The sequence below is a fragment of the Acinetobacter sp. YH12098 genome (assembly GCF_013419235.1).
Classification (GTDB): domain Bacteria; phylum Pseudomonadota; class Gammaproteobacteria; order Pseudomonadales; family Moraxellaceae; genus Acinetobacter; species Acinetobacter amyesii.
Genome location: NZ_VPAO01000032.1, coordinates 1 through 52,056, shown reverse-complemented (window position 1 = coordinate 52,056; position 52,056 = coordinate 1). Strand labels below are relative to the sequence as shown.

47 protein-coding genes are annotated in these 52,056 nt (G+C 40.4%); 26 read left to right on the top strand and 21 right to left on the bottom strand.

What is annotated here, in order from left to right; genetic code table 11:
- Positions 1 to 352: 352 nt before the first annotated feature.
- The 3 genes from FTU38_RS11460 to FTU38_RS11450 are packed head-to-tail and all read right to left on the bottom strand — an operon-like array spanning position 353 to position 2,578.
- Positions 353 to 1,489, bottom strand: a complete 1,137-nt coding sequence (locus tag FTU38_RS11460; protein ID WP_168377726.1) for an acyl-CoA dehydrogenase family protein — start codon at positions 1,487 to 1,489, stop codon at positions 353 to 355.
- Positions 1,490 to 1,528: 39 nt separating this feature from the next.
- Positions 1,529 to 1,750 carry a hypothetical protein gene (locus FTU38_RS11455; RefSeq protein WP_180004948.1) on the bottom strand — a complete coding sequence of 74 codons (222 nt, stop codon included), beginning with the start codon at positions 1,748 to 1,750 and terminating at the stop codon, positions 1,529 to 1,531.
- Positions 1,751 to 1,807: 57 nt separating this feature from the next.
- The gene (locus tag FTU38_RS11450; protein ID WP_078188564.1) at positions 1,808 to 2,578 is read right to left on the bottom strand and encodes a 3-hydroxyacyl-CoA dehydrogenase; all 771 of its coding nucleotides are present in this window, start codon (positions 2,576 to 2,578) and stop codon (positions 1,808 to 1,810) included.
- Positions 2,579 to 2,719: 141 nt separating this feature from the next.
- On the opposite strand from FTU38_RS11450, the gene FTU38_RS11445 reads away from it, so the two are divergent.
- Positions 2,720 to 3,754, top strand: coding sequence for an AraC family transcriptional regulator (locus FTU38_RS11445; RefSeq protein ID WP_180004947.1), 1,035 nt, complete (start codon positions 2,720 to 2,722; stop codon positions 3,752 to 3,754).
- 200 nt (positions 3,755 to 3,954) lie between these two features.
- Positions 3,955 to 4,308, top strand: coding sequence for a hypothetical protein (locus FTU38_RS11440; RefSeq protein WP_078188566.1), 354 nt, complete (start codon positions 3,955 to 3,957; stop codon positions 4,306 to 4,308).
- A 69-nt stretch (positions 4,309 to 4,377) separates the two neighbouring features.
- Here FTU38_RS11440 and prmC read toward each other — a convergent pair whose 3' ends face one another.
- Both prmC and prfA read right to left on the bottom strand, forming a co-directional pair.
- On the bottom strand, positions 4,378 to 5,196 hold the full coding sequence (prmC, locus tag FTU38_RS11435; protein ID WP_180004946.1) for a peptide chain release factor N(5)-glutamine methyltransferase: 819 nt from the start codon (positions 5,194 to 5,196) through the stop codon (positions 4,378 to 4,380).
- Entirely contained in the window at positions 5,196 to 6,284 is a 1,089-nt protein-coding gene (gene prfA, locus FTU38_RS11430) for a peptide chain release factor 1 (RefSeq protein ID WP_078193958.1), read from the bottom strand. Before prfA ends, prmC begins: the two co-directional genes overlap by 1 nt.
- 368 nt (positions 6,285 to 6,652) lie before the next feature.
- Here prfA and FTU38_RS11425 point away from each other — a divergent pair, with 368 nt between their 5' ends.
- The 5 genes from FTU38_RS11425 to FTU38_RS11405 all read left to right on the top strand — a co-directional run bounded on the left by FTU38_RS11425 (position 6,653) and on the right by FTU38_RS11405 (position 10,616).
- Entirely contained in the window at positions 6,653 to 7,081 is a 429-nt protein-coding gene (locus FTU38_RS11425; RefSeq protein ID WP_078193959.1) for a glycine zipper domain-containing protein, read from the top strand.
- Between the two features lie 289 nt (positions 7,082 to 7,370).
- On the top strand, positions 7,371 to 7,886 hold the full coding sequence (locus tag FTU38_RS11420; RefSeq protein WP_078188572.1) for a hypothetical protein: 516 nt from the start codon (positions 7,371 to 7,373) through the stop codon (positions 7,884 to 7,886).
- A 180-nt stretch (positions 7,887 to 8,066) separates the two neighbouring features.
- On the top strand, positions 8,067 to 9,074 hold the full coding sequence (locus tag FTU38_RS11415) for an LLM class flavin-dependent oxidoreductase (protein WP_180004944.1): 1,008 nt from the start codon (positions 8,067 to 8,069) through the stop codon (positions 9,072 to 9,074).
- Positions 9,075 to 9,303: 229 nt separating this feature from the next.
- Positions 9,304 to 9,780, top strand: coding sequence for an inner membrane protein YiaA (yiaA, locus tag FTU38_RS11410; RefSeq protein ID WP_078193962.1), 477 nt, complete (start codon positions 9,304 to 9,306; stop codon positions 9,778 to 9,780).
- Between the two features lie 263 nt (positions 9,781 to 10,043).
- Complete coding sequence (locus FTU38_RS11405; RefSeq protein WP_180063546.1) at positions 10,044 to 10,616, top strand: flavoprotein; 573 nt, start codon at positions 10,044 to 10,046, stop codon at positions 10,614 to 10,616.
- Positions 10,617 to 11,617: 1,001 nt separating this feature from the next.
- Here FTU38_RS11405 and FTU38_RS11400 read toward each other — a convergent pair.
- Positions 11,618 to 12,454 (bottom strand): pyruvate, water dikinase regulatory protein, encoded by an 837-nt coding sequence (locus FTU38_RS11400; protein WP_168377735.1) that lies wholly within the window; start codon positions 12,452 to 12,454, stop codon positions 11,618 to 11,620.
- Between the two features lie 153 nt (positions 12,455 to 12,607).
- On the opposite strand from FTU38_RS11400, the gene ppsA reads away from it, so the two are divergent.
- From ppsA to alr, 14 genes are all read left to right on the top strand, one after another.
- Positions 12,608 to 14,986, top strand: a complete 2,379-nt coding sequence (ppsA, locus tag FTU38_RS11395) for a phosphoenolpyruvate synthase (protein ID WP_180005234.1) — start codon at positions 12,608 to 12,610, stop codon at positions 14,984 to 14,986.
- An 82-nt stretch (positions 14,987 to 15,068) separates the two neighbouring features.
- Positions 15,069 to 15,851, top strand: a complete 783-nt coding sequence (locus FTU38_RS11390) for an RDD family protein (RefSeq protein ID WP_180005233.1) — start codon at positions 15,069 to 15,071, stop codon at positions 15,849 to 15,851.
- Between the two features lie 302 nt (positions 15,852 to 16,153).
- Positions 16,154 to 17,221 carry a ubiquinol oxidase subunit II gene (gene cyoA / locus FTU38_RS11385; RefSeq protein ID WP_078193967.1) on the top strand — a complete coding sequence of 356 codons (1,068 nt, stop codon included), beginning with the start codon at positions 16,154 to 16,156 and terminating at the stop codon, positions 17,219 to 17,221.
- Positions 17,222 to 17,224: 3 nt separating this feature from the next.
- Positions 17,225 to 19,213, top strand: coding sequence for a cytochrome o ubiquinol oxidase subunit I (gene cyoB, locus FTU38_RS11380; protein WP_078193968.1), 1,989 nt, complete (start codon positions 17,225 to 17,227; stop codon positions 19,211 to 19,213).
- A 4-nt stretch (positions 19,214 to 19,217) separates the two neighbouring features.
- Entirely contained in the window at positions 19,218 to 19,838 is a 621-nt protein-coding gene (cyoC, locus tag FTU38_RS11375; RefSeq protein ID WP_078188581.1) for a cytochrome o ubiquinol oxidase subunit III, read from the top strand.
- Positions 19,838 to 20,164 carry a cytochrome o ubiquinol oxidase subunit IV gene (locus tag FTU38_RS11370; protein WP_078188582.1) on the top strand — a complete coding sequence of 109 codons (327 nt, stop codon included), beginning with the start codon at positions 19,838 to 19,840 and terminating at the stop codon, positions 20,162 to 20,164. Before cyoC ends, FTU38_RS11370 begins: the two co-directional genes overlap by 1 nt.
- 10 nt (positions 20,165 to 20,174) lie before the next feature.
- Positions 20,175 to 21,053, top strand: coding sequence for a heme o synthase (cyoE, locus tag FTU38_RS11365; protein WP_180005232.1), 879 nt, complete (start codon positions 20,175 to 20,177; stop codon positions 21,051 to 21,053).
- 101 nt (positions 21,054 to 21,154) lie between these two features.
- Positions 21,155 to 23,272, top strand: coding sequence for a hypothetical protein (locus FTU38_RS11360; RefSeq protein WP_180111238.1), 2,118 nt, complete (start codon positions 21,155 to 21,157; stop codon positions 23,270 to 23,272).
- Between the two features lie 6 nt (positions 23,273 to 23,278).
- A complete protein-coding gene (locus FTU38_RS11355) occupies positions 23,279 to 24,067 on the top strand; it encodes a DUF3142 domain-containing protein (RefSeq protein ID WP_180005235.1) in 789 nt (262 codons plus the stop codon).
- A gap of 156 nt (positions 24,068 to 24,223) precedes the next feature.
- Positions 24,224 to 24,610 (top strand): 30S ribosomal protein S6, encoded by a 387-nt coding sequence (rpsF, locus tag FTU38_RS11350; RefSeq protein ID WP_004696436.1) that lies wholly within the window; start codon positions 24,224 to 24,226, stop codon positions 24,608 to 24,610.
- A 12-nt stretch (positions 24,611 to 24,622) separates the two neighbouring features.
- Positions 24,623 to 24,850, top strand: coding sequence for a 30S ribosomal protein S18 (gene rpsR / locus FTU38_RS11345; RefSeq protein WP_004278792.1), 228 nt, complete (start codon positions 24,623 to 24,625; stop codon positions 24,848 to 24,850).
- 9 nt (positions 24,851 to 24,859) lie between these two features.
- Positions 24,860 to 25,306 (top strand): 50S ribosomal protein L9, encoded by a 447-nt coding sequence (rplI, locus tag FTU38_RS11340; RefSeq protein ID WP_078188585.1) that lies wholly within the window; start codon positions 24,860 to 24,862, stop codon positions 25,304 to 25,306.
- A gap of 238 nt (positions 25,307 to 25,544) precedes the next feature.
- Positions 25,545 to 26,984, top strand: coding sequence for a replicative DNA helicase (dnaB, locus tag FTU38_RS11335; RefSeq protein ID WP_078193970.1), 1,440 nt, complete (start codon positions 25,545 to 25,547; stop codon positions 26,982 to 26,984).
- 48 nt (positions 26,985 to 27,032) lie between these two features.
- On the top strand, positions 27,033 to 28,106 hold the full coding sequence (gene alr / locus FTU38_RS11330; protein WP_180005230.1) for an alanine racemase: 1,074 nt from the start codon (positions 27,033 to 27,035) through the stop codon (positions 28,104 to 28,106).
- Positions 28,107 to 28,202: 96 nt separating this feature from the next.
- Here alr and FTU38_RS11325 read toward each other — a convergent pair whose 3' ends face one another.
- From FTU38_RS11325 to FTU38_RS11310, 4 genes are read right to left on the bottom strand one after another with little or no spacing between them, the layout of a single operon-like run.
- Positions 28,203 to 28,937 carry a proteasome-type protease gene (locus FTU38_RS11325; RefSeq protein ID WP_168377741.1) on the bottom strand — a complete coding sequence of 245 codons (735 nt, stop codon included), beginning with the start codon at positions 28,935 to 28,937 and terminating at the stop codon, positions 28,203 to 28,205.
- Between the two features lie 17 nt (positions 28,938 to 28,954).
- Positions 28,955 to 29,734, bottom strand: coding sequence for a transglutaminase family protein (locus FTU38_RS11320; protein ID WP_168377742.1), 780 nt, complete (start codon positions 29,732 to 29,734; stop codon positions 28,955 to 28,957).
- Positions 29,731 to 30,333, bottom strand: a complete 603-nt coding sequence (locus FTU38_RS11315; protein WP_180111235.1) for an alpha-E domain-containing protein — start codon at positions 30,331 to 30,333, stop codon at positions 29,731 to 29,733. Before FTU38_RS11315 ends, FTU38_RS11320 begins: the two co-directional genes overlap by 4 nt.
- Before the next feature lie 22 nt (positions 30,334 to 30,355).
- Positions 30,356 to 31,903, bottom strand: coding sequence for a circularly permuted type 2 ATP-grasp protein (locus FTU38_RS11310; protein ID WP_168377744.1), 1,548 nt, complete (start codon positions 31,901 to 31,903; stop codon positions 30,356 to 30,358).
- A gap of 260 nt (positions 31,904 to 32,163) precedes the next feature.
- Between FTU38_RS11310 and FTU38_RS11305 the strand changes: the two genes are divergently transcribed.
- Together FTU38_RS11305 and FTU38_RS11300 are read left to right on the top strand one after the other, a co-directional pair.
- Positions 32,164 to 33,162: a YafY family protein gene (locus FTU38_RS11305; RefSeq protein WP_180005228.1), complete on the top strand. Its 999-nt coding sequence runs from the start codon at positions 32,164 to 32,166 to the stop codon at positions 33,160 to 33,162.
- An 840-nt stretch (positions 33,163 to 34,002) separates the two neighbouring features.
- Complete coding sequence (locus tag FTU38_RS11300; RefSeq protein WP_078188593.1) at positions 34,003 to 35,673, top strand: FMN-binding glutamate synthase family protein; 1,671 nt, start codon at positions 34,003 to 34,005, stop codon at positions 35,671 to 35,673.
- A 449-nt stretch (positions 35,674 to 36,122) separates the two neighbouring features.
- Here the strand turns inward: FTU38_RS11300 and FTU38_RS11295 are convergent, their stop codons facing one another.
- Genes FTU38_RS11295 through FTU38_RS11280 form a run of 4 tightly spaced genes read right to left on the bottom strand, consistent with a single transcriptional unit; the run spans position 36,123 to position 39,887 of the window.
- Positions 36,123 to 37,166, bottom strand: a complete 1,044-nt coding sequence (locus tag FTU38_RS11295; protein WP_168377747.1) for an alpha/beta hydrolase — start codon at positions 37,164 to 37,166, stop codon at positions 36,123 to 36,125.
- Positions 37,166 to 38,305 (bottom strand): YdcF family protein, encoded by a 1,140-nt coding sequence (locus tag FTU38_RS11290; protein WP_180005227.1) that lies wholly within the window; start codon positions 38,303 to 38,305, stop codon positions 37,166 to 37,168. The genes FTU38_RS11295 and FTU38_RS11290 overlap by 1 nt, the downstream gene beginning before the upstream one ends.
- A gap of 22 nt (positions 38,306 to 38,327) precedes the next feature.
- Positions 38,328 to 39,362 (bottom strand): UDP-N-acetylmuramate dehydrogenase, encoded by a 1,035-nt coding sequence (murB, locus tag FTU38_RS11285; protein WP_168377749.1) that lies wholly within the window; start codon positions 39,360 to 39,362, stop codon positions 38,328 to 38,330.
- A 9-nt stretch (positions 39,363 to 39,371) separates the two neighbouring features.
- Entirely contained in the window at positions 39,372 to 39,887 is a 516-nt protein-coding gene (locus FTU38_RS11280; RefSeq protein WP_180111233.1) for a low molecular weight protein-tyrosine-phosphatase, read from the bottom strand.
- 118 nt (positions 39,888 to 40,005) lie between these two features.
- Here FTU38_RS11280 and FTU38_RS11275 point away from each other — a divergent pair, with 118 nt between their 5' ends.
- Complete coding sequence (locus FTU38_RS11275; RefSeq protein WP_180111231.1) at positions 40,006 to 41,166, top strand: iron-containing alcohol dehydrogenase; 1,161 nt, start codon at positions 40,006 to 40,008, stop codon at positions 41,164 to 41,166.
- A gap of 36 nt (positions 41,167 to 41,202) precedes the next feature.
- Complete coding sequence (locus FTU38_RS11270; RefSeq protein WP_180041166.1) at positions 41,203 to 41,634, top strand: thioesterase family protein; 432 nt, start codon at positions 41,203 to 41,205, stop codon at positions 41,632 to 41,634.
- 21 nt (positions 41,635 to 41,655) lie between these two features.
- On the opposite strand, the gene dnaX is transcribed toward FTU38_RS11270, so the two are convergent.
- The 5 genes from dnaX to FTU38_RS11245 form a co-directional block, all read right to left on the bottom strand.
- Complete coding sequence (gene dnaX / locus FTU38_RS11265) at positions 41,656 to 43,875, bottom strand: DNA polymerase III subunit gamma/tau (RefSeq protein ID WP_180111229.1); 2,220 nt, start codon at positions 43,873 to 43,875, stop codon at positions 41,656 to 41,658.
- A 134-nt stretch (positions 43,876 to 44,009) separates the two neighbouring features.
- Entirely contained in the window at positions 44,010 to 44,459 is a 450-nt protein-coding gene (locus FTU38_RS11260) for a copper resistance protein NlpE N-terminal domain-containing protein (RefSeq protein WP_180023492.1), read from the bottom strand.
- Between the two features lie 84 nt (positions 44,460 to 44,543).
- Entirely contained in the window at positions 44,544 to 45,830 is a 1,287-nt protein-coding gene (locus FTU38_RS11255; RefSeq protein WP_180111227.1) for a serine hydrolase, read from the bottom strand.
- Positions 45,831 to 45,905: 75 nt separating this feature from the next.
- Positions 45,906 to 46,760 carry a MaoC/PaaZ C-terminal domain-containing protein gene (locus FTU38_RS11250; protein WP_180111225.1) on the bottom strand — a complete coding sequence of 285 codons (855 nt, stop codon included), beginning with the start codon at positions 46,758 to 46,760 and terminating at the stop codon, positions 45,906 to 45,908.
- 169 nt (positions 46,761 to 46,929) lie between these two features.
- Positions 46,930 to 48,321 carry a 3-oxoacyl-ACP reductase gene (locus FTU38_RS11245; RefSeq protein ID WP_180007894.1) on the bottom strand — a complete coding sequence of 464 codons (1,392 nt, stop codon included), beginning with the start codon at positions 48,319 to 48,321 and terminating at the stop codon, positions 46,930 to 46,932.
- 241 nt (positions 48,322 to 48,562) lie between these two features.
- Here FTU38_RS11245 and FTU38_RS11240 point away from each other — a divergent pair, with 241 nt between their 5' ends.
- Entirely contained in the window at positions 48,563 to 50,083 is a 1,521-nt protein-coding gene (locus tag FTU38_RS11240) for an acetyl-CoA C-acetyltransferase (protein WP_168377758.1), read from the top strand.
- A gap of 69 nt (positions 50,084 to 50,152) precedes the next feature.
- Here the strand turns inward: FTU38_RS11240 and FTU38_RS11235 are convergent, their stop codons facing one another.
- Together FTU38_RS11235 and aceI are read right to left on the bottom strand one after the other, a co-directional pair.
- Entirely contained in the window at positions 50,153 to 51,256 is a 1,104-nt protein-coding gene (locus tag FTU38_RS11235; protein ID WP_180111223.1) for an OmpW family protein, read from the bottom strand.
- A gap of 206 nt (positions 51,257 to 51,462) precedes the next feature.
- Positions 51,463 to 51,888: a chlorhexidine efflux PACE transporter AceI gene (gene aceI / locus FTU38_RS11230; protein ID WP_078191799.1), complete on the bottom strand. Its 426-nt coding sequence runs from the start codon at positions 51,886 to 51,888 to the stop codon at positions 51,463 to 51,465.
- Positions 51,889 to 52,056 lie beyond the last annotated feature (168 nt).

The window sequence follows — 52,056 nt, the reverse complement described above, 5'->3', positions numbered from 1 at the left end:
GTTAAAATGCTGTGCTGCTTTTCGCACAGACATTTCATCTCGAATCATAATTTCTATGACTTTGTCTTTAAAATCTTTTGAATATCCCATATCTCTATTGTTCTATAGTTTTTAGGATTTGGCTATAGTGACGATTCCTTTGCCACATCCGCTTTTACTGCTTTTCTATACACCGATTGCAATGTCGGTTTTTTAGTTTTGAAACTTATACTCTTCGACAATCTATTCGTAAATTACCTATTCTTAGACTGTCTATACCTAGATAACCATGTTTGGATGTGCCCTGCAATTTCCATAACCATCAACGCCATTGCAGGGTTTGAACATCGACTAAAGTCTATTTTTTAACCTTTCACCCTTTGGTGACTTCACGTGCAATCACCAGCCGCTGAATGTCCGATGCGCCTTCATAGATTTGACTGACACGCACATCACGATAAATTCGTTCTACTGGGAAATCAGATACATAACCATAGCCCCCATGGATCTGAATCGCATCTGAACACACCCGTTCAGCCATCGTCGATGCAAAAAGTTTCGCCATCGAGGCTTCTTTTAAACATGGAAAACCTGCATCTTTTAACGTCGCTGCATGGAAAATCAATTGGCGAGCCGCCTCAATTTGGGTAGCCATATCCGCGAGGCGAAATGCCACGGCCTGATGCTGTACAATCTCTACGCCGAATGCCTTGCGTTCATTGGCATATTCAACGGCTGCATCTAATGCTGCTCGTGCCATACCCACAGACTGCGCTGCAATACCAATTCGACCTGACTCTAGGTTTGATAAGGCAATTTTATAGCCTTCACCCTCTTGGCCTAAAAGACTATCCGCAGGAATACGACAGTCATCTAAAACTATAGTTGCTGTATCGGAACAATGCTGACCCATTTTGTCTTCTAATCGCGATACGATATAACCCGGCGCATCCGTCGGTACTAAAAAGCACGAAATCCCTTTTTTACCTGCAGATTTATCCGTTACCGCAAAAACCAAGGCTACTTGGGCATGTTTTCCTGTAGTAATAAATTGCTTGGTGCCATTTAATACCCACTCGTCACCATCACGCTCCGCTTTACATTCCAATGCACTCGCATCTGAACCCACTTGTGGCTCTGTTAGGCAAAAACAACCTAACCATTCGCCAGTGGCTAATTTTTTTAAGTATTTTTCTTTTTGTGCTTCAGTACCATAACGCTGCGTAATGCCACATGGCAGTGAGTTTTGTACGCTGACAATCGTCGAAATCGCACCATCACCTGCAGCAATTTCTTCTAAGGCAACAACCAAAGACACATAGTCTAAACCTGCACCTCCCCATTCGTCCGAAACCGTCATACCTAAAGCACCCAGCTCACCAAGTTCCTTTAGCTCTTGTTCAGGAAATGCTGCCGTTTTGTCACGCTCTGCAGCCGTGGGTTTCAGTTTTTCTTGCGAATAGCTTCGCATCATGTCCTGAACCATTTTTTGTTCATCATTTAAAATCATGAGACTTCCTTTTCTAAATCTTTTATAGCGCGTATAGCTTTAAATTTTGGATAACTGCGGAATTAAAAATACTTTGGCTGTATAAAGCAAAGTTGGATACACGACGACGTCATTTGCAACTGTCTGAGGCAAGACGCCATTAATCTCTAATGTTTCTGCGACCTGTAAATCAATAAATATTTGATGACGAGTTTTGCAAATGACAATGGTTTTGGTTACTTTTGCCGAAACAAAAGTAACGAGATGAACTACTGTCAACAAAGTTATTCTCGATCAGACTCCTTCGTAGAAGCCAGAATAAGCAGTTTTAATAAATAACTATTTAGGCTGCATACGAATCGCGCCATCAAGACGAATCACTTCGCCATTGAGATAGGCATTTTCAAAAATATGTGTCACTAATTTTGCAAACTCTTGTGGTTTTGCTAAACGTGGTGGGAAAGGCACCATTTGCCCCAAAGCATCTTGTACATTTTGTGCTAAGCCTTTGAGCATCGGCGTTTCCATAATACCCGGAGCAATGGTCATCACACGGATTGATTCACGTGCAAGCTCACGTGCAAGAGGTAATGTCATTGCAACCACTGCCCCTTTGGATGCTGCATAAGCCGACTGACCAATTTGACCATCGAAAGCCGCAACCGACGCCGTATTCACAATCACCCCACGCTCTTCTTCACCCGCTTTTAATTCATATTTAGCAATCAGTTGTGCCGCATAGCGCAGCATATTGAATGTGCCTGAAACATTAATATTTAATACTTTTTGGAACATCGCCAAATCATGTAATCCGTCACGACCTAAAACTTTTGCAGAGGGTGCGATACCTGCGCAGTTCACTAAGCCATTAAGTTGACCAAATTCCGCTTCAACTTGTGCAAAGAAAGCGCCTACCGCTTGTTCATCGGTAACATCCAATTGAACAAATTTAGCATGATCACCCAGTTGACGTTGCATCGCTTCGCCATGCTCATGATTCATATCCACAATAATCACTTTGGCACCCAAGCCAATTAGATGTGTTGCTGTCGCAGCGCCTAGACCCGATGCACCACCGGTCACGACGAAAACTTTTCCTTTTATGTCCATAGCATTTCCCTATTTATGATGTCTTTTTTTAAATTCGACTTAAGATGCAGAGTAAACAGAGAATTTATTCAGTACAATTTCCAAATGTTGCATCTTTTCTGATGTATTTGGACAATTCTGAACAAGGACCTATCCGCACATATGCCGAAGCATGGACTCGAATACAGTAAAGGGACGATTTCTATCGACTTGGTGCATGAAGCATTACACGATGCGCAAAAAAAGCACTTTGATATTTCTGCTATTTTACAAAAGGCGGGTATTCCCTCAGAGTTACTGCTATCAAGTAAGACCAGAGTTTCTGTTTCTCAATATGCGGCTTTATGGACTCATCTTGCAGATGTGATGGATGATGAATTTTTTGGCATGGATCGGCATGCCATGCGACGTGGTAGTTTTAAGCTACTGTCGAAAATGATCATGCATAACAGTACCTTGGGTGATGCACTTAAGCAAATCTTACAATTTTTAAATCTGGTTTTAGATGACTTGCATAGTGATTTAACCATTGAAGATCACTTTGCTTATATCGTGATCTATGACCAACAAGCGCCTAAACGCATGTTCAGCTATGCCACATATTTGATGCTCATCCATACGCTATTGTGCTGGTTGAGTGGACAACGGATTTTATTAAACCAAATCCAATTTAAATGTGATGCACCTATTGATGATCACGACTACAAAGTTCGCTTCTGTGAAAATATTCATTACCAAGCCAGTCAAAACTATATACAGCTCGATGCCAGTTATTTAAGCCTTCCAATCAAACAAGACACACGTTCGTGGTATCAATTCCTACAACAAACACCTGAAAACCTCTTAGTGCGATTTAAAAACCCGTATGCACTTAGCAGCCAAATTCGTAAACAACTGTTAGACGTTCCTCCTGCCGAATGGTTAGAGTTTTATGAGTTGGCGGTCAAAATGAATATGTCGGAAGCCACAATGCATCGCCGTCTTAAAAGTGAAGGTGTGAGTTATCAACAACTCAAAAATGATATCCGACGAGACACCGCCATCGATTTTTTAACCCATACCGATAAAAGCTTACAAGATATCAGTGAAGAACTAAATTTTCATGATCCAAGTGCTTTTCATCGGGCTTTTAAAAAATGGACAGGCGTCAGTCCCGGTGCATATCGACAAAATAATGCGCCTGAATTCAAGGCCTAGAATTTGATATTCGCTATTTATAAATTGAATATTCATCTAATTAATAGAAAATCAATAACTTAAAAATATTCAATAAATAGACTGACCATTCATCCTTGAACGATTGCTACTTTAGTCTAATTAGGTTATTTTTCACTCAATTTAAAGCACTTTGCTTATTTATATTCCAATTCTCCTGCATCTCCTTGAAAGGCTTTCCTATGCTTAAGATGATTGATGTTCTTGAACAACAACTTGTTCAAAACTTTTCAGATTCTCTTTTCACTCAGATTGACGCAATTGATGAACTGTTTCATGAACAGCTTAAAACTGTCGCAGATATCGATTTGCAAAATTTAATCTCACAATTTTTTAGCACTGAAAATGCAGTTGAAGTTGCTCATGCACTGGATATCCAAGCGGATGACATTGAAGCAATTCAAGCAGGTGCAAATCTAAAAGATGAAAATTTAGTGAATGCAACTGCAAAAATTATTGCTTACTGTCTTGCAGTAGAAACAGCAGCTTTAGAACAAGTTGAAGTTTTCGATAGCTTACAAGACTACCCAATGTAAGTATTGATCGAATATAAAAATAAAGCGCATTCAATGCGCTTTATTTTTGACTATTTATCTAACACTAAATCAATGTTGCCACTGACCTAAGCTGACACGGTCATTGCCACCATAATCTTTTACAGTCCGAACATTTCGATATCCAGCCTGTAAGAACAAATGTCTGACCGCTTCACCTTGGTCATAGCCATGTTCGAGCACCACCCAACCATTCACGGTTAAATGTTTTTTGGCTTGAAGAATGATTTGTTCAAGATCTGCAAGACCATGATTGTCTGCAACCAAAGCACGTTTAGGCTCTGTCGCCAAATCCTTCATGTGTACATCATCAGCATCGATATACGGCGGATTTGACACAATTACATCAAAGAAAGCACGACCAAAGGGTTTCAACCAAGAACCTAAGACAAACTGCACATGTTCAAGATCATGCTTTTTGGCATTAAACTCAGCAACTTCCAAGGTAGGTTCGTAAATATCCGAAGCTACAATTGACCAATCTGGACGTTCACTGGCTAATGACAAGGCTACAGCACCAGTTCCTGTTCCTAAATCGACCACACGAGCATCTTCAGGAAGTTCTAAACGGAGTACAGTTTCAACGAGTACTTCCGTATCAGGACGTGGAACCAAAGTATCTTTAGTCACTTTTAAGTCTAGCGTCCAAAATGGCTGAGAACCTGTGACATAAGCCAAAGGCTCACCTGCTGCAATACGTGCAAGTGATGCGACATATTGTTGTTCTTGCTCAGCTGTTAATTCTTGATCCTTTTTCAGGATTAAATCAAACGAATCAATCTTGATGATATGCTCTAACAACCACGCATTTTCCTGACGTTCATAACTTTCAGGTTCACCACGATAGGCCAAAGCCTGTGCAATATTCATTAGCCACCATTCTGCTGTGCTAATAACGCCAACTGATCGGCTTGATATTCACGATGCAAACTATCTAGCAATTCAGTCAAATCACCTTCCATCACTGCATCCAACTTATACAGCGTTAGGTTAATCCGATGATCAGTCATACGACCTTGTGGATAATTATAGGTACGAATACGCTCAGAACGGTCACCAGAACCTACTAAGTCACGACGCATTTCAGATGTCGCTGCATCTGCCGCTGCGCGTTTGGCATTTTCTAAACGAGAAACCAACAGCGCCATCGCTTTGGCTTTGTTTTTATGCTGTGAACGTTCATCCTGACATTCTACAACTGTACCCGTTGGAATATGGGTAATACGCACAGCAGAGTCAGTTTTGTTAATGTGTTGACCACCTGCACCAGAGGCACGATAGGTATCAATACGTAATTCTGAAGGATTAATTTCAACACTAGTGTCTACATCAACTTCCGGCAAAATCGCAACAGTACATGCCGAAGTATGCACACGACCTTGTGACTCAGTTGCAGGCACACGCTGTACACGATGCGCGCCACTTTCAAATTTTAAGCGACCATATACACCTTCACCATTGATGAGGCAAATCACTTCTTTATAACCGCCGTGTTCGCCGTCATTTTCAGACAACACTTCAATACGCCAACCTTGTGATTCAGCATATTTACTGTACATGCGATACAAGTCACCCGAGAAAATTGCAGCTTCGTCACCACCTGTTCCGGCACGGATTTCTAAATAAGCAGAGTTCGCATCATTCGGATCTTTTGGAATCATCAGAATGTTTAAGTCTGCTTCAAGCTGACCGATCAAAGCTTTATTTTCTTTGATTTCCTCAACGGCCATTTCTTTAAAATCTGGATCCGTCATCATTACTTCAGCAGTCTCAATATCTTCTTCTGCTTGACGGTATTTTTTCCAAACTTCAGTGATTTCAGATAAATCACTATGCTCACGTGACAACTGACGGAAACGTTTGTTGTCTGAAATGACTTCTACATCTGCGAGTAATGCATTTAATTCTTCGTGACGGTCAGAGAGCTGATCTAATCGTAAACGTAACGATTCTTTCATTTTTCAAAAAATCTCAATACACAGGCTCTACCGCTAAACTTTCACGGATATGCCAAAATTCAAAATAATGGCGCTAGTGTACCGATAATGGGTCTGAAATGACATATATATTGTTTTTTGGCCTATCAATGACCCTAAATATCAAAGTGTGAACTTCATCACTCCTACCTTTCTCCACAAAGTCGTACAGATTTTCTGCATTCGACCATTTTTTTCACAATATTAATAAAACTTATACAAACTAGACACTCAAATCACCAAATAAAGAGAAAGCTCTCCATATTTACAGCGAATAGTTTTGTTACATTTACTGCCATCGAAATGATTATGAAAAAGTCCTCGCGTTTATGAAGGACATGGAGTGAACTATGAAACTGAATACTCTTTTAATGACAGCCACTCTAGCAACTGCTTCTATGTTCACTGTGTCTGCAAATGCAGATAGTACAACACGCGTTGCTGCAGCTAGTGCATTAGGTAGTGTTGCAGGTACTGCAATTGGTAAAAATATGGGCGGTAATACCGGCGCTACAATTGGTGCTGCTCTTGGTGGTGCTGGTGGTGCTGCGGTAGCAAGTAATAAACGCAACCGTACAGAATCTGCTATCGGCGGTGCTTTAGGTGGTGGTACAGGTTATACTGTTGGTAAAAGCATGGGCGGTACAAACGGTGGTTACATCGGCTCTGCACTAGGTGCTGCTGGTGGTGCTGCTCTAGGTAATAAAATCTCTAAAGATAAAGCTTACGACAAACACCAAGAACGTAAATACAAAAAACGTTACCGTCGTCGTCACTAATTCAAAAATTAGTGAGTCCTTATTGAATAGTGAAAATAGCACCTTCGGGTGCTTTTTTATGTATCGCCTTTTTTCAAATGATAAATACAACTTTATTTATTGCTCCTGATAAATATTTAGATTTGCCTTCTCTCCAACCAAGTCATCAATCATGTAGAAATAAAGTGCAAAATTTACATTGCAGCAACGGAACACGTATTTTATTTCACATCACGCTCCAAATATTCGCTATGTGTTTTCATATATTGATATCAACAGATAAACATCATGCTTCGTAAGGAGTTTAAAAATGAAAATTAATAAAATTCTATTCAGTGCAGCAATTGCCGCTTCAGCGCTTACTATGACTGCAACACATGCAGGTAATAGCACCAATACTGCATTAACATCTGCTTTAGGTGGTGTTGTTGGTGCAGCAATCGGTAACCAAGTTGGCGGCCAAACTGGCGCAATGATTGGTTCAGCTATTGGTGGCGGTGCAGGTGCTGCAGCATCGGCGAACAAACGTGACCGTAATGGTGCCATCATTGGTGGCGCACTTGGTGGCGCGGGTGGTTATACCGTAGGTAAAAACATGGGCGGTACAAACGGTGGTTATATCGGTGCTGCACTTGGTTCAGCCGGTGGTTCTGCACTAGGTAAAAAAGTGTCTGAAGACCGTCGCTATGATGACCGTTATGATGATCGCTATGACCGTCGTTATAACAACCGTGGCTATCGTACCAATAATTATAGTTACAATGACCGAGGCTACCGTGGAGACAATGGTCGTCACTTAGGTTGGTACAAAAACGGTAAACGTTAATCGATATATTTCAATGAAAAAAAAATCAGCACCTTCGGGTGCTTTTTTTGTATATAAAAAAAGTTTAGATATATCTAAAGTTGTCTTTTTACACCGCCCCACAACCATATCGAGTTTATTCGATATACATTCAGCTTTTTATATCGTATTATTTCGATATAAAGATCTCTGAGAGAAAACATGCGTACTCTAGCCGATACAAAATTTTCAATACTTGAACTCGCACCTGTTCGAGATGATAAAACCATCGAATTTTCACTCAAACATGCACTCCAGTTAGCACAGAAAGCAGAACAACTTGGTTATGAGCGTCTATGGTTAGCCGAACACCACAATATGGACGGCATCGCAAGTTCTGCAACTGCGGTTTTACTCGGTTATCTCTTAGCAAATACACAATCCATCAAGCTCGGTTCAGGCGGGATTATGTTGCCCAACCATGCGCCTTTAGTTGTCGCTGAACAATTTGGCACACTTGAAACGTTATATCCTGGACGTATTGAACTCGGCTTAGGTCGCGCACCAGGTACTGACCAAACCACCATGCGCGCATTACGCCGTGGCCGTCAGGAAACCGAAGATCAATTTCCACAAGATGTTCTTGAGATTTTACAATACTTTAAAGCACCTGAACCACAGCAGCGCATCATTGCTACACCGGGACAAAATACACATGTTCCTGTATGGCTTTTAGGTTCAAGTCTGTTCAGTGCACAACTCGCTGCACGTTTAGGTCTACCCTATTCATTTGCGTCACATTTCGCACCACGCATGCTTGGACAAGCGATTCAGCTCTATCGTGAGACTTTCCAAGCATCCGAATATTTAGATCAACCTTATGTTTCTATGGGCGTACCAACGGTTGTCGCCGAAACAGATGAAGAAGCAGAATATCTGGCAACGAGTGCTTATCAACGCGTTTTAGGTTTAATGCGCGGTCAAAGTTTAAAACTCAAGGCTCCAGTCGACAGTATGCAAGGCTTATGGTCTGCTGCAGAAAAGCTGTCCGTAGATAATTTCTACGCTATGGGACAAGTCGGTTCAAATGCAACCGTTCGAGCGGGTTTAGAAAACCTACTCACCAAATATGACGTTGATGAATTTATTTTCACCTGCGACATTTACGATACCGATAAGCGCATTGAAAATTTCGAACGTTTAATGCAAATCAAAAATGATCTAGCTTAAGACTCTAAGCTTGATGATTTAATCCAAGCGTTTGATCCGTCTAAAGCCAGAATTGCGATTACGTCTTTTGTGGCTCTTTTAGACGGATACAATCGAGAACAATGCTTTGGCTAACATTTACTAAAGCTACACTTAAAAACCATCATTGCCTCAACGAAATAATTGCTTTACTCATTTTTATTACTGTATAAATATTAAACACAAGCAAAACAAAGAGAAAAATAAGCAGATGAGCCAATATATTAATAAACCCACACCCGCATTTATCGCAGCAAGTTGGTGTGCACTGATCTTAGGCGCTGTAGTGTTTTGCATAGGTTTATTCAATGCAAATATGATGCTGAATGAAAAAGGCTTTTATCTCATTTTATTGCTCTATGGATTATTTTCATCGGTTTCACTACAAAAAATCATTCGTGACCGTTTAGAAGGAATGCATGTCACTGCAATCTACTTTGGACTGTGCTGGGCATCCGTCATTATTTGCCTCGTACTTCTTGCCATTGGTCTATGGAATGCTGAACTGGCATTAAGTGAAAAAGGGTTTTACATGATGGCTTTCCTAATGAGTTTGTTTGGCGCAGTTGCAGTACAAAAGAATATTCGTGATATGGACTATTTACGTACCCATACCGACCAACCCGAACTTAAGCATTCAACCCCGAGTCAGCTTGACTATAACTCATCAGATGATGAACCACTTTAAAACTCACAAAATTTATAGATCTCAAAAGCTGTTCATGCAGGTCGCTCATTGTTTTATCGATCTGCTTGAGCGGTTAATGAACTACAACGCATAAAAAAATCAGTTCACTCCTAGAAATGTATAAATGACAAGGGCCAAGCAAATCAATTCTAGACAAATTGTATGACTCATCAGACTGAAAAAACGCTTTACCCCGACTGGCCCATCACAGAATATATTCCTATCTAAGACTCAACTAAAAAAACAAAAGACAAGGAATAAATATGGCCAACAAGCAGGATGCAACCCACCATATTTTTAATAATCATCTAGAGGATTTTGAACACTTTCGTGGAACGATCATCAGTTCAGAACAGATCAAAGATTATGACTTTAAGAATCAAAAAATCGCCATTATTGGGATAGATCAGCATGTGGTCTCTGAACTACATCATCTATGTCAGGTTGCAGATAACATCATGGTCTATCAAATCAAACCGCAATTTGTTTTACCGCGTACTGAACGTCTATTGAATAAATTAATTCAACATCCACTGATTGCAAAAAATCGACGTTTATTTAGCAATCGTATTAAGAGTATTTTGGCGATTCGCTTTTTAGAAGATCAAGTGCCGAACCATTGGTTAAGACATTTACTCAGTCCAAATACCGCAATTCAGAACAAAACCTTCCTAAAATCGGATCATTATTATGCAGCATTACAGCAGCCCAACTGCATCTTAAACACTTGGCCTATTGCAAAAATTCAGAGTAATTCAATCACGGCTTTAGATGAGCATACGTTTGAGTGTGATGTCATTGTGCGCAGCGAATCTAACCAATCCAAAGAAAAGTAATTACATTGCAATTATTTTCACATGACAATTACTAGAATTTATCCGATTGATCAAAACTCACAACACCAATAGCCATCTCTGGTGGCTTTTGCTAGATCCCCTACGTTATTGAATACTTCTATTCGGTAAGGCTAAGGATTCTTAAAAATCCATAAATGAAAATAGCTTTAATCGTGCTACATGCTTTTTCAGCGCTCAGACTTAAATCATGCTTCCGACCTGCATCATCAGCTACAGTTCATTTATAGAAGTGCGATTTTTGAATAGTTATGATCAATTCTTCATGAAAATTTTATTTCAAACCAATAAATTTTCAGTCTCTTAATTTTGTCTTACACAACTCTTTTAATGACTAATTATAAGTAGGAAAATTTATACCGATGCTCATATTCAGCCGACATTTACTTATGTTCTAATCTATATTCAATAAGAAAATAACTGCTAAAAATCCAATTTTAATATCACTTCATATCTGCTTTTAAAGCCTAAATAGTCTCAATTCGAGCATTCCCCACCCACATCAATTAAATAAATGATGCCATTTCTTGAGATTTAACACCTAAAAGCGACTGTTTGATTATTTTTTATTCTATTTTCTGCCTATTTTTTTAGCATTTAAATCAGTATTTTTTAAAATTATGATCAAATATTAAACTGTATGTGCTAAATCTAGTATATACACTACTCTTATCAAGTAGATTATTCAGGCTTAATTCATAGATAAAAACACAGCAATACACGGATTATTTTAAAAGATTGAAGCTGTCAATTAGGCCATATTTTATAAATTTTCAGCCAAAAAAATTCATCAAATTGGTACACATTTGAATACAGAATTTGCTTAAATTTTAAGTCTAAATGTTGAGAAAAATTTTCATCAATATTTTAAATATTTATCATTCATTAAAAGTATGACAAGTCAAAAATTAATACTATTTTTATATAATTTATACAGTAATTTATTATCATTAAAAGAGCCACCGAAGTGGCTCAATTTACACTTAACCAATGCGACGTTTCAGTCCTGTCATTTGTAAAACACGTGTTGAAATTTCTTCAATCGACATTTCCGACACGTTTAAGTATTTAATTCCTTCTGAAATATAAATACCTTCAATCGCACGTAATTCCATCTGGCACTGACTAAAACTTGCATAACGGCTATTGGCCTTACGTTCTGAACGAATTGCTACAAGGCGCTCTGCATCAATCATCAAGCCAAATAACTTATGTTTATGCTCACGTAAAACTGCAGGTAAACGGTTGTCATCCAAGTCTTCTTCTGTCAACGGATAGTTCGCTACACGAATACCAAATTGCAAAGAGAGATAGATGGAAGTCGGTGTTTTACCCGAACGTGACACGCCAATTAAAATTAAGTCGGCTTTGTCATAATGACGAGTACGTGCCCCATCATCGTTATCTAAAGCAAAATGCACCGCATCAATACGTGCTTTATAAGACTCAGAATCTGTTACTGCATGGGTTTGACCGACTAAAGTTGTAGGAGCTGTGCCTAACTCGTCAGATAATTTACTAATAAGCCCTTCAAAAACATCAAGATTTACTGCATCTGCCGTATTAATAATGTCACGTACATACGGGTCAACAAGGGTGTCAAACACCAAAGGCTTTTGACCGTCTTGCTGCGCTCTAAGATTGATCTCTGCAACCACATTTGTAGCTGCTTCTTCAGAGGTAATATAAGGAATAATATGAATGTCAAAATCTACATGAGGGAACTGGGCTAACAGTGAATGACCAAGCGTTTCTGCGGTAATCGCTGTCCCATCCGAAACAAAGAAAACACTACGCTGAATCTGTTTACCTTCTGACATTAAAATTCTCCTCCAAAATTTGTCTTAGTGCTATATAATCTTTATAGTAAACCATCTTACATGACTGTCACTTAGTAAATTTAGAATGCTAAGTAATTTGTTATAATTTCATGCCAAGATAGTGATTAATACTGCAAAAGTGGAGTAACAACTTTGGAAGCGCGCGTAATTGGTCTAGAAAAATTAGGGAAACACGACGTAGAACTCGTGGGTGGTAAAAACTCATCATTAGGTGAAATGATCAGCCATCTAGCAAATGCTGGTGTATCTGTTCCTGGTGGTTTTGCTACTACAGCTCAAGCATATCGTGAATTCCTCGAGCAAAGTGGCCTAAACGCTAAAATTAACGCTGAACTTGCTGCACTCAATGTTGACGATGTAAATGCACTTGCTGAAACTGGTGCAAAAATCCGTCAATGGATTGTAGACACTCCGCTTACAGCTGAACTTGAAACAGAAATTCGTGAGGCTTTCACAGCTCTTTCAAACGGCAACCCTGATATCGCGGTTGCCGTTCGCTCATCTGCAACAGCAGAAGACTTACCAGATGCTTCATTTGCTGGCCAACAAGAAACTTTCTTGAACATCCGTGGTATCGACAACGTCCTTATTGCGATTAAAGAAGTATTTGCTTCACTTTATAACGACCGCGCAATTTCTTACCGTGTACACCAAAACTTCGCACATGACGTCGTTGCGTTATCTGCAGGTGTTCAACGCATGGTTCGCTCTGAAACAGGTGCAGCTGGTGTAATGTTTACACTAGATACAGAATCTGGTTTCCGCGACGCAGTTTTCATCACAGCTTCTTATGGCTTGGGTGAAATGGTTGTACAAGGTGCTGTAAACCCTGACGAATTCTATGTATCTAAACCACTTTTAAATGCAGGCAAACACGCTGTATTACGTCGTAACCTTGGTTCTAAACACCAAAAAATGATTTATGGTGAAGAAGGTGCTGCAGGTAAGTCAGTGGTTGTTGTAGACGTTGAAAAAGCAGATCGTCAACAATTCGCTTTAAATGACCACGAACTTCAAGAACTTGCTAAACAAGCATTGATCATTGAAAACCACTATGGTTCAGCAATGGACATCGAATGGGCGAAAGATGGCGATGATGGTCAAATCTATATCGTTCAAGCACGTCCTGAAACTGTGAAGAGCCGTCAAAATGTAGGCACAATGGAACGCTACCTTCTTAAACAAAAAGGTAATGTGATTTGTGAAGGTCGTTCAATCGGTCAACGTATTGGTTCTGGTCGCGTGCGTATCGTGACTTCAATCAAAGAAATGGACAAAGTTCAAGACGGCGACGTACTTGTATCTGACATGACTGACCCAGATTGGGAACCAGTAATGAAACGTGCTGCTGCGATTGTCACTAACCGTGGTGGTCGTACTTGTCACGCTGCGATTATTGCACGTGAACTTGGTGTTCCTGCAATCGTAGGTTGTGGTAATGCAACTGAAGTATTGACTGACGGTCAAGAAGTGACTGTGTCTTGCGCTGAAGGTGACACAGGCTTTATTTACGAAGGTTCTTTGGACTTTGAAATCCAACGCAACTCTATCGAATCTATGCCTAAACTTCCGTTCAAAATCATGATGAACGTAGGTAACCCTGACCGCGCATTTGACTTTGCTCAAATTCCTAACGAAGGTGTTGGTCTTGCTCGTCTTGAGTTCATCATCAACCGTATGATCGGTGTACACCCTAAAGCATTGCTTAACATTGACAGCTTACCACGTGAAACTCGTGCTGCTGTAATGTCACGTACTGCAGGTTATGCATCTCCTATCGAATTCTATGTTGAAAAACTAGTTGAAGGTATTTCTACACTTGCTGCAGCGTTTGCTGACAAACCAGTGATTGTTCGTATGTCTGACTTTAAGTCAAACGAATATGCAAACTTAATCGGTGGTAAGTTATACGAACCTGAAGAAGAAAACCCAATGCTAGGCTTCCGTGGTGCTAGCCGCTATGTGTCTGACAACTTCCGTGACTGCTTCGAACTTGAATGCCGCGCACTGAAAAAAGCACGTGATGAAATGGGCTTAACTAACATTCAAATCATGATTCCTTTCGTACGTACTGTTGCTGAAGCGAAACGAGTTATTGAATTGTTAGCGCTTAACGGTCTTAAACGTGGTGAAAATGGTCTTAAAGTGATCATGATGTGTGAACTTCCAACTAACGCATTGTTGGCTGAACAGTTCCTTGAACACTTCGACGGTTTCTCTATCGGTTCTAACGACTTAACTCAGTTAACACTCGGTCTAGACCGTGACTCTGGTATCGTTTCTCACCTATTTGATGAACGTGATCCAGCCGTTAAAGCACTTCTTTCTATGGCAATCCATGCTTGTCGTAAAGCTGGCAAATACGTAGGTATTTGTGGTCAAGGCCCTTCAGATCACCCTGACCTAGCTAAATGGTTAATGGAACAAGGCATTGAGTCTGTTTCGCTTAACCCAGACTCAGTATTAGACACTTGGTTCTTCCTTTCTGAAGAAAAAGCTCAACAAGCTTAATAAACTGTGTTAAAAAAAGACCCACATGTGGGTCTTTTTTTTTATTTATACTTTTACAGACGTTTTTTGAGATTTTAGTTTTATGCAGATTTACTTGGCACGAAATAACCAACAAGCTGGTCCCTACACCTTAGAACAACTTAACCAAATGCTCGCGAGCCAACAAGTGTTACTCACGGACTTGGTTTGGCACCAAGGTATGACCGAATGGAAAGCTTTGGGTGAACTCACTCAAGGTCAGTTGGTTTATATGCCTGCAGGATATACTGCACCAACAGCATTCGAATCAAATCAAACTGCAACTACGCCATCAAATACCTATGCACAGCCTCAAGCGGTACAAGAGCAAACTAGCCTAGCTAGTATTCCTAAACGTGTTTTGGCGAAAATCGTCGATTTACTGCTTTGGATACCAGCAACTTTTATCTTAACGGCATTTTTTAGTCCAAGTGAAAAGACACAATTTGCAAATCTGAATGAACAGTTTATGCAAGCTGTGATGACCCCAAATGCTGACCCCAATGTTTTACAAGCACTACAAACACAAATGGTTGAAATGTTTCCCAACCAAGCTTGGATTGCAATGTTTGCGTATCTCTTCATTATGCTTTTCATTCAAGCATATTTGATTGCTAAATCAGGTCAAAGCATTGGTAAAAAAATCACCAAAATTAAAATTGTAGATGCCGAAACCAGTCAACCTGTAAACCTCATGCGTGGCTTCACTTTACGCAGTGTTTTATTTATTTTCCTGAACTTTTTATCAATGCCATTAAGCGTAATCATCGATTCCGTTTTCATTTTCGGCAAGAAGCGTCAAACCTTGCATGACAAATTGGCAAAAACCAAGGTAATAAACCAATAATTTTCACTTTTATTCAGGGATGATTTTTTCATCCCTTTTTTGTGCATTATATTGAAATTAAAATAAAATTTAGATAAAAAAAATACAATCCTGACTAGCAAAATAGGGTTTTAATACAGTCATTTAAAGCATCTTTATGTATAGCTTAGTTTGCCGATATCAGGCATAATGCCCTACAACGTAGCGGTGTCGCATCATTGTGACTGTTTTTTCATGTCTGAAAAAATCACAATCATGCGACACTTTATTCGCTATCCCAAATTTTAAATTTAGGGAATGGGACTCTTCACCGAGGTTGTAAAATGAGACAAACAATTTTAGCTGTATTGTCTTTATCTGCGATCGCTGCACTCTTAACTGGGTGTGGTGGTGATATGGTACTTCTAAACTCAAAAGGTCCAGTTGCTGAAGGTCAATCAAACCTCATGCTTACTGCGATCTACCTAATGTTGTTGGTAGTTATTCCATCAGCACTTATGGCTCTTTGGTTTGGTTGGAAATATCGCGCGTCAAATAAAGATGCAGACTATGCACCTACTTGGGCACACTCGACTGCAATTGAAGTTGTAGTTTGGGGTATTCCCGTAATTATTATCGCTATTTTAGCTTGGTTAACTTGGTGGGGTTCCCACAAGTATGACCCTTACCGTCCACTCGAGTCAGATAAAGCTCCTTTAACTGTTCAAGTTATTGCTGAACAATTTAAATGGATCTTCATCTACCCTGAACAAGGCATCGCGACTGTAAACGAGATCCGCTTCCCTGAGAAAACTCCTGTAAGCCTTCGTTTAACATCTAACTTCACAATGAACTCATTTTTCATTCCGGCGTTAGGTGGTCAGATTTATGCTATGGCAGGTATGCAAACTCACTTGAACTTATTAGCTGATGAAACTAGTCCTGCTGAAGGCTTCCGTGGTTTCTCTTCTAACTATTCAGGTTATGGCTTCTCACAAATGCGCTTCCGTGCACATGCTGTGACTGATGCTCAGTTTGCTGAATGGGTTTCTGCTGTTAAAGCTGGTAATGGTTCTTCAGTTAATCCTGAAGCGGTTCAAAAAACTGTTTTAGACCAAGCTGAATTTGCAACCTTACGTGACGGCAACCGTTCTAAACACCAGATCGAAGTTTTAGTTGCCAAAGCAACTACTCCTGAAGAGAAGGCTCTAGCTGAAGCAATGAAGCCTTACCCTACTAAGCCACACCCAGTGACTTACTATTCTTCAGTTGAACCTAAATTGTTCGAATCAGTGATTAACAAATACATGAGCAACTACCACGGTGCTGATCATACAGCTACTGTTGGACACGAAGCTGCTGCTTCTGAAGCTCATGCAGGCGTTGAACATGCGACTGTTGCAGGGGAATAAGACATGAGCTTATTAGGTAAGTTAGGACCAGATGCAATTCCACACGACCCAATCGTGTTGGTTACTGTTGCAATGATGATCCTTGGCGGTATCGCAATTGTTGCTGGTATCACCTACTTTAAAAAATGGGGCTACTTGTGGAACGAATGGTTCACATCTGTAGACCATAAAAAAATTGGTATCATGTATATCCTCGTGTCAATTGTCATGCTTGTGCGTGGTTTTGCCGATGCGATTATGATGCGTCTTCAACTGTTCCTTGCAAAAGGTGGCGGTGAAGGTTACTTACACCCAGAACACTATGACCAGATCTTTACTGCCCATGGCGTAATCATGATCTTCTTCGTAGCAATGGGTCTAGTTGTTGGTTTAATGAACGTTGCTGTACCACTTCAAATTGGCGCACGTGACGTAGCATTCCCATTATTAAACTCTCTTAGCTTCTGGTTATTCGCCGGCGCTGCGGGCTTAATGATGGCTTCTCTTGCAATTGGTGAATTCGCTGCAACAGGTTGGATGGCTTACCCTCCACTTTCTGGCATCGAATACTCTCCAGGTGTAGGTGTAGACTACTATATCTGGGCACTTCAGGTTTCTGGTCTAGGTACGCTTCTTACTGGTGTTAACTTCTTCGTTACCATCATCAAAATGCGTGCGCCTGGCATGAAACTTATGGACATGCCTATTTTCACTTGGACTGCATTAGTTACTGTAGTGCTTATCGTTGCAACATTCCCAGTTTTGACTGCGACTATTGCAATGCTTTCACTTGACCGTTACTTCGGCTTCCATTTCTTTACAAATGACATGGGTGGTAGCCCAATGTTGTATGTAAACTTGATTTGGACTTGGGGTCACCCGGAAGTTTACATCTTGGTATTACCAGCTTTTGGTATTTACTCAGAAGTTACTGCTGTGTTCTCACGCAAAGCGTTGTTCGGCTACAAATCTATGGTGTACGCAACTGTAGCAATTGGTGTTCTTTCACTAGTTGTATGGGTTCACCACTTCTTTACAATGGGTGCTGGTGCCAACGTTAACGCGTTCTTCGGTATCATGACCATGATCATTGCGATCCCTACTGGTGTGAAAATCTTCTCTTGGTTATTCACTATGTACAAGGGCCGCATCACCTATACAACTCCAATGCTTTGGACACTTGGCTTCCTTGTGACTTTCGGTATTGGTGGTTTAACAGGCGTATTAATGGCAGTTCCACCAGCGGACTTCTTAGTACACAACTCTTTATTCCTTATCGCTCACTTCCATAACGTAATTATTGGTGGTGTAGTGTTCGCGATGTTCGCGGGTATCATTTTCTACTGGCCAAAAATGTTTGGTTGGAAATTGAATGAAACTTGGGGTAAAGCAGCGTTCTGGTTCTGGTTCTTCGGTTTCTACTTTGCATTCATGCCACTTTATATCCTTGGTTTCATGGGTATGACTCGTCGTTTGAATACATATGACAACCCTGAATGGGATCCGTACTTAGCGATCGCTTTATTTGGTTCTGTATTGGTTGCTATCGGTATCTTCTGTTTTGTTATGCAAATCGTTGTTGGTTTCCTTCAACGCAAAGACAACATGGACGTTACTGGCGATATCTGGGATGGTCGTACTCTTGAGTGGGCTACTTCATCTCCTTCACCATTCTATAACTTTGCTTATCTTCCAAAGATCAATGGTATTGATACTTTCTGGACTGACAAAGAAAATGGTGTTGCTTACGCTAAGCCAACTACATACGAAGACATCCATATGCCTACAAACCGTGCGGCAGGTTTCGTAATTGCAATGTTTATTACAGTTATGGGCTTCGCATTAATCTGGCATATCTGGTGGTTAGTCGTTGTAACTTTCATTGCTTCAATTATCAGCTTCATCGTTTCTTCTTTCACTAAGAAAGTTGACTACTATGTTCCAGCTGCAGAAGTTGAACGTATTGAAAATGAACGCTACGCGCTTCTTGAAAAACATTTGAAGAAGGACTAAGACAATGGCTGAAGTACTTCATCACGACAACCACGGACATGACGAACATCATCATCACGATGATACTGACATCACTGTCTTTGGTTTCTGGACTTACTTGATGAGTGACTTGGTTCTTTTCGGGACACTCTTCATCGCGTTCGCTGTATTAAGTAGCCACGTTCCAGTGGGTACGCCAAGTGCACAAGAGCTATTTGGTGAATCTTTAGGTTTCGTTTTAACTGAAACTTTCGCCCTTCTTATCTCTTCTGTAACTTTTGGTTTTGCTGTTCTTGCAGCATACAAGAAAAATGTTGGTCAAGTTTTAACTTGGTTAGCAGTTACTTGGGTATTTGGTGCAGCCTTCATTGGCATGGAACTTTATGAGTTCAATCATTTAGTTCATGCTGGTCATGGCCCAAGCACAAGTGCGTTCTTATCTGCGTTCTTTACTTTAGTTGGTACGCACGGTATTCACGTAACTTCTGGTTTGGTATGGATGCTTGTGTTGATGTTCCAAATCAAGAAATATGGTTTGACACTTCCAAACACTCGTCGTCTTGCTTGCCTAAGCTTGTTCTGGCACTTCCTTGACATCGTTTGGATCTGCGTATTCAGCGTTGTTTACTTGATGGGAGTTATCTAATGAGTCACGATCATAACTCTGCTGGTGCAGCTCACGGTAACGTTAAACAATATACAATCGGATTTATCCTTTCTGTTCTACTTACCGTAATTCCATTCGGTATGGTAATGGCAGGTGGTTTTAGCCGCGGTCTATTGGTTGCCGTAATTGCGATTACTGCGGTTGCTCAGGTTCTTATTCAGTTAGTTTACTTCCTGCATATGAACTCTTCTTCAGAGCAACGCTGGAACGTGATTGCATTTGTTTATACAATCCTCACAATTGCTATCCTTTTAGTAGGTTCTGTGTGGATTATGAACTACCTTCACTTCAATATGATGATCTAAACTGGTCGTCATGCTGAAAAAGTATTTATTCCTGACTAAACCAGGAATTCTCTTTGGTAACTTTGTTACCGCTTTGGGTGGCTACTTTGTAGCTGCCCAAGGTTCTGTAGATTTCCTTCTGTTGCTTCTTACCCTCTTAGGCACCCTCTTTGTGGTCGCTTCTGGATGTGTAATCAATAACGTTATTGACCAAGACATCGACTCAAAAATGCAACGCACACAAAATCGTGCGATGGTTAAAAAATCAATTTCGATTCCTGTTGCTTTAGTTTTTGCTTTAGTTTTAGGTGTAATTGGTTTTAGCATTTTATGGTTCTGGGTAAATGCTTACGCTTTTCTTTTTGCTGTTATTGGTTTTGTCGTATACGTTGGTTTTTATAGCTTATGGACAAAACGAACAACAATCCATCAAACCATTATCGGCAGTCTTTCTGGCGCAGCGCCACCTGTAATCGGGTATACGGCTGTTGCAAACCAGTTTGATTTAGGTGCATTACTGATTTTTATTGGTTATGCATTTTGGCAAATGCCTCATTCTTGGGGAATTGCAGTTTACCGATTTGATGACTACAAAAATGCAGGAATTCCAATTTTACCTGTAGCACGTTCAATTCACCGTACCAAGGTTGAATCTTTGGTTTACGTGTTTTTGTTCTGCATCACCATGAACGGTTTATTCTTTTTTGGTTATGCGAATTGGATTTATATGATTGTCCTAAATGCCTTAAGTCTGTATTGGATTTATCTGACCATTCAAGGATTCAAAGCTGAAGATGATCAAATTTGGGCAAAACAATATTTCATGTTTTCAGTCAAATTGATCACAGTGATTAGTTTAATTTTTAGTTTTACTTCCACTGCTCCTCTAAAGCCAATTGTATTTTTTTAAAAAAGATAGAGTTTTACTCTATCTTTTTTATTTATGAATAGCTTCAAACCCTAAGCCCAACTTGATACCATTGCACACACAACTATAATTAACTGTGCCTTATGTCATATCAAAAAAAATTTATTCACTCTGCCCTTTTCACATCGAGTATTCCATTCGGTATTTTCTTTAGTATGCAAAGTCATGCAGGCATGGATATTTATTGTGAACCGTCGACACTTATTCAAACCAATGCTTATACCGCATGCGATGAACTCCCTGCGCTCACACCTGCAAATGACAATCAAACCAACATGCTGCTGTTGCTTAGCGATTTAGGTATTGCCAAATTTAATATTCATGAAGATAAATCCACACTTTGGCGAACTAGCTACAGCAAAGTTCCATTTGAAGTTTCCAGTATCATGAGCACTAGCAGCAATAAACTGCCGAATGCACGTAAACCTTTAAAAACACCTGATCTAAGTTTTAACGAACATTGCAACAGCATTCAAAATGGCGCACAAGCCTTTATTGAACAAGTCAAAAAGGACAGTAAGCTTTCAAGTAGTGAAAAAGACACCCTGATTCGCGAACGTCAGAAAATTAATGATTGCGACAATAAACTAACTTTGCTAAGCGTAAATCCAAATTGGTCAGTATCTGCACGCCAATATGCATCGTATTTAAACGCCACAATTTCGTTTTACAATGCTAACTTTTCCACAGCGACTAAGATTTATTCAGTATTAACTAATGTGTATCAACCTTGGCTGAAAGAAACATCACAATATATGTTGATTCGAAGTGCTTTAAATGAGGCTTATCAAAGTGGTTTAGGTGAATATGGCGATTTAGATCATGACAAACTCAATCAAAGTTTATTAACCAATTTTTTCAATAATATCACCCAGTACTTTAAGCTCTATCCCCAAGGTCAATATGCCGCAAGTGCACGCGGTTTATTAAGACGTGGATTTTGGCTCAGTGGAAAACATGATTTACTGATTAATGAATACGTATGGCAAATCAATAATCCTAAATCCAGCGTTTATAACTTAGAGCTGCCAAATCTACCCTATGAATTAGATCGTCATGTATTTCAAAGTAAGCGTCTGAATGTCAAAAATTTGAAAGATCCGTTTTTCCTCACTATCTATGATCTGATGCACATGCGGAAAATACAAAGTTCCGATGATATTGTCATTTCCTGCGCTGAGTTAAACGCACAGAAAAATTATTTTAAAGATTCACCAGAACTGTTCCAGTATTTGCAGGCAAATCACTTATTTTATGTGCAAAACAAAGCACAAGAAGCACTCAAATATCTGCCACAACAAGTACCGAGCAGCATCAACAGTTACCTACAGTTGAGTCAGCTACTACTTAAAGGCCGCATTCTGGAAGCTAGTGGGCGAAATCAAACCACTCAAAAATATTGGGAAAACCTACTTTCCATCAGCAAAACCGCCGAACAACGTGGATTGGCTGAACTTATGCTCTATCGCTACTATGCTCAACAGCAAAATACTGCACAATTTATTGGTTCTTCAGCCAAAATCAAGCAAGCTTATCTACAGCAACAATATTTAGTCGATGCAGCGAATGAACAAAGTTTAATGTCTGTGGTCAAAAATAACGTGGCCACGCAAGATCAAAAAAATGTTGCGCTTTATACCCTACTAAATAAGTCATTGGCTTATCAAAACTTTGATTTATTTAACCAAGCGTATCGTGAATTACCAAGCAACGCGGCTCAATTTAATACTGAACAAAACACTGCGGAGAAGTTTCGCAATCAGCCATCATTTGCAAATTTCTTATGGAAAGGTGCAAGCGTGAGCAATTCGATTAAATGTCCTGACTTGGCAACTTTGACCCAACAATTGCAAGTCAACCCAAAAGACCTGAGCCTTAATTTATGCTTAGGTGAATATGCGCGTAGTTCACAAGCCTATACCATACTAAATCTCAACTACCTGCCTGATCATTCACTGCAAAGTTTCAAGGGTACTTATTTTGCCCGTGGCGATGTATATAAAAACATTATTAAAACAGGGACAAAATCTGAATTAACGGCTTATGCGCTGTACCGTGCCATTCAATGTTATGCGCCAAGTGGCAATAATGAATGCCAAGACAAAGATGTAAATAAGTCGGTTCGAAAACAATGGTTTGATCAAATCAAACGCGACTATCCAGAAACCAGCTGGGCTAAATCTCTAAAATATTATTGGTAATTGATGATGATTTTGCAGGTGATCAAGTGGTCAAGAACATTTCGACTTTTGCTTATCTTGAGTATAGGTTTGTGCTCTGCTTGCACACCTGCCCAATCTGGAAAAACACAACAGGCTCAAACCAAATTACAGCAACGTGTTGATGCAGCACATTATTCAAGTTTTTGGATTTGGGGCAATATTTCTAGTAGCCCCTACTTACAGCAAGCCACGGAGCTCTATATTTTACAAGGTGAAATGAATTGGAATAAACCGTTAAAGCAATCCGAGTTTATCCCACAAGGTATTCAAGTCCTCCATAAACCACAGCAGAAAATTTGGATTGTAATCCGTAGCCATCATTTACAATGGTCAAATAACAATATTCAGCAAATTTTGCAGCGGCTTAAACATTGGGAAAAAAATGGCAATCAGATTCAAGGCTTACAAATCGATTTTGACGCCAACACTAAAAATATTCATCAATATGCCTTATTCCTTGAATATTTACGAAAGCAAATACCTCAAAAATATCGTTTAAGTATTACTGGTTTAATGGATTGGACCAATATACAAGATCAGCAAACGCTCAGTTTATTGCGACACAATATTGATGAGATCGCTATTCAAACTTATCGTGGTAGTGCCACGATCGAGAATTACACGAGTTATCTGAATAAAGTCTCAAAATTGAAACTACCCTATAAAATAGGCCTCGTACAACATGGCCGTTGGCACGCACCTCAACATTTAATTAATGATCCTTATTTTAAAGGTTATGTAGTATTTTTATTGCGCAGTGAAAAACCGAATTAAACCATAATAATTCAAGCATTTTAAATCCATGCCTTGTATTTCAAACCTAAACGCTCTAAAATTCACGCTTCGCAAACTTTGCGACACAACTTTGGTTGTGACTCCTTGCTTCAATTAATTAATGATTGGGGCTGCCTAAACCGTAAGGAGCTGACAATGCGTCACTACGAAATCGTACTATTGGTACATCCAGACCAAAGCGATCAAGTTGTGGGTATGGTAGAACGTTACCTAACTCACATCAAAGAAGCTGAAGGTCAAATCCACCGTCTTGAAGACTGGGGTCGTCGTCAATTGGCTTACCCAATCAACAAGATCCACAAAGCTCACTACATTCTTATGAATGTTGAGTGTGGTCAAACTACTCTTGATGAGCTAGAAGAATTGTTCCGTTACAACGATGCAATCATTCGTAGCCTTATCATCCGTCGTGAAAACGCTATCACTGAAGAGTCACTATTGGCTAAGAGTGCTGAAGAAAAACGTGCGCGTAAAGCTCAACGTGAAGAAGCACAACAAGCTCAAGACTCTGCTGAAGCATAAGGAGAACATAACATGGCACGTTTTTACCGTCGTCGCAAGTTCTGCCGCTTTACAGCTGAGAACGTTACGTACATCGACTACAAAGATATCGACACTTTAAAACAGTACATCACTGAAAACGGCAAGATTGTTCCTAGCCGTATTACAGGTACTAAAGCTCGTTACCAACGTCAATTAGCGCTTGCTATCAAACAAGCTCGCTACTTGTCTTTGATCCCTTACACTGACAATCATAAGTGAGGTTGAGCTGTGGATATTATCTTATTACAACGCATTAAAAACCTTGGTAAATTAGGCGATAAAGTTTCAGTTAAAGCTGGTTACGGCCGTAACTTCCTTATCCCTCAAGGTAAAGCAGTTGCTGCTACTGAAGCTAACACTGCTGCATTTGAAGCTCGTCGTGCTGAACTTGAGAAACAAGAAGCTGAAGTATTAGCTGCTGCTCAAGCACGTGCTGACCAATTGAACGAAGTTAACATCGTGATCACTGCTAAAGCTGGTGACGAAGGTAAACTATTCGGTTCTATCGGTACTCGTGACATCGCTGACGCGTTAACTAATGCTGGTCTTGTTGTAGACCGCGCAGAAGTTCGTTTACCAAATGGTGCGCTTCGCAACACTGGTGAATTCAACATCGCAATCCAATTGCATCATGATGTTGTTGCAGAAGTTCTAGTTACTATCGTAGCTGAGTAATTTCTTGCAAAGAAAAGAGCATGCTTACGCATGCTCTTTTTTTATCTGTAAAAAATAGTGCTCCAACTTTTTTATATTTTTAACTCTTCATTCAATTCAATGTATGACGAATTAATCGGAAATACTTGTTCGCATTTCTGTAGAAAACGCCTATCATTTCAGTTCAATGAAGAGTTGAAAAAACTGTAATTAGCACCCATTTCCATCACATTAAATGGTTTCAGCATCAGGGATTTTTATGTCACAGGCGAATGCCAGCAAGCCAAACTCTACGCCAACAGCAAAAACCACAGAACAAAGTTCGTTGAAAGAGTTTCGTACCCCACCCCATAACCTTGCGATTGAACAAGCCGTGCTTGCTGCACTGATGACCGTTGCAGAATCTTTTGAGCAAGTGGGTGATGTACTGACTGAAGCTGATTTTTATGCGACACGTCATAAATATATTTTCCGTGCCATCGACCAGCTATCAAAAGATAACTCTCCTTATGATGCGGTCTTGGTCAATGACTGGCTGATTAAACAAAACTTGCTCGATGCTGCAGGTGGCGAAGAATATCTGATGCAACTGATGTCAGATTCACCTTCAAGTTTCTATAACCTTGAAACGTATGCTGCAAAAATTAAAGAGTTTTCCACTTTACGCAGCATGATTAAAGTCAGCTCAGAAATTTTACAAAATGCCTATGACACCAAAGGTCGTACGGTCAGCGAAATTTTAGATCTGGCAGAAACCAATATTTTCTCGATTGCCGAACAACACAACAATAACGCCAAAGCACAAGGCCCTAAAGCTATTAACTCTGTCGTTGCTAGTGTTTTTGATAAGTTGAATGAACTTTCACAAACTGAAGGCAGTATCACGGGTTTAACCACTGGATTTGTTGAACTTGATAATAAAACCTCAGGTATGCAAGCAGGCGATTTGATTATTGTGGCGGCCCGTCCATCGATGGGTAAAACTACTTTTGCCATGAACTTGGTTGAAAGTGTGCTGTTTAATAACAACCTGCCCGCTCTGGTTTACTCTATGGAGATGCCCGCTGACTCGATTGCCATGCGTTTGATATCCTCGTTCGGACGTGTACACCAAGGGCATTTACGTGCAGGTAAAATGGATGCTGATGAATGGTCAAAAGTGACCAGTACAATTGTGCATCTCCAAGAAAAGAATTTGTATATTGATGACTCGTCTGCACTACCTCCAACTGAAGTACGTGCCCGTGCGCGCCGAATTGCCAAAATGCACGGCGGTAAACTTGGCTGTATCATGGTCGATTATTTGCAGCTTATGAAAGTACCCGGTATGGGTGATAACCGTGTTGGCGAGATCTCGGAAATTTCCCGAAGCTTAAAGGCACTGGCTAAAGAAATGCATTGCCCTGTTATTGCACTGTCACAGTTGAACCGATCACTGGAAAACCGTCCCAATAAACGCCCAGTGATGTCTGACTTACGTGAATCGGGTGCGATCGAGCAGGATGCCGATTTGATCATGTTTATTTACCGCGACGAGGTTTATAACAAAGAGTCTAAAGAAGCAGGTACTGCAGAAATTATTATTGGTAAACAGCGTAACGGTCCAATTGGTACTGTGCGTCTTGCCTTCGAAGGTCAATACACCAAATTTAGTAACCTCTCCCCTGAGTTTTATGCTCAGTATGATGATGAAGAGTAAAGACTCTTTATCATCCATTAATTCATCGACCCTGTAGGAGTATTTAGGGTGCGCCAAGCTACAGTTTATATTGATCAACAAGCACTTCAATATAATTTAAACCGTGTCAAACAACTTGCCCCAACCGCTAAAATTGTAAGCATGGTGAAAGCCAATGCTTATGGACATGGAGTTAAAGACTGCTTAGCAGCCTTAAAAGACAGCGATGCCTTTGGTGTTGCCTGCCTAGAAGAAGCCTTAGAAATTCGCGAACTGGGTTATGAACAGCCTATTACGTTGATTGAAGGCATTTTCTCAGATGATGAAATGCAAATTATTATCGATAAAAAAATTGAATGTGTGGTGCATCATCAGCAACAACTAGATTGGTTACGTACGCATAAAGAGGCCTATATCGCTCAAGGTCTAAAAGTTTGGGTCAAACTCAACAGCGGTATGAACCGTTTAGGCTTTAAAGTACCTGAAATTATTGATGTTATCAATGCTTTAAAGGCGGAAGGTTTTACTTGCGTACTGGCGATGCACTTTGCCAATGCAGACGCAGAAAATCATCCTTTAAATGACCAACAACGTGAACAATTCTTACACGTAAAAGAAGCTTGTGCGCCAATCATGGGTTCGTGCTGTAACTCGGCTGCGATTTTCAAATGGCCAGAACTGAATTTTGATTTTGTTCGCCCAGGCATCATGCTATATGGCGCGACACCTTTCTCAGACCGTTCTGTAGAAGCATTAGATCTTAAACCGGTGATGACCTTTACCGCTGAAGTGATTGCTTTAAATACCATTCAAGCCGGTGAATCTGTGGGTTATGGATCGACTTTCGTTGCAGAACAAGAAATGAATCTTGCGATTGTGTCGATTGGTTATGGTGACGGTTATCCACGTGCCTTCCCTAAACAAAACTATGTATCCATCCATGGACAGAAAACGCGTGTGATTGGCCGTGTTGCCATGGATATGATTGCGATTGATATCACCGGTATGCATGCACCGATAGGCACTGAAGTTGAGCTTTGGGGCAAAGATCGTCTGGTTGATGACGTTGCAGAAGCGAACGGAACCATTGGCTATGAATTATTATGCCGTATGAGCGCGCGCCCTGTACGTAAATTAGCTTAATTACGCCAAATCAAAAAGCCCAGATCAAATCTGGGCTTTTTTTTATCTCGCTTTTTTTATTCACTTTTTAAATTGATCGATTTGTTGATCAAATGGTTATTGAAAATAGTCAGCTGTTGGTTTTGCCAATTCAATCAAACCCTGACGCAATGCTTCTGACCAGCCTTTACTGATCATGGTGAAATATGGGTCCTCTTCATAAATGCGCTTACCATTTGGTATTTCTAAACTGTCTTTTTTATAAACCAAAGCATCTAAAGGCATACCCACTGACACATTTGAGCGTATCGTTGAATCAAAAGAAATTAAGCTACAACGCATTGCTTCATCGAGCGGCATATCGTAACGCAAAGTTCGGTCGAGTATCGGCTTGCCATATTTGCTTTCGCCAATTTGAAAATATGGGGTATCTGGTGTCGCACAAATAAAGTTGCCTTGTGGATAGATGTTATATAACTGCATATCCGCACTGCCAATTTGACCGCCTACCAATAAACTACAGTAATAATTACTTTGTTCTAAAATATCTGAGGTGACATCTGAGATGACTTTTTTTAAGGTATGCCCGACCAATTCAGCCACTTCGAACATCGTATTTACACTATATAAATTCGGCTCTTGTTTGACCTCTAGCTGATTTTGTAAATGCCCAATGACCGCTTGTGTTGTGGCTAAATTTCCAGAGGTTTGGATGGTAATAAATCGCTCACCCACAATACCAAAGGAATAAAGTTTGCGAAAAACTGAAATATGGTCAACACCTGCATTTGTCCGTGTATCACTGATAAATACCATGCCATCTTTTAACCGTAATGCACAACAATAGGTCATTTTTATCCCTCAAATGATTAACAACTCAGCACTTGTACAATTGAGCTCATAGACTCAATACCACCTTTATCACGAACGCCTCGAACTGGAGCTACATCCCAGTAGTCCCGCCCAATCGCAACATAAATATGTGATTGTGGTGTAAATAGCTGATTACTGACATCAAAACAATACCATTTATTTTCGATATAGACTTCTACCCAAGCGTGACTGGCAAGGTGGCTACTATTCGGCACAAATAAATACCCAGAAATATAACGTGCAGGAATACCCAAATAGCGACACATTGCGATCATGACATGGCTATGATCCTGACATACCCCTTGCTTATGATGAAAAGCATCAATCGCTGAAGTATGTACCGATGTTTGATTCGATACATAGGGAATATGCGCCAATATCGCTTCAGCCAAACGAATCAGATTGGCACGATTGATACGAGGGACATAGCAATCGGCAAAACTTTTCATGTGAATATCGTACTGCGTACTCGGCGTTGGCTGTAAAAACAATTTCGGGTTTAAATCATCCGCATTTGAATCATTTGAACTCAAATTCATCTCTACGATGCCCTGCGCCATAATGGTCATTTGCAGATAAGGTTCGCGCTGCGTTGTGGTCAACCACACATTACCAAAAGTATCCAATTGCATATCACGCTGCCCCGGCACACTCACATCCCAATTTTGCACTTGTTGATGCGCATTGGTGGACGGGGTCATTTTGATATATTGAATGCTTCTGTTTACCACATCAGTGTAAACATAATGGGTCTGATGGTTGATCATGAGCCTCATACAGCCACCTCAAACATATTTTGGATATGATCACTGAAATGGTAGAAGTTTTGGCTATTCGGCTGCTGTTTAAGTGCCAACCATGCCTCTTGCACGCTTTCCCATCCAAACTGAACCAAAGCCATGACAATATGTTCAATCTTCGCTAGGGTGTGTTGAATGTCCTGCTGCATGCGTAACTGGCGATCAAGCTGCTCTATGGCTTGTCCTAAACTAAAAAATAAAAATACATCTTCAGATTCGGACTCTAAAACATCTTGGCAATCTGTTACCACGTCACAGATATAACCAGGGTTATCACTCGCATTACGAATTAAACGGCTGAGTTCTGCATAACTTTTTGCTGAAAGTACACCCCTTAAGTCCTGAATATTACTTTGCGCATATTGAAATTGGCTGGAAAATGACGCCGGCTGCTCCGCATTTAAAACTAACTCATTCATTGAGTCGGCATCAAATGCTGACAAACAAAAAGCATGTGCATAGTTCAATGCCGTATCAACATCTTGAAAAGGGAAAATACTGCATAAATATTGAGTACGTGCTAAATAACGCCCCAACCAAAAAATATGTTCTGCATTACTGTTTAATAAAATCATGTTTTGCTCCTTCACTGGAGTGCTATGAGCGTAAATCGTCTACTACCCACGTATCTTTAATGCCGCCGCCTTGAGAAGAATTCACTACCAATGAACCTGCTTGCATCGCGACACGAGTTAAGCCACCCGGTACAATTTCAGTTCGATATGGTGAACTCAGTACAAATGGGCGTAAATCGATATGGCGTTCCGAAACACCCGCCTCACTTAGGGTTGGGCTGACAGATAAATTTAAAGTCGGCTGTGCAATATATAAATGTGGTGCTGCGGCCACTTTATCTTTAAAGCTATTTAATTCTTGTAAAGAGGCTTGCGGACCGATCAGCATGCCGTAACCACCTGAACCCTGCGCTTCTTTGACCACCAATTTTTCGATATTCGAGAGCACATAATCCAATTCGTTCTGCTCACGACATTGATAGGTAGGCACATTTTTCAGGATCGCTTGTTCGCCTAAATAGAAATGAATCATTTTATCCACATATGGATAAATCGATTTATCATCTGCTACGCCTGTTCCCGGTGCATTTGCAATGACCACATTATGTTGCATATACGCTGACATGAGCCCTGCTACGCCCAAAGTACTGTCAGGTTTGAAACATAATGGATCGAGAAAAGCATCATCCACACGACGATAAATTACATCAACCTGTTGTCGGCCTTTAATGGTTTTCACATAAACCTTATCGTTTTCTACATAAAGGTCACGCGATGTCACTAAGGGTACATCCATCTCCCTTGCCAAAAAGGCATGTTCATAATACGCACTGTTAAAACGCCCTGGGGTTAAAACCACGATAAACGGGTTATCGACGTAGGCATTTTCTGCAAGAATTTCACGTAAAAGCTGCGGATACTGCTCAATCCCCATGATGTTGCTTTGCTGGCAAAGTTCAGGCATCAGTTTTTGACTGATCTTACGGCTTTCTAGCATATACGACACACCAGACGGTGTTCTAAGATTATCCTCAAGGACGTAAAATTCGCCTGATTGATCTCGGATGATATCAATGCCACTGATTTGGCTATAAATTTTACCTTTTAGCCCATGCATATACATTTGTGGCAAATAGGCTTCATGGGTTAAGACTTGCAGTTCAGGAATAATTCCTGCTTTTAAAATATCTTGTTGATGATAGACATCATGTAAAAACAGATTGAGTGCTTTCACGCGCTGTGCGCAGCCTAGAGATAAATTATTCCATTCCTTTCGTGCAATCACACGCGGAATAAGATCATAAGGTATGGTGCGTTCAATGCCCTCATCTTCGCCATACACTGTAAAAGTAATGCCTTCATAGAGAAAATGTTGTTTTGCAACCTGATTTAGTTGCTTCAATTCATCAAGCGTATGCTGTGATAACCACTGCTCTATCCGTTGGCATGATTCTTTAGCTACCGTTTTGCTGTCGCGCATTTCATTAAAAAAATCCGAATTGAATTGATTAAACAGCGCATATCCTCGAGCAAGTGGTAAAGTTTTTAATGTAGAGACAGAAGTATTAACCAACTTTGCCTCATAACCCTCAATTCCATTTGAAGTTGTATTACGATTTTCTTTCAGCATAGCAACTCCATGTTTTTGTCATGTTTTGTAAATAAGATAAAGCAATATATATGCCATCAATACATATGCTGCTTCTCTTTGATTATTTATGCATCATTTTTGCAAAGTGGTACAGCATGTAACTGCTCAAGTTGTGTCAAATTGCGTTATTAAAATCATCTTAGTTTTTTTAGATGAAGACTTGCTTAACGCAGGAAGATTTCTTATTGTGTCCCACAGCATCATTTTATTCATTTAAGTCCAAGTTCAAGCACTAGATTATGTCTTCACAAGAAAAAGAAACGTCGAACAGCCTCTATCGTCAGTGGCAAATTCTTTCACGACTGTCCACAGGTAAGTGGATGGGTACGCGTGAATTACAAGAAATACTGAACCGTGAAGGCATTGATATCAGCCTACGCACCATTCAGCGTGACTTAAATCAAATTTCTCTACGTTTCCCAATTGAGAGCAGTAAAACAACGCCGCAAGGCTGGCGTTGGCGTTCTGATGCACCGATTCAAAGCCTGCCTCATATGACCAGCTCACAAGCGGTCACCTTTATGATGGTTGAGGAGCATCTAAAGCATTTGCTTCCGCCAAGCTTAATTGAAGAAATGAATCCTTGGTTTGACCTCGCACGTCGAAGTCTGTCGTCGCAAAATAATGTCCGTCAGTGGATTAACCGCGTGCGGATCGTGCCAGCTACTCAGCCATTGATTCCTCCTGTGGTTGAAAAAGTCGCACAGCAATCGATTTATGAAGGCTTACTACAAGACAAACAACTAGAATGTCTATATCAAGGTCGTGGACAACAAAGCGAAGAAAAGACCTATATTTTAAATCCACTGGCGTTGGTCCAAAAAGGTGCAATTATTTATTTGGTGTGCACACGTCATGACAAAACAGACATCCAAACCTTTGCTTTACATCGTTTTAAATCAGCTACAGTCTTAAATTCACGTGCATTACACCCTGTCGATTTTGATATTGATGCCTATATTGACTCTGGAGCGCTTGGCTTCCGTGTGGACTTCAATAAGCCGACTGAAATGATTCAACTCAAATTAACCATGTCTGAAGCAGAGGCGGTTTATTTTGAAGAAAGTCAGCTAAGTAAAGATCAAGTGATTCAAAAAACCGAAGATGGCTGGGTTGAAGTTAGTGCAACAGTACCATTTACCTCTCAGTTAACATGGTGGCTACGTAGCTTTGGGAAAAAGATTCAGAAAATTGAACCTGAAGAAGTCGCTATAGTTGTACAACAACGCAATGATTAAACCGATCTAAGGTTTTCTGCTACCTTAAATACTAACTAATGTTACGCACATAAAAGTAATTTCGCATTTTAAAAATGATTTTTAAGTCTATTCGACGGAGTCTTACATCTAGGGTTTAAATAAAGGAATTAGCCTTCGGCTGGAGGTACTTTTGTTTCGGCAAAAGTACCCAAAACCATTGTCATCCGCAAAACTCGTTCACTAACGTCTACTTATTCAAAGTATCGCAAAAACATTTTTAAATAAATGTAGTCCTGTCTCAAACACTTGCGGATGACCTTACCGCGTATCATTCTTTTATTTGAGGTGACAACTTCTAACGCATAATGAATATCTAGTACATTATTTATGCTTAGATTTTCCCTTAAAATATCAACACATAAAAAAGTCCCAACGCTGGGACTGGATAATTTCTTAGAATATTTTTGTAATTTTAGTCGTTTAGGTCAAAGGAACTACAGCATAAGTATCTGCTGAATACCTTATGCCATAGCGCTAATTTCTCATGGCTATAATCAATTACTGACATAGGCAGGCTAGGTCGGCATTATTATAACGAATAGATTTCATAGTCATATTCAGCACCTCGTGTTTAGAAAGTAAAATCACTTTAACCTCCATTTTGCGCACTGTGAAATAACAAGAACCGCGCTACTTTTCACAAATTTTCTTAAAGAACATTCCTGCTTTTCTTATCTCATTTGGCTTTAAATGAAAAATTCATCCAACTTCAGTGCTGTTTTTTATAAATGCTACACTGAATCAACAAATTAGAGCTTGAGCATTGTGCATAAACTCGGCAAATTATGAGCAAATGAGCAGAATAAGATTTTTCAAAATATGGCCAGTCCAGCGCAAACTATTCGCCACAAGCTACTGAATACTTTTTTTTCTCGGCATTCCATTTGGTTTGCTTGTATTTTTATCTTCCTACTCATTTCGAGTTTTCATTTAGGTTATTCCCCTCGTTATATTCAATATTTTATTCCACAAACCTTATTGAATAGTATCTGGGTCATTACTGGGCTTTTGAGTTTATTGGGTTTGTATGACGTCATACAAAACAAACATTCGATCTTAAAAAATTACCCCATCATGGGGCACTTTCGTTTTCTATTTGAAGAATTTCGACCTGAAATTCGCCAATATTTTATTGAATCTGATCAAGATGCACTGCCCTTTTCTCGTATGCAACGTAGCTTGGTCTATCAACGTGCAAAAAACCAAAATGCAGATAAACCATTTGGTTCAATTGTTGATGTTTACCAAAATGATTACCGCTTTATCAATCACTCCTTATCACCTTGCATTCCTGCCATTCCTGAAACATTTCGTATTAACATCGGCAATGAGCAATGTAAGCAACCGTATAGCGCATCGATATTAAACATCTCTGCGATGAGCTTTGGTAGCTTAAGTGCTAATGCCATTCGTGCCTTGAACTTAGGCGCAAAAATGGGTAATTTCTACCATGACACTGGTGAAGGCAGTATTAGTCCGTATCATTTGGAAAATGGTGGCGATATTGTTTGGGAACTCGGTAGTGGTTATTTCGGTTGCCGTACGATTGATGGTCAATTCGACCCTGTACGTTTTGCTGAACAAGCCAAGCACCCTCAAGTCAAAATGATTGAGATCAAATTATCTCAAGGTGCAAAACCAGGCCATGGCGGTATTTTACCTAAAGACAAAATTTCCGAAGAGATTGCTCAAATCCGTGGTGTCAGCCGTGAACATGACTGTATCTCTCCATCTAGCCATCCTGCCTTTAGCACCCCTATTGAAATGATGCAATTTATTCAGCAATTGCGCGAGCTTTCCGAAGGTAAACCTGTAGGCTTTAAACTGTGTATCGGGCAACCATGGCAGTTTATGAGTATCGTAAAAGCTATGTTACATACGGGGATTACACCTGATTTTATCGTGGTAGATGGTTCTGAAGGTGGGACTGGCGCAGCACCGATAGAACTGATTGATAATATGGGGACACCCCTGCGTGAAGGCCTACTCTTTGTCAATAACACCCTAATTGGTGCAGGCTTACGTTCAAAAATTAAAGTCGGTGCCAGTGGAAAAATTATTAGTGCCTTTGATATTGCCAGTACCATGGCAATTGGTGCAGATTGGGTGAACTCAGCTCGTGGCTTTATGTTTGCAGTCGGCTGTATTCAAGCTCAAAGCTGTCATACCAACCAATGTCCTGTTGGCGTTGCAACGCAGGACAAAGACCGTCAAAAAGCTATCCATGTTCCGACCAAAGCAGAACGTGTTTTTAATTTCCACAAAAATACCTTGCATGGCTTATCTGAACTTATTGCCTCAGCAGGTTTACAACATCCATCGGATATCCGTGCACACCATCTAGCGCAGCGCATTAATAACCGTGAAATTAAAAACTATGCACAGCTACATTTTTGGTTAAAAGATGGTGAGCTGCTCAGTTGTGAAAATAAAGATGAAGAAAACTTCTATTTCCGTATGTGGAATATGGCACATCTAGAAAAGTTCTAATCCCTACCGCATAAAAAAGAGGCGACCACGCCTCTTTTTTTCGTCTAGATCCATCACACTGATTAAGGTAGGCTGTGCTCAATCGTCAATTAGTAACTGATGTTACGCGCGTAAAAGTAATTACGCATTTTTAAAATGATTTTTAACCCTATTCGACGGAGTCTTACATCTAGGGTTTAAATAAAGGGATTAGCCTTCGGCTGGAGGTACTCTTACGAAACGTTGTTTCTCATTCGGCAAAATGAGAAGCGAAGCTTCGCAAGGAAACCATCTTGCGGAGCAATGCTCCTCACCGCAAAACTCGTTCACTAGCGTCAAATTATTCAAAGTATTGCAAAAACATTTTTGATTAGGAGTAGTCCTGTCTCAAACACTTGCGGATGAACTTCCCGCGTATCGTACTTTTATTTGAATCAAATTACGCTCCTGATGTTAGTGCGTAACATCAGTTAGTAATAAGACTTACTATTCGATTGAGCATGCAAGAATGCCGGGATCAAACCTGTTAATGCAGCACGAATATCGGCACGTTCATTAATCAGCTGATGTGAACCTTCTTCAAGCATGAGAAGCGTCTGTAAACGGAATTTACGACGTATAAACTCAATGTTATAACGCCAATCCACCGTTTGATCCTGTGCGCCTTGAGCTAACCACACTGGAATACGACACGCAGGTCGTTCTTCCATTTCCTGCATCCATTTTGACATGGCCAAAATCCAATCCATCCCCATCATTCGAGGTTGTAGAGGATCCTTTAAACGTACAAAACGTAAAAACTCAGGGTTGTGATTATTCCGTCTAAAATGACGTGGCACTTCACGTTTAATACGACGAATAATGCCTAATCCAACCGAGTTATGCCACCATGCCGTTTTTGCAGGACGAATCAGCGGAGATAATAATAAAACCCGTTCGACATAAGGGTTTTTGCGATGTTCAGCAAAATCTAACAGATGATGCAGCCAAATCGCACCACCCGTACTCTGCCCAATCCCTAACCACGGTGTCGGTAATTGAGCTGCATGTTTCACATAACGATATACCGCTTCCAAAACTTGTTGGTAATGGTCAAAGTTTTGAATACTGGCTGGCGAGCCATTGCTTAGACCATGCCCCGGTAAATCATAGGTCAAAACACTAAAACCTTGATCTAAGAGCTCACGAATAATCGGCTGATATATTCCACTATGCTCTAAATAACCATGTAATAAAAATACAGTGCCTTTAATGACATCTGTTTCAGCCTTTAGTTTCGGTTGAAACACTTGTACATGTAGTTTGAACAAAGGCATTTCTACATAGCCTTGCCAATGTTCACAGTTCAAGGCATCTAAGCCGTAGAGTCGTCGATAAGATTGTATTTCGACACTAGGCTCAAACGGCCGATTTAAATTTAGCGGTTCTAATAATTGTGGGGTTAATTCTCGACTTGGAACAGGAAGATCTAATTGTTTAAGGATCGAAGGATTAAGAAATGGGATATCTGACATTATGGGACCTCCCGACAGTCACTTGAGCCAAACCAAACGTCACGTAAGGTAGCTAATAATTCATAATTGGCACGACGACTATGATCATAATTTTTTTCACTTGGTCGCCATGTGGTTAATGTCGTTGGCATAGGTGCAACAACAGGAATGGTTTCAATACCATTTAATGCAAATAAACGCCGTGTTCGAGGCATATGATATTGGTCGGTGATTAAAATAACCGTCGGTGCGCCGCCTTTTTTCTGTAACAATAACGAACTAAAGCGTGAATTTTCGCAAGTATTCATACTCCGGTTTTCAAGCAATTTCGCATCGACATCATATTGCTTTAACCAAGCTTGCATATACGGTGCTTCCACACCACTCAGTACAATCGGTAACTTATGTGCGCGTTCGACATCGAGTGTTTTTTCCAGTCGAAGTCGTGTGTAGTCATTCACCACGATATCTTTATCATTTTTATCTAAAGTTAAGCCACCACCTAACACCACGATCGCATACGGATCTGCGGTTGGTTTCTTCTGGGTTTTATCTTTCATTTTGGCTAGATCAAGATAGGTTTCATCATCGATCGGTTCCGCTTCTGAAGCAGCTTGCTCAATTTCATGAGTTTTTAAGAACTCTGTATATTGCGTCATGAGTCCTTTATTTTCCGCACTATTGAGTTCGAGCAGCTCTTTCATTTTTTGAGCAGGATTTTCCGCCATTGCTTCAGAGGATGCCGCCTCGGATGCAGAAGGATTCAGCAGAGGTACTTTCGGCATGTCCTTTTGACTATCATTCTTTTCTTTTTCATGTTCTTCTTCAATGAGCTGCTGTAACGCCTTATAACGTGCTTGTATAAGGGTTAAATCTTGAGGCTCATCAGACTGTATGGCTTGCTCCATGAGTTTTAAATACGCTTGGCGCGCGATCCATAAGTCAGAACCCGGCTCATAGTTATCATCATCACTCAAAGCACCGAGTTTTTGACTTTGCGCTGCGAGCTGATTGACTTCTACAGGAACGAAATAATTTAAACTTTTAACAATTAATTTAGAATAAAACGGCGTATAGATAAAAATCATCAGACAGCCCAAAAGTACAAATAGCACTGCGGCAATTTGTACTAAGCGAACCATCCAATGTGTTTTATGCATAAATCTAAAACCTATGTTTTTATTAATCTGCGTGAGATCGAATCAAGCCATTTGTATCAAATAATACAGGCTCTGGATGTAGTTCAATATTAAATTTTTCAAAAACATCATGTTGTACAGCTTTGTAAGTTGTACGCACATCTTGCAGCGTGGCGTCTTGGTAATTGACCAATACCAAAGCTTGCTTATGGAACATACCCACTGAACCCACAGATTTCCCTTTCCAACCCGCTTGATCAATCAACCAGCCCGCTGCCAGTTTTACCGCATTATTCGGCTGCGGGTAATGGGGTAAATTTGGAAATTGCAGCGCAATTTGGTCAAAGACTTGCTGGCTAATCACGGGATTTTTAAAGAAACTTCCGACATTTGGAAATTCTTTGGGATCTGGCAGTTTGGTTTGACGGATATGAATGACTTGTTGTTGTAGGTTTTCTGCACTTAAGTCTTCGCCTACCGCCTGCTTTAAATCACCATAATTTAATTTTAAATCGGCATGTTTTAAAAGTTTAAACGTGACATGCGTAATAATAAAACGCTCTGGCTCATCTTTAAAAATACTATGGCGATATGAAAAATGACAATCGGCAGCGCTAATACTACTTTGCTGTTCTGTTACTCGGTCATAGACCTGCACAGATTCAATAAATTCACCCGCTTCAACACCATAAGCTCCAATATTTTGCACAGGTGAAGCACCGACTAAACCAGGTATCAATGCTAAATTTTGTAAGCCATAAAACTGGTGTGCCGTCGTCCATAGCACAAAGTCATGCCACACTTGCCCTGCACCCACTTTTAAAGTTTGGGTTGCGGCATCGTCTTGTACATATTCAATCCCTTGAATATCCATGTGCATCACTAAAGCATGAATTTGCTCAGGCAACAGCATATTACTACCCCCTGAAAGCACCAATACATTTAATTGCTCAGCTTTGGCAAAGTCGAGCGCTGCTTGGATATCTTCTACCGATTGAACACGTACATAATGAGATGCTACAGCATCGAGACTTAATGTATTAAATGGCTTAAGCTGAACCTGTGTTTGAATTTGCATTCTTAAACCTTAATTTTTTTGCTGTGCTTGTAACTGAGTTTTTAAATAATTGACCCAAGCCTGACTGCTAGATTCGCATTGATCTAATACATGTTCAAACCCTGCATCACCACCATAGTACGGATCTGGTACTTCTTGTTGCGGATATTGGTGATCATGTTGACTCATCAAAGACACTTGGGCACGTAGCTGACCCAATTGTTGCTGCGCTTTTTGCATGAGGTTTTGAATATTGTCTAAATTTTCGTAGTCCATGGCCAAGATCAAATCAAATTTAATAAAATCATGAACCGTTAACTGACGTGCGCGTAATGCAGATAAGTTATAGCCACGTAATTTTGCATGCTGTTGACTACGAAGATCAGGCGCTTTACCCGGATGATAATTGCTCGTACCCGCAGAATCGACGTGAATATTGAGTTGCGCTTCATCACAAAAATGTCTGAGAACCACTTCAGCCGTAGGTGAACGGCAAATATTTCCTAAACAAACACACAACACCTTATATGGCGTGCTGGATGACATAACAACCTCAAGACTACTTTTATTTCAAGCGTCTTATGTTAAGTTATTTACAGGATGAATCCTATATCAACACTCAAGAATAATGTTTATTTGGATATAAAAAATTAGGGATAAGCCAATGAGTCAATTTCAGTTTCAAACCGTCAGCAATATTATTTCAGGCTTAGGCTCTATTTCCCAACTGAGAGAGGTCCTAGGCGACTTTCAAGCCAAACGTGTCATGTTTGTGACCGACCCCGGTATGTTGCAACAACAATTACATTTACCCATTTTGGATATTTTAGAAAGTATCCATCAAGACTATGTAATTTATTCCAGTATTCAAGCTGACCCTGCAGAACATATAGTTTTGGATGCAGTTCAATTTGCCAAGAATGAAAAAGTAGATTTGATTATTGGTTTTGGCGGTGGCAGTTCAATGGATGTGGCTAAAATTATCGCGATCTTGGCTCATCCTAAGCAAACACAACAGATCAGTGATTTATATGGTGTTGCTAATGCAAAACGACCACGCTTACCGCTCATTTTGATCCCGACAACGGCAGGGACCGGCTCTGAAGTCACACCAATCTCTATCGTCACTACAGGTGAAACCACCAAAACTGGTATCGTCTCCCCTGTACTGTATGCCGATGTCTGCATCCTCGATGCGAACTTTACATTAAATCTTCCCGCACATATTACCGCAGCGACAGGTATCGATGCCATGGTGCATGCCATTGAAGCCTATACATCAAAAATCAAAAAAAATCCGTATGCGGATATGCTCGCCAAACAAGCTTTGCGTTTATTAAATAAAAACTTAGCACTGGTTTTACAAGATGGACATAACCTCGAAGCGCGTCAGCACATGCTAGTCGGTTCAATGCTTGCAGGTCAGGCCTTTGCTAATGCTCCAGTTGCAGCGGTGCATGCACTCGCCTATCCACTCGGTGGACACTTTCATCTCTCGCATGGTCATACCAATGCACTGGTTCTCGCTGAAGTGTTAAAGTTTAATGCACCTCAGGCCAAGCAGCATTATGCAGAACTTATGAGTTGGCTAGACCCATACAGTACGGGCTGTACCGATGGTTTATGTGATTTATTTATTGATCATATGCAAAATCATTTAGATCAGAGCGGTTTGGTGCTAAAACTCAGCCAACTGAATGTGCCTGAAAATATGCTCGATCGTTTAGCAGAAGACGCATTATTACAAACACGACTATTACAAAATAATCCGCGAGAACTGCAGTTTGAAGATGCACGCCAGATTTACCAATCAATTTATGCCTAAAGTTCACTCATTTTTGAAATAAAGAAAATACCAACGATGAAACCTGAAACTAAACGCCGCCAAAACTATCGATTTTTATTTCCAATCCAAACGCGTTGGGCAGACAACGATATGTATGGCCACGTCAATAATGTCACCTATTACAGCTATTTTGATACCGCTGCAAATGCACTCTTGATTCAACATGCCGGTTTTGATTTGCAAAATACCCCGATCATCGGTTTAGTGGTCGATTCAGCCTGCAGTTTTTTACAAGAACTGTCCTATCCAGAAATCATTGAAGTTGGGGTTGCGATTGAAAAAATTGGTAATTCTTCACTGCGCTATGACTTGGCTATTTTTAAACAAGGACAAAATGAGGCTGCAGCCCAAGGACATTTCGTGCATGTGTTTGTTGACCGCCAAACACGAAAAAGCACCTCGATACCCGATGAAATGCGAGATGCTTTAACTCAGTTTTTACTTTAATTTTTATATCCAGCTTAAAACTTATTTGAGCTGGATATTTTGCAACTCACCATCAAAGCTTTTGAGTAAGTCTTTCACAACAGGCTCTGCATGTAATAACTCATTTGCACGTGCAAAGGCCTTTTCCTTGCGGACATGTTGTAAAGCATACGGTGTGGTTTCTTCGACATCTTCAAAGCTGATATGGAAACGACATTTTGACCATTGCGTATGAATCGCTTGTTCCAATACATGCTGTAATTGAGTCACTAAAGCTTCGTACCGCTTTGGAATATGGAAAGTCGATTCACCGTCAATCGTACCTCGCATAATGCCATGCTGCGCCAACTCTTGTACCGCAGGTGAAAGTTGACTATTTCGGAACCAATACTCCCACTTTTCGACCGTCCACTCACCTTCAAGGGTTTGAGGCTGTAAAGTCAAAATATCTTGTGGCATCAAGGTAGAGGATGAACCCGTTTGAACAGCATCCGAAGAAACGGAACTTTGCGTAACTTGTGGTGATGCTAGATCAAAACCATTGTCGCCTTGAGCACCCGAAACTGATTCATTCACCACATGCTTTGGTTCAACTGCATTTGTCAAATTTGGCTGAGTCGTTTCAGTCTCTGTACTTGTTGACTCTAAAGCTGTTGGTTCTAAAGGTGCAATATCTTCAAAATTTATAGCGCTCACATCAACTTCTTCAGTTTCAGTACTCGGCGTCGGATCTAAATCAAATAATGTATCTTCTGCCACGGCATCCATAACAAGCGTGTCATTTTGCTGTGTCGATACAGACTCAACCGGTGCAACCTCTTGCGTATCTAGAGTGCCATTTGCTGTAGATGCTGTAGAAGTTTGGCTAATCACATCCTCTTCAGGATCATCTAAAAAATCATCAGATGAAGGTTCGTCGGCTGCAGGTGCAGAAACATAGCCATCATCGTCATCATAATGTGAATCATCAAAATCATCGAAAGCTGGCGATGTGTCTACAGCGGGTACAGCTTCAGGCTGCTCAACAGTGGCAACCTGTGCAGCAGACTCAACAACGGTATTGGGTTGCTGCAAAGACTGTGTTTGAGTCGGCTGAACTGTTTCGGCCTGATTTTGAGCAAGCTGTGGCTGTGCGGCTGACTCTTGCTGTACGGCAGAGACCAACATTTCGTTTGGCTGTAATGGTCGGAATGCTAATAGACGCAGCACACACATCTCAAAACCTTGCTCTTGCGTGACTGCCAACTGCAAGTCTGCCCGACCTTTGCATGCGACTTGATAATACAGCTGCAAATCTTGAGCTGAAATCAACTGCGACAATTGCATAATTTTTTGATTGATCTCAGCGCTATATTTCAACGCTAAGTCTGGCAAGTATTGTAATAATGCCAGTTCATGTAACGTTGAAATCAACTGATCTAATACCAGAGAAACATCCAGCGCTTGTTGACGGAATTGCATGAGTAAAGCACTCACGCGTTCACGCTGATTTTGATGAATGGCTAAAATCAAATCATAAATAATGGTACGGTCAATTAGGCCCAACATGTCTTTAACATCTTGGTGCTGAATTGAACCCTGACCATAGGCAATGGCTTGGTCAGTCAGTGACAATGCATCACGCAGTGAACCTTGAGCCGATTCAGCGATTTGCCAAATCGCATCTTGCTCTGCTTGAATTTGTTCTTTTTGTAAGATATCGGTCAGATGCGTGGTGATTTCATCCACGGCTAAAGGACGCAAAGTAAATTGCAAGCAACGTGAAATGACAGTAATCGGTAATTTTTGTGGATCTGTGGTTGCAAATAAGAACTTCACATGCTCTGGCGGTTCTTCGAGAGTCTTTAATAACGCATTAAATGAATGCGTAGAGAGCATATGTACTTCATCGATTAGATAAACCTTGAAGCGACCTTGCGTTGGTGCATAAGGAACGTTGTCGAGAAGCTCTCGGGTATCTTCAACTTTAGTCCGTGATGCCGCATCAATTTCAATTAAATCAATAAAACGACCTTCATTTACTGCTTTACACGTTGGGCAGACTTCACACGGCGTTGAGGTTACACCCGTTTCACAGTTCAGACATTTTGCCAAAATACGGGCAATGGTGGTTTTACCCACGCCACGAGTACCTGTAAATAAATACGCATGATGTAACCGACCACGTTCTAAGGCACTGGTAAGTGCGCGTGACACATGGTTTTGCCCCACGAGTTCAATGAAATTTCGTGGACGGTATTTTCGTGCAAGTACTTGATACATGTATGCTCCTTTTTACAGGTGTAAGCATACTGTTTTTTTGTCTAATAGTGAAATAAATGGCAAAGTTTGGACAATAAAAATTCGATCTTGGACTCTCCCAATGATCAGGTAAATTTAATAAAAATTACGAATACTTAAACTGCTTTATTTAAAAGGAAATCACTTTGCATTTGATAGCGTTTCGCCGTCTGGTCTTCCCGAATTTCAAGTAATTGCTGATCCAAATCTACATACAAAAGATTGCGCGTTTGCACATTCATGAGTTCTAGCTGCTGCTTTGATTCATCTTTAAAACGAATTACACCTTTTAGCACTTCTACTTCGTTATGACCACTTAGACTTTCACGAGTAAGTGTATAGGTTTGGTCTTCATGTAGCTCAAGAGCCACAGCCATACCGGGACAATCTTCACAACGAGAAAGACAGCCCATACACGGCGTTGTACCTTTAAAATCACCCACCCATGCAGCTTGCTGTTTTTCGGCAGTAATCGCTTCTATCTCTTTTGCTTTCGTTTGAGTTGAATCCTGACAACCCAACATTGCCGACGTTGCGACTAAGGGAATCAAAACAACTTTTTTCATAGGGATATCACAGCAGTCTAAAACAGCGAGGGAAAATAGCATATTTTTCACATTTCCCCAATTTCTGTTCTATCCCGAAGTATCTTAAAGCCAGCCCTTGCGTCCTTTAAGTGCTTTGTCTGCACAGCGTAGCGTTTCTTGAGTTAAGCCCCATAAGCGATAATCGCCAGTGATTGAACCCGTCGCAAAGTTATGTGTATAAGCAAAACTTAAATCACGCTGCGGATCACACCAGGCCCCAGAACCATTAAAACCTATATGTCCAAAACCTTCACTAGATTTACCTAAAGTTAAAATTCGATGATATCCCAAACGCCAATTCATTGGTAAAGGCATAATACGATCACGTTTTTTATATTGAATTTTACTTAAAGATTCAAAAACTTGTGGTGTGATTAAGGTCTGTCCTTGCCACTGGCCATGATTGGCTAGCATTGCATAGATTTTCGCTAAACTATTGGCACTAAATACGCCTGTTGCCGCAGGAATAATGGCTTGTAAACCCTCATCACTAAAAAATGAAAACTTGCGCATTCCTTTTGGAATCATACCATCTTGAAAGTCTTGCAAATTTTGTCCCGAAAGTTGTAGGAGCTGATCAAAGATTGATGGTTTTCGTGTATCCGTCTTTTTTTTCGTTGTCTGTACTTGAGTATTTTCTTGAACAGAAGCATCTATAGTGCGTTCTTCTTTTTTCTTTTTCGGAATCAAGCGTGCAACCTTACCAAGTTGATGCTCTGGTACGCCAAAAAAAGCATGATCCAATGCTAAAGGCTCAACCAAATAGTGTTGCATCAGTTCAGTAAGCGGTCGACCTGTGGCCTTTTCAAGTAAACCACCTACTTGCCAGCCGAAGGTTAACGGTTGATATGCCGCATCAGTTGTCGGCCCAAAACGTGGTTTAGCTTGTTCAATGACGTTGAGCATATGCGGCCAATCTGCCATTTCGGATGCTGTTTCAATGATATTACGGATATCGTATAAACCACTTTGATGACTCAGTATGTGCCTTAATGTGATATCCGACTTACCATTTTGAGCAAACTCCGGCCAATATGTTGCAACGGGAGTATCGTAATCAAGAAAGCCTTCGCTCACTAAAATATGTGCTAGCGTTGCAAGTACGCCTTTACCCGTGGAATAACAGACCGAGGGGGTATTGGACTTCCAAGCTTCTTCGGCTGATTTTTTACCGGTCCAAATATCCACAACTTTTTGACCTTTAAAATACACCACTAAGGCAGCTCCGCCTAAGTGGGTTCGAGCATCCTGCATCCGGCTAAATTGCACCGCCAAATCTTGAAACGCCTCGTCGACTGTACCTTGATAATTATTCTTCTGTGCAAATAGATATTCTTTGAGCGCCTGCATCATCATTCCTTTGAATATGAATCGCTTGAGATTAAAACAAAAAAGCCTAAACCGATATCGATTTAGGCTTAAGTCTTAAAGTGCCTTCACACTTCCCGCGACATGCGGTTTTTTGTTCTTACTATTTCGAATGGCAAACTCTGTATCTTTACCTGTTTGCGCAGTTAGGAACTCGACTTGAGAAGGCAAATACATCGGTAATTTAAACCATACATCTGCTTCATAGGCATCTGGCAAAGTTAAGCTCGACAAGGCTTTGGCTTTACTCCACATACCATGTGCAATGGCTTGTTTAAAACCAAACGCTTTTGCTGTTACAGCATGAATATGAATCAAGTTAAAGTCACCAGAAGTCAACGCATAACGGCGACCGGTATTTTCAGAAACATTCCATTCAGCTTGAACTTGCAACTCTGCTGGCTTTGTTTCGGTAGATTTTGCCGCAGCTTTGTTCTCTGTTTTTTGACGTGCTAAATACGTGGTTAATGATTCTACAACCACTTCATCGCCCACTTTTGCAGTGGTAATAAAGTCAAATTGCACGCCTTTATCATGTGGCTGTAATTCACCAAATTTGCATGACAATGACAGTGTTTCATTCACACCGACTTTGCGATATTGCTTCACTTGGTTACGAATATGTACCAAACCTAAGATCGCAAAAGGAAAAGCTTCCGTGGTCATCATATGCATTTGCAAACTTTGAGAAAGCACAGCCAAATAAATCGCTGGGATATAACCATTGTTTTTAAAGCCACACACTTCGTTATAGGCTTTTAAATGCTTTTGATCGACCTTAAATGAATCCACCACATATTCAACTTGCGGCAGCACTTTTTCAGCTTTAGGCTTTTTAAAAATCAAGCCTTGAATCACTTTTGGATAGGCTAAATAAGGTTTTGGAAGTTGACTAAAATGGCGAGTATTCATACTAAACCTTTGGAAGTTTTTATTTCAATGTTTTAAAAGCCTCTTCTCTTGCACCATATATGGCTCGAGGAGAAAGCTGGAATGAGGGTTAGCCCCATTCCATTTATAGCAAATTTTTACCTCTCCCTAGCCCTCTCCTTTAAAGAGAGGGAGTTTTAAGAGGAATGTATTAAGCCCCTAACAAGCTTTGACCACACACACGTACCACGTTACCGTTCAAGCCTGTCGATGCCGTTGAAGCAAACATCGCAATCGTTTCAGCAACGTCTACAGGTAAACCACCTTGACTCATCGAGTTCATACGACGACCTGCTTCACGGATTGCAAATGGAATCGCAGCAGTCATTTGCGTTTCAATGAAGCCCGGAGCAACAGCATTAATCGTTACACCATTTTTAAGTAACGGCGCTGTGAACTTCACAACACCAATAACACCTGCTTTAGATGCAGCATAGTTGGTTTGACCTAAGTTACCTGCGATACCTGAAATAGAAGATACGCACACAATACGACCATTTGCATTGAAGCCATCATTTTCAAGAAGGTAATCATTTACACGTTCAATCGCAGACAAGTTAATGTTAATCACCAAGTCCCAAAGCTCAGGCTTCATATTGGCCAAAGTTTTGTCACGGGTAATCCCTGCATTGTGCACGATGATATCCAAACCACCTTGAGCAGCTGCAGCAGCTTTGATTTTTTCACCTGCATCGCTTGCAGTAATATCAATCGCGAGCGTAGAACCGCCAATTTCACCTGCAACACGGTCAAGGTCTGCTTGCTGCTGTGGAACGTCCAAACAAATCACATGCGCACCATCACGTGACAATACATGTGCAATTGCTTCACCAATACCACGGCTTGCACCTGTTACAACAGCTGTTTTACCTGCAAGCGGCTTATTCCAATCAACATCTACCACATCTGCTTTAGATACACGAATCACTTGACCCGATACATAAGCTGAACGTGGTGAAATCACAAAACGTAATGCAGATTCTAAGTTTGCTTCAGCACCTTCGTCTACATAGACTAACTGTGCAGCAATCCCTTTCTTAAACTCTTTACCCACTGATTTTACAAAACCTTCTAATGCACGTTGTGCAATGGCTTGTTTCACAGTTTTCGCAGTCTCTGGTGTTGTACCAACAACGACAACGCGACCAGACGCCTGAATTTGACGTGCGATTGGGTTAAAAAATGCATATAAGGCATGCAGTTGTTCTGAGTTTTGAATACCTGAAGCATCAAATACCACAACTTTAAACTTAGACTCTTTATCGCCTTCGTTAAATGCGCTTAAGTTCAGACCTGATTTTGCCGCAGCTTGTTGTAATTCAGCATTATTACCTGCATAGCTATTAGCATGAATATTTGCCAAGACTTGTGCAATTGCACCAGACAATGTTGAAGCAGGCGCTGCACCGAATAAAACCGCACCTTTAACTACAGGTGTTGCAGACTCAAAACGCTCTAAAAAAGTCGGTGATGGTAAACCTAAATTTTTGATGACAAATTTACCAATAGGAGATTTTGCAAATGTTTGGTATTGATCAGTCATGTTTATTATCTCTCATACAGATTAATTTTTGATGGATCTGAAGATATCCCTTTAACTTCAAGATGATGTCAGATACTTATATTTCAATAGTTCCATCAGTTTCCATGGAATCATACTTGAGTTAAACCGCAGATGGCTTGACCTGAATGCTTTAGCGAATGTCATTTTAGTCAATTTACCCCTTTGGTGAATATGCTAATGTAGCCGTCAAGAAGATCATCAACATGCTTGGAAAAGCCTTATGAGCAAAACAACTCAAGAAAATCCAGCAGTCGAAAGTCCGACTACGGAAACTGTGTCAAATACATCAAAGAGTACGCCACGTAGCGCTAAAAGTACGGGCACAGCAACCAAGTCTACAAGTGATGCCGCTAAAACGAGCCGTCCTCGTCGTGCATCTACGCGCACTAAGACACCCGCTTCAAACCCTAAAACAGCTTCAAAATCAACAACTCAAACGTCTGTTCAACAGGATAATACCATGAGTCAAAACACAGTTCGCCGCGTTGCTATTATCGGTGGTAATCGTATTCCTTTCGCTCGTTCTAACGGCGCTTACTTCACTGCATCGAACAGCGATATGTTCACAGCTGCATTAAATGGTCTTGTTGAACGTTTCAACCTTCAAGGTCAACGCCTTGGTGAAGTTGTTGCTGGTGCCGTGTTAAAACATAGTCGTGACTTTAACATGACCCGTGAGTGTGTACTCAATACCGAACTTGCTCCTGAAACACCTGCTTACGATATTCAACAAGCATGTGGTACAGGTTTACAAGCAGCTTTCTTGGTTGCTAATAAAATCGCATTGGGTCAAATCGAAGTGGGTGTTGCTGGTGGTGTAGATACAACCTCTGATGCACCGATCGCTTTTGGTGATGGCTTACGTAAAGCTTTACTTGAGTTAAACATTGCAAAAACGGGTAAAGACCGCCTAAAAGCATTAACTAAAATTAATGTTAAAGATTTGATGGATGCACCGAAGAACGGTGAACCACGTACAGGTCTTTCTATGGGTGATCATCAAGCAATTACAACGCTTGAATGGGGTATCTCTCGTGAAGCGCAAGATGAACTTGCTGCATCTTCACATCAAAAAATGGCAGCAGCATATGATGAAGGTTTCTTCGATGACCTTATTACACCATTCCTTGGTTTAGAGCGTGACAACAACTTACGTGCAGACTCATCAGTAGAAAAACTTGCGAAGTTAAAACCAGCGTTTGGTAAAGGCGATGCGCGTACGATGACTGCGGGTAACTCGACTCCACTGACCGATGGTGCGTCATGTGTCCTACTTGCCTCTGAAGAATGGGCGAAAGCAAACGGTCACGAAGTGCTTGCTTATTTAACTTTCCAAGAAACTGCGGCAGTTGACTTTGTAGAGAAAAAAGAAGGCTTATTGATGGCGCCTGCGTATGCAGTGCCTCGTATGCTTGAACGTGCAGGTATTACGCTACAAGATTTCGATTACTATGAAATTCATGAAGCGTTTGCATCTCAAGTATTGTCTACACTGAAAGCATGGGAAGATCCTAAATTCTGTAAAGAACGTTTAGGTTTAGATGCACCATTGGGTTCAATTGATCGTTCTAAATTGAACGTGAAAGGTTCATCTCTTGCTGCAGGTCACCCATTTGCTGCAACTGGCGGTCGTATTATCGCAACTGCTGCAAAACTATTGAACCAAAAAGGTTCAGGCCGTGTACTTGTATCGATCTGTGCTGCGGGTGGTCAAGGCGTAACAGCAATTATTGAAAAATAATCCTTTATGCTTTAAAGCAAAAAGACCGCTCTTATGAGCGGTTTTTTATTTCAGAGCTTCCATAAAACTTTAGAAACGATAACCAACACCTAAATAAGTAATGATGGGATCAATATCGACCTTGGTCGTTGCATGAATTAATTGTTCACCCGTCGTTTGGTTAATCACATCAATCTTGGTTTTGTTATTTAACTTCGCATAAGACACCGAAGCAACTGTAAACCAACTTGGGGTGAAGTCATAGGTAAATCCGAGTGTGACAATTGGAGCAATCGCATCATCCGCATCGACATCGACCACCATTTTTCCAGATGATTCTTTACCATCGAGTGCTGCACCTGCATTATTATCTTTAATGTTTTGAATCATATGCCCTGCAGCAATTAAGTCAGATTCAATGCCTTTATTGAGTTCAATATCATTAAAATAAGCATACATGATCCCTGCGCCCACATAAGGTCTAAACTTATTTACACCCGACTGACCAAATTGGTACTGTGCCTGAAATACCGGCGTCCAAGCTCTCGCACTCGCCGCTTTACCATAAGATGATAAATCCGTAATGGGTACTGCGTAATCTAGTGGCAAACCATCAGGGAATAATAAACCGCCTAGACCACCTGGCTCTGCTAGACCAGATAATGGCGCGGTAATCATACCCTTACCTTTAATATCTACCTCAGGTGGGATGCCGCCAATCACTTGCAAAGAAACATTATCATTAATATGGTAGTTAAATGTTAAACCTAATGTATCAACATCTTCTGCTTCTAGACCAGTGCCTCCTGCTGACCAATTTTCCAATCCATATAATGTCGATGTCCCTGCAATATCTGGTTTGATATTGCCTTTGCCATCTGTCATGAGTCCATTAATAAAACTATCTTCTAATAATGTTCCTAAAGTCTCCTTTAAATTTACTGTGTTATCACCGTCTTGAATCGTTGCATTTGGGTCAATTGCTTGTAAAAAACCCTCTTCACTAATGCTTCCAACTTTGGCCTGTGTCCCATTTGCCACAGAAGTATTAATGTTAAAAGGATTCGCCTTTCCTTGCGGCATCACATGCATCCAACCCGCAGATACAGAAAAACGTTTAAAGTTACCATCTGCAAATGTAAATTGTGTAAGCCCAAGTAAAACAACAGGTGTGACAATTTTTATCAATTTCATATGCTAACTCCTTGTCTTGCATATTTTTTTAATCAACTTATAAAAACATTCTTTGTTCTTATATTTAAAAGTTATGTAATTAGTATAATTTTTTATAGCTATATTATGTTTTTATATATATTGTTATTTTTAAACTTTTGCACTATTTTAATGCAAAAAAGGCCTGTACTTATCAATACAGGCCAATGTGATTTTCTTATTGAAATTTAACGATATTGTGGTTGGTAACCTAGGTACGCTTCGATCTGGTCATAGCACCATTGGAAAATAAATGTGTAGACTAAAATACACATGGTCATACTAAAATCGAGCAAAATCGCCTGCCATAAGGTCATATGCATGGCATAAGCCACCATTGGGATGGTTGCAAGCATTAAACCGCCCTCAAATCCAATTGCATGTAAAACACGTACACCAAAGGTTCTTTTTAACTTTCTTTTTGCTTCAAATTTTTCAAAATAATGATTAAAAATCATGTTCCAAATCACAGAAGTGACCGCCATTGCAATACCGAGCGTACCTGTCACCTCCATCGGAACTTTAAAAATAAAACTTAAAGCAATAGCAATGATCACCAATAGGATGATCTCATAGCTTAGCGCATGAATAATCCTTCTCTTGGAAATCGTCATTTTGAAACACTCTATTATTTGTAAAAAACTTATTTTATTTTTATATTAGATCTCTTTCATAAATCAAAAAACGATCTTCTTTTTGGTTAATATTTGCACTCCGGATTTCTTAGCATTCGTGCATAATCTGCGGATGAAATACATCGATTCAAACAAGCTTTCTGATCC

Excerpts from the sequence above, each read along its gene's own strand:
- FTU38_RS11460 (WP_168377726.1), bottom strand. The coding sequence starts at position 1,489 with ATGATTTTAAATGATGAACAAAAAATGGTTCAGGACATGATGCGAAGC.
- cyoA (WP_078193967.1), top strand. The coding sequence starts at position 16,154 with ATGAGACAAACAATTTTAGCTGTATTGTCTTTATCTGCGATCGCTGCA.
- FTU38_RS11295 (WP_168377747.1), bottom strand. The coding sequence starts at position 37,166 with ATGTCAGATATCCCATTTCTTAATCCTTCGATCCTTAAACAATTAGAT.
- cyoE (WP_180005232.1), top strand. The coding sequence starts at position 20,175 with ATGCTGAAAAAGTATTTATTCCTGACTAAACCAGGAATTCTCTTTGGT.
- FTU38_RS11255 (WP_180111227.1), bottom strand. The coding sequence starts at position 45,830 with ATGCAGGCGCTCAAAGAATATCTATTTGCACAGAAGAATAATTATCAA.
- FTU38_RS11370 (WP_078188582.1), top strand. The coding sequence starts at position 19,838 with ATGAGTCACGATCATAACTCTGCTGGTGCAGCTCACGGTAACGTTAAA.
- cyoC (WP_078188581.1), top strand. The coding sequence starts at position 19,218 with ATGGCTGAAGTACTTCATCACGACAACCACGGACATGACGAACATCAT.
- FTU38_RS11425 (WP_078193959.1), top strand. The coding sequence starts at position 6,653 with ATGAAACTGAATACTCTTTTAATGACAGCCACTCTAGCAACTGCTTCT.
- FTU38_RS11440 (WP_078188566.1), top strand. The coding sequence starts at position 3,955 with ATGCTTAAGATGATTGATGTTCTTGAACAACAACTTGTTCAAAACTTT.
- prfA (WP_078193958.1), bottom strand. The coding sequence starts at position 6,284 with ATGAAAGAATCGTTACGTTTACGATTAGATCAGCTCTCTGACCGTCAC.
- cyoB (WP_078193968.1), top strand. The coding sequence starts at position 17,225 with ATGAGCTTATTAGGTAAGTTAGGACCAGATGCAATTCCACACGACCCA.
- FTU38_RS11390 (WP_180005233.1), top strand. The coding sequence starts at position 15,069 with ATGCAGATTTACTTGGCACGAAATAACCAACAAGCTGGTCCCTACACC.
- FTU38_RS11445 (WP_180004947.1), top strand. The coding sequence starts at position 2,720 with ATGCCGAAGCATGGACTCGAATACAGTAAAGGGACGATTTCTATCGAC.
- FTU38_RS11245 (WP_180007894.1), bottom strand. The coding sequence starts at position 48,321 with ATGACTGATCAATACCAAACATTTGCAAAATCTCCTATTGGTAAATTT.
- FTU38_RS11400 (WP_168377735.1), bottom strand. The coding sequence starts at position 12,454 with ATGTCAGAAGGTAAACAGATTCAGCGTAGTGTTTTCTTTGTTTCGGAT.
- FTU38_RS11360 (WP_180111238.1), top strand. The coding sequence starts at position 21,155 with ATGTCATATCAAAAAAAATTTATTCACTCTGCCCTTTTCACATCGAGT.
- FTU38_RS11275 (WP_180111231.1), top strand. The coding sequence starts at position 40,006 with ATGAGTCAATTTCAGTTTCAAACCGTCAGCAATATTATTTCAGGCTTA.
- FTU38_RS11315 (WP_180111235.1), bottom strand. The coding sequence starts at position 30,333 with ATGATTTTATTAAACAGTAATGCAGAACATATTTTTTGGTTGGGGCGT.
- FTU38_RS11250 (WP_180111225.1), bottom strand. The coding sequence starts at position 46,760 with ATGAATACTCGCCATTTTAGTCAACTTCCAAAACCTTATTTAGCCTAT.
- FTU38_RS11405 (WP_180063546.1), top strand. The coding sequence starts at position 10,044 with ATGGCCAACAAGCAGGATGCAACCCACCATATTTTTAATAATCATCTA.
- FTU38_RS11415 (WP_180004944.1), top strand. The coding sequence starts at position 8,067 with ATGCGTACTCTAGCCGATACAAAATTTTCAATACTTGAACTCGCACCT.
- FTU38_RS11235 (WP_180111223.1), bottom strand. The coding sequence starts at position 51,256 with ATGAAATTGATAAAAATTGTCACACCTGTTGTTTTACTTGGGCTTACA.
- FTU38_RS11420 (WP_078188572.1), top strand. The coding sequence starts at position 7,371 with ATGAAAATTAATAAAATTCTATTCAGTGCAGCAATTGCCGCTTCAGCG.
- aceI (WP_078191799.1), bottom strand. The coding sequence starts at position 51,888 with ATGACGATTTCCAAGAGAAGGATTATTCATGCGCTAAGCTATGAGATC.
- FTU38_RS11325 (WP_168377741.1), bottom strand. The coding sequence starts at position 28,937 with ATGACCTATTGTTGTGCATTACGGTTAAAAGATGGCATGGTATTTATC.
- murB (WP_168377749.1), bottom strand. The coding sequence starts at position 39,362 with ATGCAAATTCAAACACAGGTTCAGCTTAAGCCATTTAATACATTAAGT.
- FTU38_RS11355 (WP_180005235.1), top strand. The coding sequence starts at position 23,279 with ATGATTTTGCAGGTGATCAAGTGGTCAAGAACATTTCGACTTTTGCTT.
- FTU38_RS11450 (WP_078188564.1), bottom strand. The coding sequence starts at position 2,578 with ATGGACATAAAAGGAAAAGTTTTCGTCGTGACCGGTGGTGCATCGGGT.
- dnaB (WP_078193970.1), top strand. The coding sequence starts at position 25,545 with ATGTCACAGGCGAATGCCAGCAAGCCAAACTCTACGCCAACAGCAAAA.
- rpsR (WP_004278792.1), top strand. The coding sequence starts at position 24,623 with ATGGCACGTTTTTACCGTCGTCGCAAGTTCTGCCGCTTTACAGCTGAG.
- FTU38_RS11305 (WP_180005228.1), top strand. The coding sequence starts at position 32,164 with ATGTCTTCACAAGAAAAAGAAACGTCGAACAGCCTCTATCGTCAGTGG.
- FTU38_RS11260 (WP_180023492.1), bottom strand. The coding sequence starts at position 44,459 with ATGAAAAAAGTTGTTTTGATTCCCTTAGTCGCAACGTCGGCAATGTTG.
- FTU38_RS11290 (WP_180005227.1), bottom strand. The coding sequence starts at position 38,305 with ATGCATAAAACACATTGGATGGTTCGCTTAGTACAAATTGCCGCAGTG.
- rpsF (WP_004696436.1), top strand. The coding sequence starts at position 24,224 with ATGCGTCACTACGAAATCGTACTATTGGTACATCCAGACCAAAGCGAT.
- FTU38_RS11270 (WP_180041166.1), top strand. The coding sequence starts at position 41,203 with ATGAAACCTGAAACTAAACGCCGCCAAAACTATCGATTTTTATTTCCA.
- FTU38_RS11320 (WP_168377742.1), bottom strand. The coding sequence starts at position 29,734 with ATGAGGCTCATGATCAACCATCAGACCCATTATGTTTACACTGATGTG.
- FTU38_RS11240 (WP_168377758.1), top strand. The coding sequence starts at position 48,563 with ATGAGCAAAACAACTCAAGAAAATCCAGCAGTCGAAAGTCCGACTACG.
- yiaA (WP_078193962.1), top strand. The coding sequence starts at position 9,304 with ATGAGCCAATATATTAATAAACCCACACCCGCATTTATCGCAGCAAGT.
- FTU38_RS11300 (WP_078188593.1), top strand. The coding sequence starts at position 34,003 with ATGGCCAGTCCAGCGCAAACTATTCGCCACAAGCTACTGAATACTTTT.
- prmC (WP_180004946.1), bottom strand. The coding sequence starts at position 5,196 with ATGAATATTGCACAGGCTTTGGCCTATCGTGGTGAACCTGAAAGTTAT.
- FTU38_RS11310 (WP_168377744.1), bottom strand. The coding sequence starts at position 31,903 with ATGCTGAAAGAAAATCGTAATACAACTTCAAATGGAATTGAGGGTTAT.
- dnaX (WP_180111229.1), bottom strand. The coding sequence starts at position 43,875 with ATGTATCAAGTACTTGCACGAAAATACCGTCCACGAAATTTCATTGAA.
- FTU38_RS11280 (WP_180111233.1), bottom strand. The coding sequence starts at position 39,887 with ATGTCATCCAGCACGCCATATAAGGTGTTGTGTGTTTGTTTAGGAAAT.